Annotated in this window: 54 protein-coding genes (2 of these 54 only partly in view); 19 read left to right on the top strand and 35 right to left on the bottom strand. The window is 47.2% G+C overall.

Annotated elements, in window-relative coordinates:
* Window positions 1–111, top strand: partial view of a zinc-dependent metalloprotease gene (locus tag EML15_RS06330; protein ID WP_144274037.1) — the end only. It extends 1,308 nt beyond the left edge of the window; 111 of the gene's 1,419 nt are visible here — the last part of the coding sequence; the start codon falls outside the window, past its left edge; its stop codon occupies window positions 109–111.
* Here EML15_RS06330 and EML15_RS06325 read toward each other — a convergent pair.
* The gene (locus EML15_RS06325) at window positions 108–623 is read right to left on the bottom strand and encodes a SprT-like domain-containing protein (protein ID WP_144274035.1); all 516 of its coding nucleotides are present in this window, start codon (window positions 621–623) and stop codon (window positions 108–110) included. The genes EML15_RS06330 and EML15_RS06325 overlap by 4 nt on opposite strands.
* A 75-nt stretch (window positions 624–698) precedes the next feature.
* Here EML15_RS06325 and EML15_RS06320 point away from each other — a divergent pair, with 75 nt between their 5' ends.
* On the top strand, window positions 699–1,559 hold the full coding sequence (locus tag EML15_RS06320; RefSeq protein WP_144274033.1) for a hypothetical protein: 861 nt from the start codon (window positions 699–701) through the stop codon (window positions 1,557–1,559).
* 10 nt (window positions 1,560–1,569) lie between these two features.
* Here the strand turns inward: EML15_RS06320 and EML15_RS06315 are convergent, their stop codons facing one another.
* From EML15_RS06315 to EML15_RS06285, 7 genes are all read right to left on the bottom strand, one after another.
* The gene (locus EML15_RS06315) at window positions 1,570–3,645 is read right to left on the bottom strand and encodes an ATP-dependent DNA helicase UvrD2 (protein WP_144274031.1); all 2,076 of its coding nucleotides are present in this window, start codon (window positions 3,643–3,645) and stop codon (window positions 1,570–1,572) included.
* Between the two features lie 34 nt (window positions 3,646–3,679).
* Entirely contained in the window at window positions 3,680–4,747 is a 1,068-nt protein-coding gene (locus tag EML15_RS06310) for a potassium channel family protein (RefSeq protein ID WP_144274029.1), read from the bottom strand.
* Complete coding sequence (locus EML15_RS06305) at window positions 4,740–8,126, bottom strand: ATP-dependent DNA helicase (protein WP_144274027.1); 3,387 nt, start codon at window positions 8,124–8,126, stop codon at window positions 4,740–4,742. The genes EML15_RS06310 and EML15_RS06305 overlap by 8 nt, the downstream gene beginning before the upstream one ends.
* Window positions 8,123–11,350: an ATP-dependent DNA helicase gene (locus tag EML15_RS06300; protein ID WP_144274025.1), complete on the bottom strand. Its 3,228-nt coding sequence runs from the start codon at window positions 11,348–11,350 to the stop codon at window positions 8,123–8,125. The genes EML15_RS06305 and EML15_RS06300 overlap by 4 nt, the downstream gene beginning before the upstream one ends.
* 3 nt (window positions 11,351–11,353) lie before the next feature.
* Window positions 11,354–12,193: a TIGR02569 family protein gene (locus tag EML15_RS06295; protein ID WP_144274023.1), complete on the bottom strand. Its 840-nt coding sequence runs from the start codon at window positions 12,191–12,193 to the stop codon at window positions 11,354–11,356.
* Window positions 12,194–12,275: 82 nt separating this feature from the next.
* Window positions 12,276–13,178, bottom strand: a complete 903-nt coding sequence (locus EML15_RS06290; protein ID WP_144274021.1) for a DUF3152 domain-containing protein — start codon at window positions 13,176–13,178, stop codon at window positions 12,276–12,278.
* A gap of 4 nt (window positions 13,179–13,182) precedes the next feature.
* Entirely contained in the window at window positions 13,183–13,422 is a 240-nt protein-coding gene (locus EML15_RS06285) for a DUF3107 domain-containing protein (RefSeq protein ID WP_144274020.1), read from the bottom strand.
* 185 nt (window positions 13,423–13,607) lie between these two features.
* Between EML15_RS06285 and EML15_RS06280 the strand changes: the two genes are divergently transcribed.
* Window positions 13,608–14,918: a hypothetical protein gene (locus tag EML15_RS06280; RefSeq protein WP_144274018.1), complete on the top strand. Its 1,311-nt coding sequence runs from the start codon at window positions 13,608–13,610 to the stop codon at window positions 14,916–14,918.
* A gap of 51 nt (window positions 14,919–14,969) precedes the next feature.
* Complete coding sequence (locus EML15_RS06275; protein ID WP_246858143.1) at window positions 14,970–16,145, top strand: amidohydrolase family protein; 1,176 nt, start codon at window positions 14,970–14,972, stop codon at window positions 16,143–16,145.
* 58 nt (window positions 16,146–16,203) lie between these two features.
* Here EML15_RS06275 and EML15_RS06270 read toward each other — a convergent pair whose 3' ends face one another.
* Window positions 16,204–16,686, bottom strand: a complete 483-nt coding sequence (locus EML15_RS06270; RefSeq protein ID WP_144274014.1) for a hypothetical protein — start codon at window positions 16,684–16,686, stop codon at window positions 16,204–16,206.
* A gap of 717 nt (window positions 16,687–17,403) precedes the next feature.
* On the opposite strand from EML15_RS06270, the gene EML15_RS06265 reads away from it, so the two are divergent.
* The gene (locus tag EML15_RS06265; RefSeq protein WP_144274012.1) at window positions 17,404–17,667 is read left to right on the top strand and encodes a WhiB family transcriptional regulator; all 264 of its coding nucleotides are present in this window, start codon (window positions 17,404–17,406) and stop codon (window positions 17,665–17,667) included.
* 238 nt (window positions 17,668–17,905) lie between these two features.
* Here the strand turns inward: EML15_RS06265 and rsrA are convergent, their stop codons facing one another.
* Together rsrA and EML15_RS06255 are read right to left on the bottom strand one after the other, a co-directional pair.
* Window positions 17,906–18,184 carry a mycothiol system anti-sigma-R factor gene (gene rsrA, locus EML15_RS06260; protein ID WP_144274010.1) on the bottom strand — a complete coding sequence of 93 codons (279 nt, stop codon included), beginning with the start codon at window positions 18,182–18,184 and terminating at the stop codon, window positions 17,906–17,908.
* The gene (locus EML15_RS06255; protein ID WP_144274007.1) at window positions 18,181–18,855 is read right to left on the bottom strand and encodes a sigma-70 family RNA polymerase sigma factor; all 675 of its coding nucleotides are present in this window, start codon (window positions 18,853–18,855) and stop codon (window positions 18,181–18,183) included. Before EML15_RS06255 ends, rsrA begins: the two co-directional genes overlap by 4 nt.
* A gap of 120 nt (window positions 18,856–18,975) precedes the next feature.
* Between EML15_RS06255 and aroA the strand changes: the two genes are divergently transcribed.
* Window positions 18,976–20,253, top strand: coding sequence for a 3-phosphoshikimate 1-carboxyvinyltransferase (aroA, locus tag EML15_RS06250; RefSeq protein ID WP_144274004.1), 1,278 nt, complete (start codon window positions 18,976–18,978; stop codon window positions 20,251–20,253).
* Window positions 20,246–21,256 carry a ribosome small subunit-dependent GTPase A gene (gene rsgA / locus EML15_RS06245; protein WP_144274002.1) on the top strand — a complete coding sequence of 337 codons (1,011 nt, stop codon included), beginning with the start codon at window positions 20,246–20,248 and terminating at the stop codon, window positions 21,254–21,256. Before aroA ends, rsgA begins: the two co-directional genes overlap by 8 nt.
* A gap of 20 nt (window positions 21,257–21,276) precedes the next feature.
* Here rsgA and EML15_RS06240 read toward each other — a convergent pair whose 3' ends face one another.
* The 4 genes from EML15_RS06240 to EML15_RS06225 all read right to left on the bottom strand — a co-directional run bounded on the left by EML15_RS06240 (window position 21,277) and on the right by EML15_RS06225 (window position 24,787).
* Window positions 21,277–22,545, bottom strand: a complete 1,269-nt coding sequence (locus EML15_RS06240; RefSeq protein WP_144274000.1) for an acyl-CoA desaturase — start codon at window positions 22,543–22,545, stop codon at window positions 21,277–21,279.
* Window positions 22,546–22,580: 35 nt separating this feature from the next.
* Window positions 22,581–23,675 (bottom strand): iron-sulfur cluster-binding domain-containing protein, encoded by a 1,095-nt coding sequence (locus EML15_RS06235; protein WP_246858142.1) that lies wholly within the window; start codon window positions 23,673–23,675, stop codon window positions 22,581–22,583.
* A 201-nt stretch (window positions 23,676–23,876) separates the two neighbouring features.
* Window positions 23,877–24,380 (bottom strand): hypothetical protein, encoded by a 504-nt coding sequence (locus tag EML15_RS06230; protein ID WP_144273998.1) that lies wholly within the window; start codon window positions 24,378–24,380, stop codon window positions 23,877–23,879.
* Window positions 24,380–24,787 carry an HAD-IA family hydrolase gene (locus EML15_RS06225; protein WP_144273996.1) on the bottom strand — a complete coding sequence of 136 codons (408 nt, stop codon included), beginning with the start codon at window positions 24,785–24,787 and terminating at the stop codon, window positions 24,380–24,382. Before EML15_RS06225 ends, EML15_RS06230 begins: the two co-directional genes overlap by 1 nt.
* Before the next feature lie 150 nt (window positions 24,788–24,937).
* Between EML15_RS06225 and EML15_RS06220 the strand changes: the two genes are divergently transcribed.
* Window positions 24,938–25,396 (top strand): hypothetical protein, encoded by a 459-nt coding sequence (locus EML15_RS06220; protein ID WP_144273993.1) that lies wholly within the window; start codon window positions 24,938–24,940, stop codon window positions 25,394–25,396.
* 56 nt (window positions 25,397–25,452) lie between these two features.
* Here the strand turns inward: EML15_RS06220 and secA are convergent, their stop codons facing one another.
* The 9 genes from secA to EML15_RS06175 form a co-directional block, all read right to left on the bottom strand.
* The gene (gene secA, locus EML15_RS06215; RefSeq protein ID WP_144273991.1) at window positions 25,453–27,996 is read right to left on the bottom strand and encodes a preprotein translocase subunit SecA; all 2,544 of its coding nucleotides are present in this window, start codon (window positions 27,994–27,996) and stop codon (window positions 25,453–25,455) included.
* Window positions 27,997–28,196: 200 nt separating this feature from the next.
* Entirely contained in the window at window positions 28,197–28,850 is a 654-nt protein-coding gene (gene raiA, locus EML15_RS06210; RefSeq protein WP_144273989.1) for a ribosome-associated translation inhibitor RaiA, read from the bottom strand.
* A gap of 188 nt (window positions 28,851–29,038) precedes the next feature.
* The gene (locus tag EML15_RS06205) at window positions 29,039–29,686 is read right to left on the bottom strand and encodes a ComF family protein (protein WP_144273987.1); all 648 of its coding nucleotides are present in this window, start codon (window positions 29,684–29,686) and stop codon (window positions 29,039–29,041) included.
* A gap of 18 nt (window positions 29,687–29,704) precedes the next feature.
* Window positions 29,705–31,462 carry an LpqB family beta-propeller domain-containing protein gene (locus EML15_RS06200; RefSeq protein WP_144273985.1) on the bottom strand — a complete coding sequence of 586 codons (1,758 nt, stop codon included), beginning with the start codon at window positions 31,460–31,462 and terminating at the stop codon, window positions 29,705–29,707.
* On the bottom strand, window positions 31,455–33,005 hold the full coding sequence (locus EML15_RS06195; protein ID WP_185967204.1) for a HAMP domain-containing sensor histidine kinase: 1,551 nt from the start codon (window positions 33,003–33,005) through the stop codon (window positions 31,455–31,457). Before EML15_RS06195 ends, EML15_RS06200 begins: the two co-directional genes overlap by 8 nt.
* Before the next feature lie 111 nt (window positions 33,006–33,116).
* Window positions 33,117–33,794, bottom strand: a complete 678-nt coding sequence (gene mtrA / locus EML15_RS06190) for an MtrAB system response regulator MtrA (protein ID WP_144273983.1) — start codon at window positions 33,792–33,794, stop codon at window positions 33,117–33,119.
* A gap of 87 nt (window positions 33,795–33,881) precedes the next feature.
* Entirely contained in the window at window positions 33,882–34,496 is a 615-nt protein-coding gene (locus tag EML15_RS06185; RefSeq protein ID WP_144273981.1) for a dTMP kinase, read from the bottom strand.
* A gap of 20 nt (window positions 34,497–34,516) precedes the next feature.
* Window positions 34,517–35,950: an adenosylhomocysteinase gene (gene ahcY, locus EML15_RS06180; RefSeq protein WP_246858188.1), complete on the bottom strand. Its 1,434-nt coding sequence runs from the start codon at window positions 35,948–35,950 to the stop codon at window positions 34,517–34,519.
* 177 nt (window positions 35,951–36,127) lie between these two features.
* Complete coding sequence (locus EML15_RS06175; protein WP_144273977.1) at window positions 36,128–36,481, bottom strand: DUF4259 domain-containing protein; 354 nt, start codon at window positions 36,479–36,481, stop codon at window positions 36,128–36,130.
* A 276-nt stretch (window positions 36,482–36,757) separates the two neighbouring features.
* On the opposite strand from EML15_RS06175, the gene EML15_RS06170 reads away from it, so the two are divergent.
* The gene (locus EML15_RS06170; RefSeq protein ID WP_144273976.1) at window positions 36,758–37,687 is read left to right on the top strand and encodes a hypothetical protein; all 930 of its coding nucleotides are present in this window, start codon (window positions 36,758–36,760) and stop codon (window positions 37,685–37,687) included.
* Between the two features lie 27 nt (window positions 37,688–37,714).
* On the opposite strand, the gene manA is transcribed toward EML15_RS06170, so the two are convergent.
* From manA to EML15_RS06155, 3 genes are all read right to left on the bottom strand, one after another.
* The gene (manA, locus tag EML15_RS06165) at window positions 37,715–38,896 is read right to left on the bottom strand and encodes a mannose-6-phosphate isomerase, class I (RefSeq protein WP_144273975.1); all 1,182 of its coding nucleotides are present in this window, start codon (window positions 38,894–38,896) and stop codon (window positions 37,715–37,717) included.
* Window positions 38,897–38,906: 10 nt separating this feature from the next.
* The gene (locus EML15_RS06160; RefSeq protein WP_144273974.1) at window positions 38,907–40,292 is read right to left on the bottom strand and encodes a phosphomannomutase/phosphoglucomutase; all 1,386 of its coding nucleotides are present in this window, start codon (window positions 40,290–40,292) and stop codon (window positions 38,907–38,909) included.
* Between the two features lie 71 nt (window positions 40,293–40,363).
* Window positions 40,364–40,807 carry a DUF3499 domain-containing protein gene (locus tag EML15_RS06155; protein ID WP_185967192.1) on the bottom strand — a complete coding sequence of 148 codons (444 nt, stop codon included), beginning with the start codon at window positions 40,805–40,807 and terminating at the stop codon, window positions 40,364–40,366.
* A 101-nt stretch (window positions 40,808–40,908) separates the two neighbouring features.
* On the opposite strand from EML15_RS06155, the gene EML15_RS06150 reads away from it, so the two are divergent.
* Window positions 40,909–41,415 carry a metallopeptidase family protein gene (locus tag EML15_RS06150; RefSeq protein ID WP_144273972.1) on the top strand — a complete coding sequence of 169 codons (507 nt, stop codon included), beginning with the start codon at window positions 40,909–40,911 and terminating at the stop codon, window positions 41,413–41,415.
* Window positions 41,416–41,428: 13 nt separating this feature from the next.
* Here the strand turns inward: EML15_RS06150 and EML15_RS06145 are convergent, their stop codons facing one another.
* The 3 genes from EML15_RS06145 to EML15_RS06135 form a co-directional block, all read right to left on the bottom strand.
* Window positions 41,429–41,728, bottom strand: coding sequence for a WhiB family transcriptional regulator (locus EML15_RS06145; RefSeq protein WP_168195021.1), 300 nt, complete (start codon window positions 41,726–41,728; stop codon window positions 41,429–41,431).
* 429 nt (window positions 41,729–42,157) lie between these two features.
* The gene (locus tag EML15_RS06140; protein ID WP_144273971.1) at window positions 42,158–43,246 is read right to left on the bottom strand and encodes an NDP-sugar synthase; all 1,089 of its coding nucleotides are present in this window, start codon (window positions 43,244–43,246) and stop codon (window positions 42,158–42,160) included.
* Window positions 43,247–43,324: 78 nt separating this feature from the next.
* Window positions 43,325–44,215 carry a glycosyltransferase family 2 protein gene (locus EML15_RS06135; RefSeq protein ID WP_144273970.1) on the bottom strand — a complete coding sequence of 297 codons (891 nt, stop codon included), beginning with the start codon at window positions 44,213–44,215 and terminating at the stop codon, window positions 43,325–43,327.
* 253 nt (window positions 44,216–44,468) lie between these two features.
* Here EML15_RS06135 and EML15_RS06130 point away from each other — a divergent pair, with 253 nt between their 5' ends.
* The 9 genes from EML15_RS06130 to EML15_RS06090 all read left to right on the top strand — a co-directional run bounded on the left by EML15_RS06130 (window position 44,469) and on the right by EML15_RS06090 (window position 54,023).
* A complete protein-coding gene (locus tag EML15_RS06130) occupies window positions 44,469–46,037 on the top strand; it encodes an LCP family protein (RefSeq protein ID WP_144273969.1) in 1,569 nt (522 codons plus the stop codon).
* A 146-nt stretch (window positions 46,038–46,183) separates the two neighbouring features.
* Complete coding sequence (gene efeU / locus EML15_RS06125) at window positions 46,184–47,035, top strand: iron uptake transporter permease EfeU (protein WP_144273968.1); 852 nt, start codon at window positions 46,184–46,186, stop codon at window positions 47,033–47,035.
* 51 nt (window positions 47,036–47,086) lie between these two features.
* Window positions 47,087–48,292: an iron uptake system protein EfeO gene (gene efeO / locus EML15_RS06120; protein ID WP_144273967.1), complete on the top strand. Its 1,206-nt coding sequence runs from the start codon at window positions 47,087–47,089 to the stop codon at window positions 48,290–48,292.
* Window positions 48,292–49,614 carry a Dyp-type peroxidase gene (locus tag EML15_RS06115; RefSeq protein ID WP_144274178.1) on the top strand — a complete coding sequence of 441 codons (1,323 nt, stop codon included), beginning with the start codon at window positions 48,292–48,294 and terminating at the stop codon, window positions 49,612–49,614. Before efeO ends, EML15_RS06115 begins: the two co-directional genes overlap by 1 nt.
* A 56-nt stretch (window positions 49,615–49,670) precedes the next feature.
* Entirely contained in the window at window positions 49,671–50,330 is a 660-nt protein-coding gene (locus EML15_RS06110) for a TIGR03089 family protein (RefSeq protein WP_144273966.1), read from the top strand.
* A gap of 123 nt (window positions 50,331–50,453) precedes the next feature.
* On the top strand, window positions 50,454–51,710 hold the full coding sequence (locus tag EML15_RS06105) for an ABC transporter substrate-binding protein (RefSeq protein ID WP_144273965.1): 1,257 nt from the start codon (window positions 50,454–50,456) through the stop codon (window positions 51,708–51,710).
* A 243-nt stretch (window positions 51,711–51,953) separates the two neighbouring features.
* A complete protein-coding gene (locus tag EML15_RS06100) occupies window positions 51,954–52,946 on the top strand; it encodes a sugar ABC transporter permease (RefSeq protein WP_246858187.1) in 993 nt (330 codons plus the stop codon).
* On the top strand, window positions 52,943–53,773 hold the full coding sequence (locus tag EML15_RS06095) for a carbohydrate ABC transporter permease (RefSeq protein ID WP_144273961.1): 831 nt from the start codon (window positions 52,943–52,945) through the stop codon (window positions 53,771–53,773). Before EML15_RS06100 ends, EML15_RS06095 begins: the two co-directional genes overlap by 4 nt.
* Window positions 53,774–53,777: 4 nt before the next feature.
* Window positions 53,778–54,023: a hypothetical protein gene (locus tag EML15_RS06090; protein ID WP_246846939.1), complete on the top strand. Its 246-nt coding sequence runs from the start codon at window positions 53,778–53,780 to the stop codon at window positions 54,021–54,023.
* Here EML15_RS06090 and EML15_RS06085 read toward each other — a convergent pair whose 3' ends face one another.
* The 5 genes in view from EML15_RS06085 to EML15_RS06065 are tightly spaced (at most 48 nt apart) and all read right to left on the bottom strand, a layout consistent with a single transcriptional unit that may run on beyond the window.
* Window positions 54,024–54,566 (bottom strand): YdcF family protein, encoded by a 543-nt coding sequence (locus tag EML15_RS06085; RefSeq protein ID WP_144273959.1) that lies wholly within the window; start codon window positions 54,564–54,566, stop codon window positions 54,024–54,026. It lies immediately after the preceding gene.
* A 48-nt stretch (window positions 54,567–54,614) separates the two neighbouring features.
* Window positions 54,615–55,124: a 5-(carboxyamino)imidazole ribonucleotide mutase gene (gene purE, locus EML15_RS06080; RefSeq protein ID WP_144273957.1), complete on the bottom strand. Its 510-nt coding sequence runs from the start codon at window positions 55,122–55,124 to the stop codon at window positions 54,615–54,617.
* A gap of 35 nt (window positions 55,125–55,159) precedes the next feature.
* Window positions 55,160–56,401: a 5-(carboxyamino)imidazole ribonucleotide synthase gene (locus EML15_RS06075; RefSeq protein ID WP_255455990.1), complete on the bottom strand. Its 1,242-nt coding sequence runs from the start codon at window positions 56,399–56,401 to the stop codon at window positions 55,160–55,162.
* Window positions 56,402–56,417: 16 nt separating this feature from the next.
* On the bottom strand, window positions 56,418–56,885 hold the full coding sequence (locus EML15_RS06070) for a hypothetical protein (protein WP_144273953.1): 468 nt from the start codon (window positions 56,883–56,885) through the stop codon (window positions 56,418–56,420).
* A gap of 22 nt (window positions 56,886–56,907) precedes the next feature.
* A protein-coding gene (locus EML15_RS06065; RefSeq protein ID WP_246858140.1) for a biotin--[acetyl-CoA-carboxylase] ligase crosses the window boundary here: on the bottom strand, window positions 56,908–57,671 show its 3' portion. The gene runs 133 nt beyond the window's last position; 764 of the gene's 897 nt are visible here — the last part of the coding sequence; its start codon lies beyond the right edge, outside the window; it ends in the stop codon at window positions 56,908–56,910.

Below are 57,671 nucleotides of genomic sequence, written 5' to 3'. Positions count from 1 at the left end.
CGCCAAACAGAAGACGCAGAAGATTCTTCCGACGATAGCGATAGTGATAACGGTAGCGTCGAAGGTTCAGACGAAGGTCCAGATGAGGATCCAGAGGCGAAATCGAATTAGCCTCCAAAGCGGCTATAGGCTTCTAAAAAGCCTTTAGCTCGCTCGGCTTTGGGTGCCCTATCTGCCCAAAGCCAAAACTCAGCAGTGTGTCCACCAGGAACAAAAGTATGCACAAGTTCATGGATAATCACAGCGTCGAGCACATAGTCTGGTACCTCAGCTAGTCGATGGCTAATGCGAATCTCACTGAGTGCATTGTGTTTCACCGTCGTACTGCCCCAGCGTTGATGTTGATTGCTTACCCAGGTAATCGTCGAAAAGCTCGCCCTGTTCTCAAGATAGCGAGCATTGAGTGTGTGCGCACGCGCACACAACTGATCATTATCCAAGGTATCCTTGTGTAACTTTGCGCGTAATTTTCGCACAATTGCGGCAACTTCCTTATCACGCTGAGCAGCAGAAAGATGTGCAGGGACACGCACTTGGATTCTCCCATCAACGACCTTCGCAGAAATGCTACGAACACGCCTGGTGGAAGCAATAATTTCGACATCTGAGTATTTGTCTGGCATAGTTTTCATAATTGTATAAGACAACAGGGGGACGGGGAACTTATGCATAACATATGCATTTCCGATACATCGCATATGATCAAACTCAGCCCACACGCTCGAGTATTTTTACGCCCTGGCGGCGCAATCCAATTTGGTATGAATGCGTATCATGCTGGCATTATTCAATGCGAACCACAGATTATTAGCGCAGTATTGGCAGCTTTTTTAGAATTACGTGCCCCCACGATAACGCAACAATTCATAACCCGCCTTGTTCAAGCAGGACTCGGCGAACTTGCCGCACGTACTATGGTAGAAGAGCTCATAGCACACGGCATCATTTGGCACCACCAGCCCACAACAGTCGCTCTCATCGGCAACTCACGTAGTGCGGCTATTGTGCACGAAGTCTTAAACGAATCAGATATTGCAGCTCGCGTGCCAATGCGCAATGAATCTCCACGCTTATTCATTCAACGACTCGAGGCACATATCCCGATTATCGTCGTCGGGCAGCAACCAATGGGGGCACTTACTCAGGCATTAGCTCGTCGACGTAGCGTCATTCCTGCCCGCATAATTGATACACATTGTGTTATCGGACCAGTCAAATTATCTGGTTCTGGTCCTTGTCTACATTGCATAGAGCTCTATTGCATTGACGCTGATCCACATTGGACAGCTCTGCTAGAACAATGCAGCCCCAGCCAACGCTACGCACCAGCTTATGAACACCTCTTAGCAGCTAAACTCACCGGCTTGCTCACAGCTACCTTTCATGGTGCAACTCACAATGCAAGGATGAGTCCAACGATCACGGCACCTGTCTTATCTGCGGGCACTGTCATCAGTTTTGACCTCTACACAGCGAATATGCACCACGAGCAACGCCACTCGCATCCACTATGCGTGTACTGCTATGAACAGCGCCAACACACACCAACCACACGCTAGCGCCACACACCTACAACTTTTTAAGCAATGCTAAAAGTTCGGAACCATAATGCTCAAGTTTCACTGCACCGATACCTGATATAGACAGCAATTCATACTCTGTCCTCGGATTCTCAAGCGCCAGTGACCATAAAGTAGCATCGGAAAAAACCATATAAGCAGGAACATTCTGGCTTTGCGCTTGGCGGGTACGCCAGAGCGCCAATTGCTCAAAACGCTCATGTACCTGGGCTGGCATATCTTGCATACACGCGCTACAGCGCCTCAAGGTTTTCTCTTGAGCAGTTGTCACACTCACGCCGCACACACGGCAATGCACACCACGTCTCTTCGCACCACTCGGTTGTGGATTGAACCCATACTCACCATGAGCCAAAAATCGGCTACAGTGACGACTCGCTCGCCCACCAGCGTGGCGCGCCTTGGCATAGGAACAATAAAGATACTTCTGCGCACGAGTAATTCCTACATAAAGCAACCGACGCTCTTCTTCAATAGCCTCCCCTCCCACGGTGATTGCATGAGTCATTGGCAGCAGTCCATCACTTAACCCAATGAGGAAAACCGCCTCCCATTCCAAACCTTTGGCGGTATGTAGCGTGGCGAGGCTGACCCCACTAGGAGCTGGATTGTGTTGCCGCTGGTGTCTGTTATGTAGCTCGGTAAGTAATTGCGCCAACCCCATGTGTGGCTGCTGCTGCACAATGTCGACGATTATATCCATCAAAGAACGCAAGGTTTGCCACCGTGCTCTCGCGTGCTGCCCCTGGGGTTCTTGAGCCACCAACCCCACTGGCGCAAGGGCATTGCGCACCAAATCTACTAGAGCTACATCAGAATCGAGTTGCGCTTTTTCCTGTTCCAGGCGCATATTTATCCGGATGAGTTGGCTTATTGCCTGCTTAATTTCCGGACGTTGGAAAAACTCATCATCATTGTGGACATAATAGCTAATCTGTGCCTCGGCGAGTGCTTGCTCCAACACCGCAGTTTGTGAGTTCGTCCGAAATAGAATTGCAATCTGTCCAGCCGTTACCCCTTGAGCAATGAGATCTTTTATCTTCTGAGCTACAGCTTGTGCCTCCGCATAGTCATCAGCGTAACGGGAAAACGCTGGGTGTGGACCTGTAGGCTGCATACCTTGTAGCGTGAGTGTATGAGCAGCAAGTGTCCCCTTAGCCTGGCTAATGACATGATTGGCAAGTCCAATTATTTCTGGTGTGGAACGGTAATCGCGCTGCAATTTGATAGTGACAGCGTGCGGATATTTTTTAGAAAACTCCTGCAAATACCGCACTGTTGCCCCACCAAAAGAATAGATGGTTTGGCTTGGATCCCCCACCACGGTTAGGTCGTCTCGCCCACCTAACCATGCCTCTAATAATCGCTGTTGCAGCGGAGTAACATCCTGGTACTCATCGACAACAAAAGTGCGGTATTGCTCACGAATCTGCTCAGCAATAGCAGGTTGATTTTCTATTGCCCCTGCGATGTGGAGCAAAATGTCATTGTAGTCAAAAAGAAGATGCTCACCTGCATCTTTGAGCCTCTCGTATTCGGCATAAACAGCAGCGACTTTTTCCACTGATTCATTCAGCGTTCTGTCATTATGCTGGTGCACATACGACGCATATCCATTAGGTGATAATAGATTAGCTTTTGCCCAATCTATCTCGGTTTTGATGTCTTTGATGTTTTCTTTCCCACTGGAAACACCAATCCGTTGCGCTGCTTGAGCAACCAGCGCATAGGTTTTATCCACTTGTTGCCATTGCAATGAGCCACCAATCTGCGGCCAAAAATGGCTGAGTTGCTTATGCGCTGCAGAATGAAAAGTTCTGGTTTGTACTCCGCTAATACCCATGTTGGTCAGGCGCTGGCGCATTTCACCCGCAGCACGTTTGGTAAAAGATACGGCTAACACACGCTGTGGGCTTACTAATCCTTGCTCAATTAAATGAGCAATACGATAGGTGATAGTCCGAGTTTTTCCAGTACCTGCACCCGCCAAAATAGCAACAGGTCCTCGCGGAGCCAGTGCTGCTTGCTTTTGGTCGGCGTCGAGAAGGCTTAAATCTATACTCATCTATTAGCTACAGCCTCTATTGCGGTATGGATTATCAATCTTGATCAGCGAAAACGCGCCGCACGTAGAGGAGACGGTCGCCTGGTTCCACTGTTTCAGCTTCAGGAGAATCAATGCGGTATAGCTCACCGGAACGCACCACTCCTAGCACAATATCGGCGAGGTGACGAGGGTTTGCACCTACTTCGTCCTCTGCGATAAGGCGTTCAGCAACAGAAAAACCTTCGTCTGGCGACAGCAAATCTTCCATCATTTCCACCACAGATGGCGTTACTGTAGCAAGACCAAGCATTCGACCTGCGGTTTCCGAAGAAATGACTACTGAATCAGCACCAGATTGTTCAAGAAGCCTTTGGTTTTCTGACTCTCGCACACTAGCCACAATCCACGCCGATGGCGCTAATTCACGCACACTCAAGGTAACAAGCACTGCAGTATCATCAAGATTTGGTGCCACTACCACTGCTTTCGCCTTCGGCACACCGGCTAGTTTTAGGACATCCGATTTCGTTGCGGAACCAGCGACGGTCACCAAGCCCTCACTGTTTGCAAGGTCAAGCGCCTCTTTGTCTGTATCAACAACAACAATGTCTTTCGGTAGGACTCCGTCGGCAAGCAAGGCAACCACTGCGGATCGCCCCTTAGTCCCATATCCAATAACAACCGTATGGTTGCGCATTCTTCTCCTCCAACGCTGGATCTGCCACATTCTTCGTGACTCTTCAGTCAGCACTGACAATGTCGTACCGACCAACAAAATAAGGAACATTACTCGCAAAGGAGCAATAATAATAATGTTGAGCAATCGCGCTTGCTGAGTCACAGGGGTTATATCACCATAACCAGTGGTAGAAAGTGACACGGTCGAATAATACAGAGCATCAATGAACGTCAACGACTCTGAATATCCACCTTTGTCGGTATAGACCAAAAGCGCTACTGCAACAAGAAGGATAAGAGCATAAGCAATACGCTGCGCAATGAGCCGCACCGGAGAAACCACATATGGCTTAGGCAAACCCACTGTATGTAACTGCGCATATTCAGCAATCCCAGAGCTATGTTCTTTCCGACGGCGCGCCAGAGAACGAGAATTACTCATGCTCGTTGCTACCTCCACTTTCTATCAACAACAGTTGCTCTAGTTCCTGCTGTGTTGGTAAATCTTTCGGTGCGACTAACACATCATGGGCAACATAGTAAAACGCTGCAGACACAGAATCGACTGGTATGTCATGTAGTCGCGATAATGCCAAACGATACACCGCTAATTGTATCTTTGCCGACTCCATTTCTTTTTTCCCAGGAATATGCCCAGTTTTCCAGTCAATAATCTGCCATGTGCCATCAGGTTGGGTGAATACTGCATCCATCCTGCCACGCACCACCACTCGTCCAATGGCGATCTCAAATGGATACTCCACATAAGTTGGCGTGCGCTGTGCCCAATCGCTAGCTAAGAAAGCAGCTTTAAGTTGATCAAGTTGTTCTGTAGAAACCTGTTCTTCATCTGCTACAAGCTCATTTTCATCTAACAGAGCTTGGACACCAACACGTTTTTCCAACCAACTGTGGAAAGACTCACCAAGCCGCGAACTGCTCTGTGGTTTATAAGGCACCGGACGACGTTGACGGCGAGCAAAATACTCAGGATTGCTGCTTAAACTCACCAAATCTGTAGCAGTCAATTCTTGAGATAACTCAATATCTACATATGCTTGCTGTGCCAATCGATGTTCTTCAATCAAAGCAGCAACTTCTTTTTCCCACGTGCCATAAATCTCTCGATCCTGACTTAACTCAGGTAGTTGCTGTTGCGCCTGGCGCACCAATTGTGCACCACTAAGTAATGCTGCTTTGTGCGAGTGCTCTAATTGCTGCGGAAATGCCCCCTCTACCACTGCTGAGGCAGGTGGTTTGGCACATAGAGGTTGATCAGATTCTGCTGATATGTCTACCTCTAGGTTTTGCCCATACCACTGGGTTACATAATCCGGATAGTGCGCAGCAAGAGAGCTAAAAAGCTCATAAGGTTCACGGTCACCAGAGACAATAGCTTCATTTTCTGCCGATGCAGTAATGAGTAGTCGTCGTTCGCTACGCGTGAGTGCCACATAGAAAAGCCGCGTGGCTTCGTCTTTAGTAGCAATAATGTATTCATTCTTATGGTGTTTTAAGGCTTCTTCGAGATCTTTGCGATTTTCCACCTCAACTAAATCAAGCACTGGAACTCCAGGCTCAACTGCGTCATCAGGATCACCTTTGACACCACAAGGCACATACTCCACCTTGCTCAACCAAGTACTTGTATTAGTGACATATGCTTTTTGATCAACCCCTGGGACAATGACAAAATCCCACTCTAGGCCTTTAGCTTTGTGAATCGTGAGAATCTGCACTCGTTGAGTATTAACGCGTACTTGCCCTTGGGATAAACCTCGCTCCCACTTTTCACTATCGCGCAAATAATCTAAGAAGGCGCCAAGCGTTGCACCAGGTATTTTGGCATAATCGGCTACGACTTTGGCAAATTGATCCAAATGCACTGTGCCTACTGCCCCCGCAGCATGAGGATCCTGACGACTGAGCACTTCAGTACGAATCCCCATTACCCGTTCAATATCGTTGAATAGATCAGACAAACTCTGATGCAAACTATGAGTACGCAAGGCACGTAGCTCACCAGAAAGTCGATAAAGACGTTGATAGCCTTGAGCAGAATACTGCTCAGGCTCGCCCAAATCTGCCAGCGCATCTGCCAACCCAACGGAAAAATCAGGATCAGATTCATATAGCTCTGCGATGATATCTTTTAGTTTTTCCTCAGGTGTCTTTGATTGCTCCTCAGGTTGGGTTTGCCCCTCATGGCGAACACGACCAGCTAATGTTGCAGCACGCTGAGCAAGAGCTCCAAGATCATTAAGACCCAATTGAATCCGTGGCCCGAGCAAAATGCGCAATGCGGCATGAGAATCCTGAGGCCGAATCAGCATTGTTGCCACTGCAATAAGATCTGCCACCTCTGGTATATGAATTAACCCACTGGTATCAGCTATTTCATAAGGAATACCACGCTCAGCTAAGGCCTGGGCAAAGGGTGCTGCCTGAGCGTTTTTGCGCAAGAGAATCGCCGCACGAAAATCTTTCGCGGCGCCATCAGATTGGATATGACTACGCTCATATGCTTGGGCGAGTTCATCCACAATAAAATCACATTCCTGCTGCCCTGTTGCGAAAAAACCAAATTGGATCATGCCGTCTTGAGCACCAGGACCTGGCTGCAAAGGCGAGACAGGACGTTTATCTGCACCATTTTTTTCTAAGACACTAGCGGCAACATCATTGGCAAGTGCTAATACTTGCTCTGGGTTTCTGAAACTTGTCGTTAGTTCTTTGCGCTCTACTGGAACGCTTATTTCGCCCTGCTCATCTCGAATAGCATAATCCGCAATAAAGTGCTCGAGATTAGCAGCAGTTGCACCACGCCACCCATAGATGGACTGCATGGGATCACCCACTGCAGTAACTGCACTATGGGCAAATAAACTACGCAAAAGCACCCGCTGAGCATAGCTGGTATCTTGATACTCATCGAGCATAACTACTGGATAGCGCTGGGATAACAATGCGCCCACGCTGGGATCTTGCCGTGCCAACCGTGCAGCTTGGGCAGTTTGCTCGCCAAAAGTCTTGAGTCGATCTTCCCGCAATTGCTGCTTAAATAGCCGTACAAGATCGACATATTCCAAACGATTTAGTTGGAGATCACGTATTTTTTGCAGAGTTTGATTGAACGTAGATTTCTGACGTGGCCCTGGAGGCAGTTCGTCGAAAAGCTTGTCAAATGCATCAGTTTCTTCAGCTAATTCTTTCTCGTCAATGAGATGATTATCTAACTCAGCAATGAGTTTTAATAGTGTTCCCGCTACGGTAGCAGTGCTGTGGCTCGTACTCAACGTGCCGCGATACTCAGTGACAAAAGTATGCGCACGTTGATATAGTTCAGTCTCACCAATCAAACGTGCCCCTGGTTCCGCCGGCAACAGTAACCCAAACTCCCCCATAACCTTCCCGACAAACGCATCATAGGTAGAGCTCACAGGCGCAATGGTTTCGAGAGTTTTTTCCAACTCTCCGGTGGGATCTAGATCTTTAATAATCGGGGCACCAACAAGTTGCTCTAAACGCTGACGAATCCTAGCACTGAGTCCTTGTGCTGCTTTCCGGGTAAAAGTTAAGCCTAAAACCTGATCTGGGCATATAAAACCATTAGCCACTAACCACACAACCCGAGCCGCCATTGTTTCGGTTTTACCCGCACCTGCACCCGCGACGACCAGCATAGAATGAAGCGGGGCAGCAATAACTGCTGCTTGTTGTTCTGTAGGGGGAAATTTTTGCCCGAGCGCAACCGAAAGTTCCTGCGGAGAAATTTTTATCTCACTGGTGGCGTTTTTATTAGCTTTATTCGCAAAACTCATGATAACACCGTCTTTCCTTCAGGTTGCACTGGGCATATGCTCTTGTAATCGCACAGATCGCATTGCTTATTCTTCCGCGCGATAATAGTGGGACCACGTAATTCCTGAGCCACATGAATAAGCTCTGCTGCCAACTCATCAAGAGTTTCTCTAGTACGACGCGTCTGAGAACGTACCGTAACGCCTTTGGAGGTGGTAGCAGGATACACCAACATTGCCTCATCAACGTCTATTCCTACACGTGCTGTGTCGTTGGCATCGTCGCTGTTGTTACCGGTACCTCGCATAGGAATACTGCGAATATGGATTTCACCGTCTTGTTCTTCCAACTGCGAACGGCTTAACATCAACTGATAGGTCAGCAATTGCTTATTGTCCTCGGCGTCTTTGACACTGATGGCAGTTTTACTCGTTTTAATATCGACGATACATACCCCATCTTCGGTCTTATCGAGTCGGTCAATCCTGCCGCGCAACCGCAAAGAATCAGAAATACGCACATCAGCGCTCACTTCCACCCCTAGCAGTTCAGTCTTTCCGGTTCTTCCCGCCAACCAGCTACGTAACTTAGCCAGTATATTTTCCCATTCTTCTATGGCGGTATCTTTACGCCACGATGGCAGTTCCGCCAAATCCACAAATGCTTCGTTGACCAGTGCTCGCGCTTTTTCCTCGGACATACCATTCGTGATTGCTTCGGCATAAGCATGAGCTAGAGTACCTTTGTGCATAGCAAAAGCATTGCTTGCATCAGCGGAAAGTTTCTTATTATCTAGGCTGACACGCAATGGACACTCCATTGCTTTTTCCACAGCCGACGGAGATAAACTGCGTACTGTTATTGGTTCTGACTCACTAGGTTCCTGTATTCCCCACCAAGAATCAGGATCTGCCCCTGGCACCCCTGCCTCAGCTAGTTTTGCAAGCTGACGTGCTGCTTGTTCTCGCAATTGCGGTGGGTTCTCCTCATCACTTACTGCCCTACGCAACTCACTGACCAGTGAGCTGAGCGAAAAGAATCGAAAATAATTAGTGGATTCAGTGGATTTAGTAGTACGCGACGCATCCGACGTGCCACTGTCAGCCCCCGCGTGTTGCTCACCTGTGGTAGTAGCTGCTTTATCATGGCTGTCATAGTATTCTGCCCCAGGTATGTCATAAATAAATCGTGATGGTTCTAAGGGAATATCCCCTTCTGGATCATCCACCGCACTGATTTGCACTAATGTCGTTGCACGACTGATTGCTAACTCGAATAACCGCTTTTCTTCTGCAACACGTGCACTAATTTGTGATACTGGCGTACCAGGTTCAATACCTGAGTCAAGGTAATCAATAAGTTCTTCCTGACCAAAAAGTGAACCCGTGATTGCCATATCCGGCCACGTATTCTCTTGTACCCCTGCAATAAAAACAATGTCCCATTCTTGTGCACCCACGCTATGAGCTGTCAAGATCTGCACAGCATCAGGTCTAAGTACCCGACGATCACGCACTCCTGTAGGTAATTCCTGCTCGTCGATATGCACAAGGAAAGAATGGATGCTTGCTCCTGGACGACGACGTACCCAGTCGCTCGCTGCGTCGAAAAGCGCCATTACTGCATCTAAATCACGATCTGCCTGTGCACCTGCAGTACCACCACGTAAACTTACTGCCAGTAAATGCTCTGCTAAGCCAGATGTCGACCACACAGCCCACAATGCTTCTTCGATATTGGCTTCGCTACGATAAGCCTGTGCAGCAGCAATAAAAACTTTGCTGATACGGTCAAGAATGTCTAACTCACGCTGTGTCAGCACACTGTGCGCTTGCTCATATAGCTCAGCTTTCTCATTCTGGTGTTCTGGCTGTGCACTAATTATTATCTGGAGCACTTCGATTGCCCGACGCGTTCCACCTCGACGTATCTCTAATAACCGCAATCCACGTAAAAGACGCCGCATTGTTGCTGGGTCGGCACCGCCTAGTGGCCCTAGGGCAAGGTCTTCTAGTTCACGAGCACTAAGTGGCTGAGACAAGGAACGTAGAATACGCAAAAGCGCAGCAACAATAGGTTGTTCAGCAAGGATAATATCGCCTGGATCAGTATGTACCGGCACTCCTGCTGCCAACAGCGTACGACGTGCTGCATCGACCATTGTGGATGAACGCACAATAAGTGCCATGTCGCGCCACCGCACTGCTTCTAACAAGTGTTTCCTGCGAAAAGTATCAGCAGCTAATTCCCACTGCTTATTCTCAGAATCAAGAATATGTACTTCTTTATTTGGCTGACGATAGCTATCCGACAGATACAGCTCATGATCTACAGGGTAGTGTTCTAAAAATTGCGTATGCGCACCACGGAAGTGGAAAATACTGTGCTGAGGATTTCCGGCAATAATACCAAAATCTGCATAGTGCAGAAGCCGATCAATCAAGCGGGCAGCCTGTGGATCTAAGTTTTGCGCATCATCCACAATAACTGTCCTAAAACCATAATCGGTAGCCGAGTATGCTAATGCTGCACTAATGAGCTCAGAAGCACTCAAGGAACGGTTACCCCCCAATTCCATAGTCTGCTCGTACTCGCGCATGAATGCTCCAGCACTGGTCCACATTGGACGGTGAAAGCGCGCCCCCAGTTCTTCTAAATCCTCCGGCCCTACCCCACGTTCTGCTGAGCGCAAGAGAAAATCACGAAGCTGCCGGGCAAAGCCAAGCATTCCCACGGCTTCTCGCATTTGTTCTGGCCATCCAGGCGCCCCAGCAGCCGCATGACCAGCCAATAGCTCACGCATAACTGCGTCCTGCTGCGCACCAGGGATCAGCCTTAATTCTTCTTGAGTATGTTCTGCCATATTTATTCTCAACATGGCAAAAGCAAGCGAGTGTACTGAGCGAACAATTGTATTAGTGCTCGCGAATTGACTATCGGATAATCGCTGTGCCAGTCCCCGCCTCAGTGAAGCAACAGCTGCCTGAGTAGTACCGATCACAATAATACTGGCGGGATCATATCCTTGCTCAATACGCTTTGCGACGGTATCAAGGATCAGGCTACTCACACCACTACCTGCACTACCTTGTAAGCGCCAAATCCCCTTATGCTCACGATATAAATCATTATCCCACGTACGTGCGACATTCTGCCGCTCAGGAGCGTGAAGGCGAATACGCGGAATAGGACTGCGCTGCCCTAGAAAAATAGAGTCATGAGTTGTATCTGTCTTATCAGTCATAGCTTATAGTTTGGCAGATAGCCGCGAGATAAGCGCACTAGTCACCCATTTTAGGTTTTCCCCTGCTTTTTGTTTAGCTTCCGGATGATAGGCATGCAAACAAATTCGATACGTTAGTGCCCTTAACAAAAGCTGATCACGATGTGCGATATGCGCAAAGCGATCAATAATTTTCTCATCAGTTGCCCCGATAAGCAGTGCATCAATAATAGCTAAAGCCGCACTATATCCATAAGGACGCGCTACTCCTACAAGTTCCGTCAGCACAGGAGCTTGGCTACCAGCGTAGATGGTTGTCGCCATCATATCGGCGTGATTTACCTGGCGAGGGGCGTCGATAAGCGAGAAGTAGGGTGCTAATTGTGTCACAAGCTCTGCGGCAAGGCGTTGCGTAGGAATCTCCTGGTCAAAGGTTAATGTATGTGCTGGGTTAGGGAGCCAGGCATGAACGTCGGCAAGAGCAAAAATATCTGTAGGATCAGGCTCATGGAAGAAGTCTGGAATATCCAATTGCCCCAACATAGTATCTAGGCGCAGTGCCGCAGCAACTGTTTCATCAACTCGTGGTTCTATTTTGCCCTCGACGAAGGTATTAGCGCACCAACCAGCACTAATAAATCTTCCATCTGTAGCACGCACTGGGCGCACGATACGTAGACCATGAACATTGAGCTTCTCTCTTATCCGCGCTGACCAAGCACTATGATCATGCCGAGTAACAGCAGAGAGCACAAGATCATCAACGCGCCAACCATAGCCCCATGCAACATCGAGTATGTGTGCTGATGCATGAGAAGCATGAAAAGCATCACGAACATGATCTGGTAGGTTCTGATGATCCATGATTGCTACTATCCTCTCAATCCTGCACTGTAGCTGTGTACTCTCTGTATGCTGTGCTTAGCAGCTATGGTTTGGCTATGATTCAACCACGTGGATAAGGCCATGCGTTCGGCGCACATACTGCGTTGTCATTTGCATACGCCTCATTAGGTTCTATTCTAAACAGTTCTGAGTTAGATAAGCTCAATGTCTGTTGCATCATTATCGGCGCTAATTCACCATTGCGCGCACAGGGTTGATGTTGAGAGAAACCAATGCCGTGCCCAACCTCATGGTTAATCAAGTATTGGCGATATGCCCCTAGGTCACCGTTAAAAGTTGCTGCACCTCGAACCCAACGAGATTCATTGATGACCACGCGATTGCCTTCAGAATAAAAGCAGCTTGTTTCCATAGCAATGTCATCGCCACATAATTTGTGAGTGGTACCAAGTGAAGTGAGTTGAATACGCAAATCAGCTCGCTCAGGGTCGTTAATATGCTCAAACTTATATTGAGAATCTGCAGTCCAACCTTTGGGATTAGCAAGAGTGGCATCAACCATGGCAGCAAATCCATCATCACCACCATAAGCAGCAGAATCTATGCCATTTTCAATCTCTACAACATAGGTAAAGGTTTTTTCTCGCCCCTGCCCAACCGCTGCTCCTGCGACACCAACGGTGCGATATGACTCATCACCTTTTTCTGTATAAGAACCGCCTAAAGGTAACTGTGCCGCGTCATTGGCCAACTTACGCGCACTAGCTGGATTCGGACCGGGAATAGCAGACTTTTTATCGGTATTGCTTACGCTTTTCTCCGCTTCTGATACCGTCGCGACCGTTGATGCCACAGGTTGTGTGCGCTTTTCGATTAAAGCAGGACTGATGAGAACGTCGTAAAGCACCCAAATACTAATCACAATCAGCACTGGTATTGCATAAGCACGCCAACCATAATTGCGTGCAAAGCGTACGAGAAATCCCTCATCAGTGTGTGCCATGAACTTATGCTCCTGCGAACCCAACGGTTCGGGTTTGATTACTACCTAATTCAACATACGCAATCTGTGCAGTACGCACGAGATAACGATTGCCACGCTCATCGACGAGATCTAACACCCCTGGTCCTTGGGCGTTTTCTGCAGTAAAAGCAGCACTCACCTGTGCAGCTAGCTCCTCTTGCGTATTAGTTGAACTAATTACCAATTCACGTGGTGATTGCGTTAAACCAATTTTAATATCCATGTAGAACTCATATCCTTTCAGGTTGTTGATTTTTCTTCGTTCTTCCCAGTTCTTCTCAGTTCATAAACAAGAGGTTCTTGAGTTAAACATATGTCCTCCTATCATAGCTCGAAAACGAGAGATGAATCTTATACCTAATGTGATGTACTTTTGCGTCTTTGCTTTTTCTCATTAACAATGGTTTTATGACGCAAGCACCTGAGCAGATTCAGACTCAAAAATCAGATAGAGACAATACAGACGTAAATACAGCTACGTCTCTAGCGGTCACACCTGGTTTTAGTAAAAAGAATTGGATTATTTGTGGCGTCATCAGCTTTGTGAGCATTGCTGCGCTTATATGTGCATGGCTCAGCGCTCCCATTCGACAAGCACATCTTACGGTGCTCTCGCATTATGAAGAATCTGCTACTGCACCGACTATCCCTACGAGCTTTTCAGGAGACAGAGGTTCTTTTCCCGCTGACTCTTTTAACCACAAACCTATTGTCACCAATGGACTTGTTATTTCAGCACACAATACTGGTTCTCATTCAGTAGTCAGTGCAATCAACCCAGAAAATAATAAACAGGTCTGGAGCTATGAACGTGACGCAGCCTTGTGTGCGCTGAGCACGTTGGATGAAAAAGTTGTTCTGGTCTTTGCTACTGGTGTCGGATGCGGTGATGTCGTAGGTATTGATGCCACAACTGGCGATTATGCAGGTACGCGCAGTGCTATTGCCAGCGAACATAGTGCGCTATTGCGGTCTAATTCCTATGTTGGAGTCGTAAGCTCCACGCGATTAGAGCTATGGCGACCTAGTGATTTTGTTCGGACAGTCGAATACGGAAAAATCCCTGCGAAACAAGAACCTAATCAACAGCCACATGAAAATTGTACAATCGCCTCCGCGCTTACCCGCACAGAACTGTTGGCGAGCGTAGACATATGTGATGGTCAAGCGTGGTTACGTTTTCAGAAAACTACACCTGAGGATTCTCGAGAACCAAAAATAGAGCATGAAGTAAAACTAGATAATCCTCAGGCACAGCTTGTATCCATTGGACAGGAAGGAGCTGCAGTATATGTTCCTGGTCCTCAACCAAGCATCATAAGCTACCAAAAAGATGGTCAAGTCACTGCCAGAACAAAAATCTCCACGCCACCAGAACTTGTTGTTGATCCTGATAGTCATGTGTTTAATCCCAAAACCGCTGATTTACCTCATCACATGAGCTGGTTCGACGGTCATTCCCTCTATCTTTTTGACCCTAGCACGCAAAAACTGCTGCATATTTTCAGCAATGTTATTGGCACTGGTGTTGCAGTAGAGGGTTCTTTACTACTACCTATTCGCAGCGGTATTGCGGTCGCTAATCCTGATACTTATGCAATCGAAAGAATTATTCCTGTCGATCGTGGTACTTATGGTGGGGATGTTTCTCTTGCTCTTGCTGGCGAGTATGTCGTCGAAAAGCGCGGAGATACAGTTGCAATTCTTCAGGCGCAATAATGCGCAATCATACATAATGATGCACAACAAAGGCACAATAAGAGGTTGATGATGACTGATTCACATATGATTAGCGGATACTTATATTCTGGCTACTCTGACTGCTCTGATGAAAAAATGCAGGCACATACCATACGTATTGAATCAGGACAGATCATTGATATTAGCGAGTATGAACCAGAAAATGAGCAACAAGCCGCATCGTTACCCCTGCTAGTACCAGGTTTCATTGATGTGCATAATCATGGTGGGTTTCATGGTTCTTTTCCCAATGGGAACTATGAGGATTGCAAACGTGCAGCTCGCTTTCATCGCAGTCATGGTACGACAACATTGCTCGCCAGTTTGGTTTCTGCATCAGAGCAACAACTATATGCTCAAACGCGCATTCTTGCCCGTCTTGCGCAAGAAGGAGAAATCTACGGCATCCACATGGAAGGGCCTTTTATTTGTGCGCATAAGTGCGGCGCTCAAGATCCACACCACATTATTCCAGGCAATCCTGAAATTTTAGAAAAGGTTATCAATAATGCGCAGGGCTTTTTGCGCTCCATTACTTTCGCCCCAGAGACTGATCATATTGATGAACTGCTTGACCTGTGCGCCAAGCATAATGTCATTGCTAGTCTTGGGCATACAGATGCTGATTATCACAGCACCCTGGCAGTGATTGATAAGGCTCGGCAATTGGGTGTCACAGTCAGTGCGACGCATCTGTTTAATGCTATGCCCCCTATTCATCATCGCACCCCTGGTGCAACGGTAGCACTGCTTAATGCTGCTCAAGAAAATAAGGTGTTCTGTGAGTTAGTAGCTGATGGAGTTCATCTTCATGATGCTGTGGTGGATATGAGTTATCCGCATAACGCCATTGCGGTCACTGATGCGATGGAAGCTGCCGGAATGCCTGACGGTCACTATCAGCTTGGTTCTTTATCAGTTGTAGTGGAGCAAGGCGGCGCATTTTTAGCTGATGCCTATGCCCAGGGCACGCACACTATTGCTGGTGGGACGTCAACACTTGCTCAGCAATTTGCACGCTTTGCTTCCAGGCATGGTATAGCTGATGCGGTTCGTTTTACGTCGACGCGCGCAGCCCAATTATTGGGATTACCTGATCGTAGCAGGTTGGAGCCAGGGGCACGAGCAGATATTGTGGCGCTCAATAAGGATCACACTGTGCGAGCTACTTTTGCGCACGGCGAAAAGCTCCTACCACTTACTTAACGCTTACTTAAAGGCAAGGTACCTCTGCTCCTGCTTTCCCGTCTCATCACTTGCTCTTTCATTGTGCGCTACGAGTAGTGTGCGCTAACCATTGCAAGGTTGGCGCACTAAATAACAAAGCGAGCGCTATGAGGGCAGATAAAGCAGTAATGATCCCAGCGATAATTTGCCCACCGGTGCACATATAGTAGCTGATGGGTAGTAAGAGCAATTCAAGCATAAGCACTGGTCCACGCCCCCATCGTTTCCCTTTAATCATCATGGCTGCAGCGATTATCACCACACCAAATACAATGATAAAAAATAGTGCGGTGCCATAACCTACTCCGGTATGCGTGAGGTCGTTAGCTTTAGTCTCATAGACAAGTGACTCGTCATGAAGTCCAGATATTTCTCGAATAATTAAAAACGCTGCAAAGGCGATCCCTAGCATTGATTGTGCAATGGCAATAACCCCTGCTTTTTTCAGTGTTTGTGGGGGTGCGAGCTGTGTTGTCTTATTGTGTTCTAAGTGCTCTTGTGTTCCTGGGTGCGACGACATGACCATTCCTATTTATTTTTATTGATAACAATAGAACTTTATTCTAGCGCCTATAGCGCTTTCTGTTTTCGACAAACTTCCACACATACTAATACCAACACAAGCGCAATCCGATCTTCTTTCATATTGTGTTTACTTTTTCGTCACCCTCTCCCTTTTCTTATCTCTTGCCTCATTGTGCACCTACGACGCCCATCAGATTCTTTTTTCCTGTGATTTTTTTGAGTTTTTTGCCTAAGTTTTTCGCCATAGTTCACAAACCACAGTGCCCCATTTTGCGCATTGGTAATTTGACGTAATAACGCAAGGGTGTTCTCGAAGATATTAGAGAAAAGGCTGTTCAATCACCCCTATTAACCTAAAAGGTTACCCTTACCTTCAAGCGACGGCGCGTCATGGGAGCGGGAAAACTATCAAAACATGACATAAATATGTGAGTTTAATCACTTTTACCCAGATAAACCTAGCGAAGTTGCCAAAGTCGTGACATTATTTCATAAGCACTTCCTGAAGTGATCATAAGAGATCAGCTTCAGCATTTTGCACAGTTGCAAAGTAAACAGTACGTAAACACATGAACCACACGTTCATGCACTACGAGCTGATTCCATAACGCAGCTTCTGGGCATATAACACCCTTATTTCCCACTAAGCTCTGCACAACTGTGTCCCAATGACAAAGCAACAACCCCACAACTATCTTTAAGGAGTTTTTTCATGGACTGGCGTCACCAAGCAGTATGTCGAGACGAAGATCCCGAGCTATTCTTCCCTGTCGGTAATTCAGGACCAGCTCTTGCCCAAATTGCCTCTGCAAAGGTTGTCTGCAACCGCTGCCCTGTTACTTCTCAGTGCCTCGCATGGGCACTAGAAACCGGACAAGATGCTGGCGTATGGGGCGGCATGAGCGAAGATGAGCGTCGTGCACTCAAACGACGCAAGAACCGTGGTCGTGGACGCGCCCGCAGCATTGTTTCCTAAAAGACCAACCCAAAACAGCAGTGCACAGCCTTAATTTCAGTTCGTGCACTGCAAACAGCTAAAGTGTATAGCTGTTATTATCCCAATGAGTGAGGAGTATCTTCATGAGCCAGCGTGGTCGTAAGCGCAAGGATCGTCGTAAGAAAAAAGCTAACCACGGCAAGCGTCCTAACGCATAAGTAAGAGAGTGCGATCTTCTTAACAAAGATACGCACTCTTTATTTTTATCTTCAGGCCTTTACTCGATAACCTCTGTCCTAAGGGACACAGTGCTAATCGATACACTTATTCGTTCTTTTAAGCTCTCTGGTGCTGGCTGGCAACAACATTTCTTAAGAAGTTGCCGCAAATCTACTTCTGCCGCTATTTGTTGAGCACACTCAGGACATTGCGCCACATGAGCTTCCAAGCGCTGACACTCAGCAGGGGTAAGCTCACGGTCAAGTAACGCATACATCCCCACATGAACCTCTGAGCAACTACATTCAGATGAACGAGAAGAACTGTCATGACTCATTGCGTGCTCACTTTCTGTTTCTCACTATCCGCCTTGTGCGTCTCTTTCGTCTCTTGAGCATTTTTCGTGCCAGTCACACCAATGCCATATTCACGCGCCACATCTTTCAACGCACCACGCAACTGTTTTCTTCCCCGATGCAGACGACTCATGACAGTCCCTAAAGGAATATCCATAATCTCAGCGATTTCTTTATAGGGCAGTCCTTCAGCATCAGCATAATAAACGACCATGCGATAATCGTCGGAAAGCTCATTCATTGCTTGCACAATATGCTGATTAGGGATATTTTTTAACGCTGCTACCTCAGCAGACTCCAAACCAGTAGCCGTATGCGAGGAGGATTCAAGTAGCTGATAATCGGTGATGTCATCGGCCGATGATTGTTGTGGTTGCCGCTGCTTTTTCCGATAACTATTGATATAAGCATTGGTCATAATGCGATACAACCACGCCTTAAGATTACTCCCTGGGGTAAAGGAAGAAAATGCACTAAAGGCCTTCATATAGGTTTCTTGAACCAAATCCTCTGCATCTGCGGGATTGCGCGTCATACGCAATGCGCCACCATAGAGCTGATCCAAAAGCGGCAGTGCCTCTTGCTTGAATCGCTGTTCTAACTCCGAACCAGACGCAGGTGTTTTATGCTTTTTCTCAGATCGCTCAGCCAAGATGTATCGTCACCCTCCTTAGGCTCGTGTTCAATCCTAGCTTCTTCTTGCTAGACTACACAGTTGCTCTTGTGCCTGCCCCATTCACATGATCGCATTAAGACTCTATAGTAGATAACTATGTCTAGCCCCACCCCTACCCCATTATGGCAAGCTCCACATTGCACACAGGCTTTCGACGCCACGCTCAGCATTCCTGGCTCAAAGTCAATGACTAATCGTGCTTTCATCCTGTCTGCTCTTGCCGATCAGCCTTCAACTATCCGCGGTGCACTACGTTCGCGTGATACTGATTTAATGGCACAGGCACTCCGTAGCCTTGGTGCTGAAATAAGCACAGATGATACTGGCACTTTCCATATCACACCTGCGCCTTTTCATAGTGCACACATTGACTGTGGGCTTGCTGGTACTGTCATGCGTTTTGTGCCACCTGTGGCTGCTTTTGCCCAGGGTGAAGTGGTATTCGATGGCGATGAGCAAGCACGTTCTCGCCCAATGACTCAAATTCTGCATGGTCTGACACAAGCTGGAGTAACAGTATCTGGCGATCGCTTGCCGTTTAGTATTCACGGTACCGGCTGTGCACCAGGCGGCACAGTAGAAATTGATGCTTCGCATTCATCACAATTCGTATCGGGACTTTTGCTTTCTGGAGCACGCTTTGAGCAAGGTCTAAGCATCAAACACATTGGGAATACTTTGCCGAGTATGCCTCATATTGACATGAGCATTGCAATGCTCGAACAAGCAGGAGTACACGTTGACCACAGTGTAGAAAACCAATGGCACGTTTCCCCTGGCACTATTGCTGGCAGAGAATGGGTGATCGAACCTGATTTATCCAATGCCACGCCTTTTCTTGCCGCGGCAGCTATCAGCCAATCCCGTGTTCGCATTAGGCAGTGGCCAACGCATACCACCCAAGCTGGCGATCGTATTCGCCCAATCCTCGACACTATGGGAGCTAAAATAACCCTGCATAATGGCACCTTAACAGTAGAAGGCACAGGCTCTTTGCGCGGTATTGATCTTGATATGTCCGATATCGGTGAACTTACCCCTACCGTCGCAGCATTGGCAGTTTTTGCTGATTCCCCTACTACGCTGCGTGGCATTGCTCATCTGCGAGGTCACGAAACAGATCGCTTGGCTGCGCTATGCACCGAAATCAATAAGATCGGTGGTGTGTGCACTGAGCTTGACGACGGACTCTATATTGAACCTACGCATAATTATCATGGAGCACAGTGGCATTCTTATGCAGATCATCGCATGGCAACTGCTGGCGCCATCATTGGTCTAGGGGTACCAAATATGACTGTGGAAGATATTGAGACTACTGCCAAAACCTTGCCCGATTTTGCCGCTATGTGGGAGCAGATGATGCATGGCTAAAAAAATCACTCATCGCAGCCGTGGTGCATGGGATGAATCAGACGTGAAAATTCGTCCTGGAAAACGCTCTAAACCACGCACCAAAACACGTCCTCAGCATGATGACGCTGAATTTGGCATGGTCATTTCTAAAGATCGCGGTAGGTGGGGCGTAGTTCTCGACACCGGCACTACCGTTACTTGTATGCGCGCCAGAGAACTTGGTCGCAGTCCCGTTGAAGTTGGCGACCGGGTAGGCGTCGTCGGCGATACTTCAGGTAGGCAAGGCAGCTTGGCAAGAATCGTAAAAATAGCTGAGCGATCTTCCGTTCTGCGACGCACCGCTGATGATAACGATCCCTATGAACGCATAGTCGTCGGCAATGCCGAAAACCTCCTCATCGTCTGTGCAGTCGCTGATCCTCCACCACGAGCAGGTTTTGTCGAGCGAGCACTCATTGCTGCCTTTGTCGGCAATCTCAAGCCTATTATTTGTCTGACGAAATCCGATCTTGCTGATCCACAAGAATTTGCTGCTGAGTTTGCCGCTCTCGACGTTCCGGTCATAGTCTGCGGCATCGATGACCCATTAGAACCGATCAATGACATTGTGAATAATTCCTTGACAGCACTAATCGGACACTCCGGTGTAGGCAAATCCACACTTGTCAATAGATTAGTTCCTGGAGCCGGACGACAAACCGGAGAAGTATCCGGTGTAGGAAAAGGACGGCATACATCCACCCAAGCTGTTGCATTAGCACTACCACACGGTGGGTGGATCATCGATACGCCTGGTATCCGTTCCTTCGGACTAGCACACGTTGATGCAGATACCGTTGTCAATGTGTTCGAGGATCTAGCTTCCTCAGTAGAGGATTGTCCACGTGGTTGCACACACATGGGAGCACCTGCGGATCCGGAATGCAAGCTAGATGATTTTCCCCATGACTCCCCCACTGGTCGTCGAGTGCAAGCCGTACGCAAATTACTCACTACATTGCGCAATAACGTGGACTGGTAGCTACAGGGTCATGCACGAGGTCATGCACGGCGAAAATAATTACGCGCCACATCCGTTATCCGTGGTCGTAACTTCTTTAAGAGTGTGAGTCCAGTACGCAACCCGGCACGCTGATTATCTTTAACCCCAACCCATAATTGTTCCTCCACATCTGGGTTATGCGTAAACGCTCGGTTAGAACGCACTTCTGGGGCATTGTCTGGATCAGCGAGTAAATACTTATTCGGCAATGTGAGTTTGAGCAGTGTCTTTTGCACCTTCAATAACTGCACCGGGAATGAGTCGATATTGTAGGGCAAATCATATTCTGCACACAGCTGTTGTACTTTTTTCGCCACATCAGCAAGACGATTTGATGGCATATCAGGAAATAGATGATGCTCGATTTGGTAATTCAAGTTACCGGATAAAATCGTGAGCACTTTTCCGCCACGAAAGTTTGCCGAGCCCAGCATTTGGCGCAAATACCACTGATTATGATCTTCGTCCTTGAACTGCTCCTTGGTAAAGGTTTCTACCTCATCCGGAAAATGTCCACAAAAAATAACCGCATATGCCCACAGTGAACGCAAGATATTAGCGCTGACGTGAGCGCCAAGCGTATGGCGGAAATTTTTTCCGGACAATAACGGATAAAGAACATAATCACGCACACTTTGTCGTCCGGCTTTGCGCGTGGTCTCCCAAAATTTTTCCCGAGTTTGTGCCCATGTGGCACGGCCGCTAAAAAACTTACCCAGTTCTACGTCATAGTATCCTACTGCCCACTCAAAAAGAGTAGCGAGCACTGTGTTGACAAGAGGCTGGAAGGCATGGAGCGTAGTCCATTTTTTATCGCGAGTAACACGCAAAATACCATATCCTACATCGTGATCCATGCCTAAGACATTGGTATAAGTATGGTGCACATAATTATGCGAATGCATCCACTGTGAGGATGGGCATACGATATCCCACTCCCATGTCGTCGAGTGCACTTCTGGATCATTCATCCAATCCCATTGACCATGCAAAACATTGTGCCCAATTTCTAAGTTCTCTAGCACCTTTGCAGTAGTAAGTAAGGCAGTACCAGTCCACCAACACTTTTTATTGCCAGAGAAAATCAATACTGCTCGGCCAGCGAGATCGAGAACTCGCTGAGTGCGAATGAGTCGATAAATATAACGCGCATCTTTTGTGCCTAAATCATTTTCTACCTCAGCTTTAATGCGATCTAGGCGCGCACCAATTTCTGCTATATCGTCGTCGCTTAGATGAGAATAAGCCTTGATATTATCAATTGCCATTAAAAAGTCCTTATCGATCAGAGTGATTATTTTTCTTAGACGTCAATAGTGACATCACCAGCAGCGACACAAACACACGTACGTATCTGTGTCCCAGCTTCATGGGTATGACCAGTATGCACATTAAATACGTGCCCTTTGCGCAATGGCCGCACGCAGGTATGGCACAGTCCCATACGACAACCAAAGGGCATATTTATCCCAGCTTGTTCGCCTGCTTCAAGAATCGTTGTGGCTCCATCGGTAGTGATAGCGCCACGATGTCCAAAAGTCACCACGCCGCCCTGCGCGTCGGAGCGTCGATCAAGCGTAAAATGCTCTGTTTTTAGGCATAAAGATTCTTGCTTAGCCCACTGTTCTAAATCTCTGAGCATATGCGCCGGACCACAAGCATAGATAGTTCTGTGCGCAATATCTGGAATAAGAGTGCCATAATCTTGAGCGTGAAGACGTGGTTTTTCTTGCGTGTAATGGAATATGGCGTGCACACTAGGATAGGTGTCAGCTAATTCCTGGATTTGTGTAGCAAAGAGTGCCTCATGGCTATTTTTTGCCGAGTACACAATCACGACATCACAGTGGGCATAATCACCTCGACGAGCAAGGGTACGCAACATAGAAATAATGGGGGTAATGCCTGTACCTGCTGCGATAAAAGCCATTTTCGGAGCTGGTGGCTGGCTTAACTGAAAATCACCAGCGGGTGCCAGAAGCCGAATAATGGTTCCCGGCTGGGTCTTACCCACTAAATGCTGAGAAAGCTGGCCTTTTTCTACTGCGCGAACCGTGATGTATAACAGGACACTCTTATCTTCTTCCTCAGATAAGACCGGAGCATTAGTGAGTGAGTAACTTCGCCACACAAATCGACCATTGATAGCAACGCCAACGCCAATATATTGCCCTGCATAGAAAGTGGTAGGTACTGCCCAACCGGGCTGAATCGCAATATGCACCACATCTGATGCATTCTTATCGTGTTCGATAGATATTATGCGTCCACGCAATTGCCGGGTGGACCACAAGGGATTAGCCAATACTGAATAATCATCAGGCAACAATGGCGTAGTCAGCCTGGTGAGCACACCACGTATTTTCCCTAAGGCATCTTTGGGCATTGTGATCCCCATTTCTTGGTGAGTACATCAACAACGCCTCATATTACGCTTTAGTAAGTTACTTGTCTATAAGTTACGCTAAAGTAGGTAATTTTCCTAAGAACACACTGCAAAAGCACAGCACCACTGCACCCAGAAAAAATAAAAACTCCTAGCCACAAAGAGCTAGGAGAAAATAGAAACTACCGAGATACCAGGTAACACACAGTAGTGCTACAACAACTCTACTAAGGCAGATAATTCGCTAGGGTCATACCAAGCCAAAAAATTATCCAATGCGTCGCCCACTACCAGCATGGCATCTTCATCACCAAGATCTGCCTCATCAATAACAGCAATCGCTTTGGCTACTGCTTCCTCACTTGATTCCACATCAATATGTATCGCAGCAACATCCGATACAGCTATCTGCGCTGGCTCAATCTTAAGCACTGCCTCGTCGAGATTAGGCACAAAACTTACACGCCCATCATCAATATCGACACTTACCACAACACGCCGATGCGGGAAGAAGTCATCACCAATCGCCAATAGTCGCAAAGATGCACGAGAGGCTTCGTCGAAAGCATACTCTGCGATTTCTTCTTCAGTGCCAGACTCAAAAAAATCAGTTAACGCTGGCGTTACCGCAAAACCATAGCCAGAGCGAGCATGAATCACTCCCGTTTGCGACAACTCACGAAGCATGGAAAAAGTAGCTGGAAGATAAACCCGCACTAAAACTCCTTGTCAATACCAAACAAGCCAGTAATCTCTACCACTGCACGATCGAATTGCTGATAATACACACCAACTAATCCTGCTTCTACCGCACCACGAACATTAAGGATGGAATCATCAACCATGACACAATCACGCATAGGCAACTCAAGGGCATCAGCAGCTGCCTGGAATGCCTCTTTCTCTGGTTTCTCCACCCCAATATCCCCACTGAGCACTACAGCATCGACAAGTCCCTGCGTCTGCAAAACACGAATATGATCAGCGTTGACCCCTGGATCATTAGAAAGCACAGCCAAGGCAACACCATTAGCTCGAGCAGCCTCTAAAAGATGGCGCCACCGACGCTGATCCTCATCACTGCCATCTAACACACCTACGTAATCAACAATCAAGCCACGCATGTCTTGGCTGCACCTCACCTTTTCTCAAAATCTGTTTTGGCGGCATTCATTTTTCCATAGACCGCCACACAATTGCTATACAAATGCTCTATATTTATTATTTATTGTAGCGTCACTTGCCTTGAGATTCTTTCCTCAAGGATGTTTTCTATGCTTTGTGCATCTTCTCGTCACGAAAAACAACTCGTTCCGATGCCAGGAACAAGATTTTTACTGAAACTAGAACAAACCACTAGACTGCCGGAACACACAACCACTACGGGTATAGCAACAATACATAAGCACCTTACTGCACAACGCAAACAAGAAATCTATGCCCTCACTCACACAAGTCTTGCCGCAGCTTTTGGCCTCAGACCAGCACATAGTCTAAGCACCAAGCGTTTTAGCCCCGCCATTAGACGCTTATCCACCACACCTGGCCCGAACAAGATACTAACACCTGGACCAATCGGGATCGTCTCTATTCGCTTTCGCGAAATATCACCCGACACTTTTCAAGCCTACGGAACGGTTATACATATAAAGAGCCAGAAGGCCTACGCCTATCTGGCTCTGATAAAAGATGCGCTATTTGGACTCCAAGTCCAACAATTAGATATTCTCTAACGCCATCACGACGCTACTCATCTAATTTTATGCCCACTAAGCCTCAAGCCTCAGTCTCAAGCCTCAGCTGATACTGGGGCAGGTTGCTCAGCAAATTGCTTCCGCAACAAGAAAAGCTGACGCACAGTTTCTTCTTTAATGCTATCTTTCATCGCATTAAACATATCGCCACCCTCTTTTTGGTATTCCACCAATGGGTCACGCTGTGCCATAGCACGCAAACCAATGCCCTCTTTAAGATAGTCCATCTCATACAGGTGCTCTCGCCACTTCTGGTCAATAACTGGCAGAATCATCAAACGCTCCAGCTCGCGCATACGATTATCGCCGCCAATGGCATTGACCTGCGCTTCCATTGCATCATATTGCTCGTGTGCATCTTTAAGGATCGCTTCACGCAATTGCTCTGCGCTAAGCTCACCAGCACTGCCATATTCGGTACCGTCGATAAGCTCTTGTGCGCTTACTGTTGGACCATAAAGCGCCTCAAGGGCGTGCCAGAGGGAAGTCATATCCCAATCCTCGGCATAGCCGGTAGCAGTCTCAGCATCAATATAAGCATTGATGGTGTCGTCAATCATATGCTGAATGTTGCTAGCAATATCAGCTGATTCTAGAATGGCACGACGCTCCCGATAAATAACTTTGCGCTGCTCATTCATAACCTCATCATATTTGAGCACATTCTTACGAGCCTCAAAGTTTTGGTTTTCTACCTGAGCCTGAACATTCTTGATCGTCGTAGTAACCAGCTTTGCCTCAATAGGCACATTATCTGGGACATTCAAGCGGTTCATCATGCTTTCCATGGAACCACCAAAACGCAACATGAGTGGATCGCGCATCGATAAGTAGAAACGCGTTACCCCAGGGTCACCTTGCCTACCAGAACGACCACGCAACTGATTATCAATACGACGGGATTCATGACGCTCCGTACCAAGAACATAGAGTCCGCCTGCTTCGCGTACTTCTTCAGCAGCTTGAGCACCCTTGGCAGTAACCTTAGCGACTTCCTCGCTCCATGCTTCTTGGTATTCTTCAGGAGTATTGACCGGATCCAAACCACGCTCACGCAAGTTAAGATCAGCAATGGTTTCTGGGTTACCACCAAGTACAATATCGGTACCACGACCAGCCATATTAGTAGCTACAGTAACAGCACCTGGCAAACCAGCCTTCGCAATGATCTGCGCCTCTTGCTCGTGATATTTTGCATTAAGCACATTGTGCGCAATACCACGACGCTTAAGCAGCTTAGAAAGATACTCAGAACGCTCTACCGACGTAGTACCAACAAGCACTGGCTGTCCTTTGGCCGAACGCTCTGCAATATCATCAACAACCGCAGCAAACTTCGCTTCCTGAGTCTTATAGACCAAGTCGGTAAGATCCTCACGCTGCGACGGCTTATGCGTTGGAATTGGCAACACATTGAGTTTGTAAATCTGGTGCAGCTCCGCAGCCTCGGTTTCTGCAGTACCCGTCATACCAGCGAGTTTGTCATAAAGACGGAAGTAATTTTGCAGGGTGATCGTCGCCAGTGTTTGGTTCTCATTCTTGATCTCTACACCTTCTTTTGCCTCAATGGCCTGGTGCATACCTTCGTTATAGCGACGACCTTCTAGAACACGACCGTTGAACTCGTCAATAATGAGAACCTCGCCACCGCGCACCAAATAGTCTTTATCTCGGGCGAAAAGCTCTTTAGCTTTAATCGCATTATTAAGATAGCTAACCAATTGCGAATGCTCTGGTGAATAAAGGTTATCAATACCAAGCTGATCTTCTACAAAAGCAACGCCCTCTTCTTTAATGCCTACGGTACGTTTGCGGGTATCAACATCATAATGGGTATTTTGCTTCATCTGAGGCACAATCTGAGCAAAAACTGAGTACCACTGTGATGAGCTATCAGATGGCCCAGAAATGATCAACGGTGTACGCGCCTCATCAATAAGAATGGAGTCAACCTCGTCGACAATAGCGTAATTATGTCCGCGCTGCACCATATCATCGAGACTGCGCACCATGTTGTCGCGCAAATAATCGAATCCAAACTCATTATTGGTGCCATACGTAATATCCGCTTTATATGCTTCTCGACGCAACTGCGGATCTGATATTTCAGATAAGATGACACCCACTTCTAGCCCAAGGAATCGGTGCACACGCCCCATCCATTCAGCATCACGCTTAGCAAGGTAGTCATTAACCGTAACAACGTGCACGCCTTTACCAGCCAACGCATTAACATAAGCAGGCAATACACAGGTCAAAGTTTTACCCTCACCAGTGCGCATCTCAGCTACATCACCGAAATGCAAGGCAGCACCACCCATAATCTGAACATGGTAGTGCTTTTGTTCTAACACACGCCAGGATGCTTCACGTGCAACAGCAAAGGCTTCGAGCATGATGTCGTCGACAGTTTCACCGTCCTCGATGCGCTTACGAAACTCTTGAGTTTTTGCTTTAAGCTCCTCATCACTAAGCTCAGCATAATCCGACTCAAGCGCAATGACATCATCGGCAATTTTCTTCAGCCGCTTAATTGCACGCCCCTCACCCATACGGAGCATCTTGCTAAGTCCAAACACGTAGGCTATTCCTTCGTAAAATCAATTGTATTTATTGACAGTAATGTTGTTATCGTCGCTATTGTACGCCTCAAAGCGACAATAGGTGAATATCAAGCAATATCAGCTTATATCGTATATCGCCCAAGCTATAGACAAAATATACCTCAGCTAGGCAATAAAATCTGCGCTAGCTGAGGATATTCCGAGATATATCAGCCCTATTCGCTTAAGGTAATCAAACCATAGTCATACGCATGACGACGATAAACCACAGATGGGCGACCATTTTCCTCATTAACAAATAAATAGAAATCGTGCCCCACAAGTTCCATCTCACTCAAAGCATCATCGACGCTCATCGGGGTAGCAGAGTGCTCTTTTCTACGGACAATCTGCCCAGGAATAATATCTTCGACTTTATCGGCATAAGGATCAACATCATATTGACCTTGCTGCTGTGCTTGCTGCGCCTCATGCACTAAATCAGCAGCAATCTCTCCTGTGCTCTTTGGGGCACGATGGCCAGAAAGAGAAATCGAACGACGAGCCTTTACCTTACGCAAAGAGCGCTCCATACGAGAAAGTGCCGTTTCTAAAGCTGCATAGAAGCTATCCTCTTTAGCCTCAGAACGAGCAACATGACCTTTTCCAGTGGCAGTAATTTGGATGCGATCACTTTCATCAGCACGCCGTGGATTTGGTTCATGTTGTAATTCCACGTGGAAGAATGTCAGCGTTGAATCCAAACGTGCAATTTTGGCAAGTTTAGCGTGCACACGCTCAGCAAAATGCTCTGGAACTTCCACATTGCGTCCAGTGATAGTAACTTTAACTTCTGGACTCAGTGACTCATGATGAGCAGGTGTAACCATGACTGTACCTTCCTCTTAGAGCACCATCACGCAGACAAGAAACATCAAACTGCCTCATTATTCACATGATGGCTAAATGGAATTAACCTGTACTTCTACCCTACTCCCCTTTGAGACAATAAGCATGAACTTTTCGCGATACCTATGCCTATTTGCCTTTTTGCCTATTTGCCTATTGCGCACAAGAATCAAGCATGTGCCCACGCCAAACCACCACGAATTTTCACTCCCATAGCACTAAGTACCGCCGTCGAAGCAGCTAAGGTTGCCCCTGTGGTGAGGATGTCGTCGATAAGCAAAACACTAAAACCACTCAACCCACCAGCAGTATGCAAGCGTACTGCTGCAGGAGTCGGCACTACAGCACCGATCATATTTGTATGACGCTGCCGCATACTTAACCCCACTGAATCGCGCACCCCTGCTCTATGTTCAATAAGCTTGGCGACTGGAAAAGGAGTACGCTGACATACCCGAGTAACAGGATCACCACCACGTTTTAATGCAGAACGACGACTCGTCGGCGCAGGCACAAGCACAATATCCTCCTCTACCTCACCCTGCGCAATGAGATAAGACACTGCACTAGCAAGCATGGCACCAAGGGGCGCAATCATATCTCGCCGGTTTCGTTCTTTAGTGGCGATAATAATTTTCCTACGCGCCCCACCATAGGCGCCCAAAGACCATAGTGGTATATGCGAATAGATTTTTGCGCTTATCCGCTGTGGCGGTTGTCGCAAATGTATTGCACAATGCGCACATAAGCGATAACCAGCAGCACCACAGCCTGCACAATTACATGGAAAAAGTAATTCCCGAAAAGCCCCCTGCATAACCGCTTATGATAGCAGTTAATAACGTGGCACAATCACTTTTCCTTGGGTGCCTTCTAAGCCTTGTACTTCACGCCAAAAAGGCGAATCCGAGTTATTAAGCTCTAGTGCAGTTCGCGCATCAGAGGCATATACTGTTGCACCTGTAGAAGCCAGTGAAGACACCGGAGCAATGATATTGCTCGTCGATAGCCATTGCGTGATAGAACCATCACCTGCTACATGCTGTACTGGCGCTTGGGAATCAGCAGTGCCTACCAATAAACTGCCATCTGGCTCCCATTCCACGCTTACTGCACGAGTATCTTTGCCAAGATATTCATAAACATTGGTCAGTTTTCGCTCACCAGCATTAGGACGCGACACTGTTGCCACATACACTGCCCCGTCAATGATAAATGCCGCTCGTACTCCTGAATAAGAAAGACGAAGCGAAGTAATAAGATGATCCCCCGCATTGGGCACATCACTGGTATCAACTTCAGTCTGCGCTATCTCACCAGTATCAGCTGAACGAGAAATACGTGCCACCGTCGTACCATCTATGACAGTCCACAAACTATTGGCACCATACTCAAAGCTAGGGCGCGTAAGGCTACGCGCATGGAGCAATTCAATGGCTTCACCGTTGAGCGTCGAAAGCATAAGTTGAGAGGCTTTCGACGCCCCGGCTCCACTAGCAGTTACTGCAACAACCAGGTTTTTTTCAGTGGCAATATCCGCACTTTCGATATTTTCCATATAACCAAATTGACCAGGGACAGGATCTAAACGCCCTTGATAAATGCGAGTAAGCCGCCCTCTGCTCAACGCATATACTGTCCCCACTGACCTACGAGATGCCTGAGGGTTATACTCTGGATAATCCTCTACAGTAAGCTCCACTGCTGTTGAGTTTGGTGCCGTCACCTGAGTACCGTCGAAAGATAAATGATACGGACCAGGGACACTGGCTGCAGCGAGAGTCCATACAATTTGTGCGGCAAGCCGTCGCTGTGCATCTTTACGTAACGAGGACACACCAGTAAAGGCATAGGCGCCGTCTTTTACTCCGGCAAAATAAGCACTATTGGGAACCTCATTGAGTACCCCAGGAGCAAGAGTATCTGAAGCCCCATCCAAAAGTAGAGACAGCAAATTCATGTCGATAGCGGCATTAGTGTTATATATCCACCGCTTATCGGCAACTAACACTGAACCACTGGGGTCAAAGAAATACAGATCATGCTGAGCATATCTATTACGTAGTTCAGAACGCTCTACCACAATACGAGTAGGTAAAGAATTTATCCTCCACTGCCCATTTTCTTTTTTCAGTTCAACAACATCACTATATTTTTCATCACGAGGAACAAAACCCCCACCAGGGCCTAGGGTTCCCACAATCGTTCCTTGAACCTGATACGCAAGATAATCCTTTGACCCAGCGTTAGCGGCATCCCGACCAGGATTATTACTAGCTAGATTAACGTCTAGCCGATCCACAACATACACCGTGGCACTGGGTTGCCATCGTGAAGCATTGTCCTCAGTTAAAAAGGCACGAGCACTTTGATATTGCTGCGTGGGTTGCGCATTGGCGACAAAAAAATCTCGCACCAAAAGATCTGGCTCACGGTCTTGTATCGGGGTTTCAACTTTATCTTGTGCAGAATCAGAAAAATCCCTTAACACCTGTGGCTCAGTATTCGACGGCAAAGCAGTACATGCGCTGCATAATAACACGCTAGCTGACACTACACAGGAAAAAATCCGTTTTACTTCATGTCTATTCATCTGCTGCAACCTCTAACTGCTCTGGTTCTAGCGAACGTGGAACCGCTAATTCTAGTGGGCTCTGTTCATAACTAGCGTGTGGGGTGATGGGCAACGTAAGTCGGAACATAGTCCCCACGCCTTGTTCACCAATCGCTTCAAGCGCACCACCATGCAAAGCAGCATCTTCTCTAGAGATTGCAAGCCCCAATCCAGTACCGCCTGAATGACGTACTCGCGACGGATCTGCCCGCCAGAAACGGTTAAAGACCAGATCTTCTTGCCCAGGCTTTAATCCCACCCCATGATCGACTACGCCAACGGCAATAGCCTGCTCATTACGAGCAACATACACATCAACTGGGTTCCCTTCAGAATGATCAATTGCGTTGGCCAATAAGTTACGGATAATACGCTCAATGCGTCGAGGATCCCCTGTTACAGATGTAGCCATCTGCGTGTGTGCACTGCCTAAGTCGTGTTCTTGGTCTTGTTCTTGGCTAGCCAGGACATCATCGTTGGCATACATATGAAAGCGCACAGGTACATCAAGTTTCTCTGCTAAATGCTGTGTTTGCTGCCATGCGGACGCAACACAAGAGCGAATATCCAAAGCACTCTCTGACAAATCCGCCACACCAGCGTCGTGACGCGAAATCTCAAGCAGATCTTCAAGGAGAACCTCAAAACGACCCAATTCAGTCTGCATCAACACTGCAGCACGCTGCACGCTCTCAGGTAAGTCATCAGTTTGCGACTCAATAAGATCCGCAGCCATGCGTACCGTGGTCAATGGGGTACGTAATTCATGCGACACATCAGAGGTAAATTGCCGCTGCAAATTGCCGTATTCCTCCAATTGTTTTATTTTTTTCGACAATGACTCAGCCATTGAATTGAAGCTAACTGCCAGGGTAGCCATCTCATCTTCGCCATCGACAATCATGCGCTCTCGCAGATGCCCTGACGCAAAGCGCTCCGCAATCAAGGCTGCAGAACGAACTGGCACAATAACTTGCTGAATTAGCAGCCACACAATGCCCACAAGCAGCACGACGATTACTACTCCAGCCGCAGAAAACAGACCACGCAATAGGGCAATTGTTGACTCTTCGCTGGCCATAGAAATAACCAGATACACCTGCAGATCAGGAATATCTGTTTTTGTGGGAGAACCAATGATCAGCGCTTTATAGGTACTGGAATCTTGACGATCAATCGTGGCAAATTGATAAGAAATCTGATTTTTTTGCACAAAACTACGAAGTCGCTCTGGGATGCGATACCCTTCGGGAGAAGCCGTTATAGATCCATCAGGATTATTGACCACAATAACTGGTTCATAGGTAGTTTGCGCATAAAACCCATTAGTATCTTGATTTGTTAAAGCTGCACGGGCAGCATTGAGCCGAGTTTGCAATGATGTAGAAGCACTGGTGGCATTAATTTGCTCTTCCACCGCCACACGAGCACGATCAATTTCCGAATTGGCAACATCAAGTTTGGCATTGAGCAAGTTTTGTGTCACGAGGTTGACGAGCACAAATACCAAAATGATCATCATGATCGCGGAAATAGAAAGGATAGATCCTAACACCCGCGTCTGGATGGAAGTACGCCATTGAGTCAGAAACCGATGCGTCTGGTTTCTTAGCCATTCTACTAAAATTGCTGCCTACTCCTGCACAGTCTTATACCCGACACCACGAACGGTGAGCACAATCTCTGGGTTTTCCGGATCCTTCTCAATTTTAGAACGCAAGCGCTGGATATGAACATTGATCAGTCGGGTATCAGAAGAATTGTGGTAACCCCATACCTTCTTGAGCAGCTCCTCACGAGAAAGCACTTGCCCTGGTTTTGAGGCAAGCTCAACTAAAAGATCAAACTCCAACGGAGTGAGTTTTACCTCTTCACCAGCACACGTAACCACATGGCCAGGAACATCAATAAGCAAATTACCAATCTCAATGGTATCCGCTTCAATGTCATCACTACGACGCAACCGTGCTCGAATACGAGCGACAAGTTCTTTAGGCTTAAACGGCTTGTTGATGTAATCATCAGCACCTGATTCCAAACCAAGAACCACATCAACGGTATCTGTTTTCGCAGTAAGCATCACAATCGGAACTGCTGATTCACGACGAATAATGCGGCAAATATCAATACCGTTCATCCCCGGTAGCATCAGATCAAGCAAAATAAGATCTGGGTTTTCCCGCCTAAAAGCAGCTACTGCTTCTGCACCATCGGTTACAGCCACTGCCTCAAACCCTTCGGTGTTGAGCACAATAGTCAGCATCTCAGAGATAGCTGGATCATCATCGACGACGAGAATTTTCAGCGCCATATTAAAAGAAATATCCTTCCCACAGCTCATACGCATTGCTATGAGCACTTCTTGCTAGATTGACCAACGGTGCTTTCAGCCCAAATCTCACGCAAGCCTTTGGCGCACCGATTTAATCATGTCTTCCACATTATAATCTGGTTCGGCAATCAGCCACTGGGATTGCCACTGCTTCTGTGCAAGTTGTCCATATATCAATGCCGTATTGTTTTGCAAGGAATTATCGGACTCATAAAGATCTCGCTGACGCGTCGCATCGTTTTTTTCTCGCATCTGAGCACGCTGTTGTGCAAGCTCAGGAGGGGTGTTAAGCAAAATCTGAAGATCTGGACGCGCTAAACCAAACTGCTCAAACTCTAAGTGAGCCACCCACTCTATTGCATTTTCATCAGCTAAACGTGCAGCAGTATATGCAGCATTTGACGCTACATAACGATCGAGTAACAAAATTGATTCGCTGCCTACAAAGGCATCAATATCCGCTTTCGCCTCCCGACGATCTAGAGCGAAGAGTGTCGCCATTGCATAAGCAGAATCACTCATATCACCCATATTCCCATACAACGCTTGCCGGGCTAATTGCGCGTGAATGGACTGATCATAACGAGGAAAACTCATAACGTGCGCAGAAAAATCCTGCACTAATGCACTTACCAGTGTATTTTTTCCTGCACCATCGATGCCTTCAATTGCGATGATCATAAATGCTTATACCCCAAAAATTAGTAGCGATAGTGCTCAGGCTTATATGGACCAGCAACGTCCACTCCAATATATTCTGCTTGCGCTTGGCTGAGCTGGGTGAGAGTACCACCTAGTGCTTCTACGTGGATGCGGGCGACTTTTTCATCAAGAATTTTTGGCAGACGATAAACATCGTTAGTATAACGACCATCGTTATTGAATAGCTCAATCTGCGCAATAGTCTGATCCGCAAAAGAGTTAGACATAACAAAACTTGGATGCCCCGTAGCATTACCAAGGTTGAGCAAGCGTCCTTCAGAGAGCACAACAATTGATTTTCCATTAGGCAATTGGAACTCATCAACCTGCGATTTAATAGTCACCCGCTTAACATCGTCGCGATGAAGCAACGACGCCATATCAATCTCATTATCAAAATGCCCTATGTTCCCCACCACTGCATGATCTTTCATAGCAAGCATATGATCAAAAGAAATAATATCGCGATTACCCGTAGCAGTAATGACAATATCCGCATCTGATATTGCCTGCTCAACAGTAACGACGGCATAGCCATCCATAAGTGCCTGGAGCGCATTGATAGGATCTACTTCCGTAACCTTAACCCGAGCGCCTTGGCCTGCCATTGCTTCCGCGCATCCCTTACCTACATCGCCATAACCACAGATAAGAACATTTTTTCCGCCCATGAGCATATCGGTTGCCCTGTTAATGCCGTCGATAAGCGAATGCCTCGTGCCATATTTGTTGTCAAACTTTGACTTGGTTACCGCATCATTGACATTCATGGCTGGGAATGGCAATTCTCCCCGCTGCGCAAAATGATAGAGACGATGTACTCCTGTGGTGGTTTCTTCCGTTACCCCTTTAATGGCAGCGACAATCTTGTCCCATTTGCCATTCTCTTGTTCTAGGGTAGTGGCAAGCATTGTCAAAAATGCTTGATATTCGTCGGAGTCATCTGGCTGAATGGCAGGAACAGCACCAGCACGCTCATATTCACGACCACGAATAACAGCCATAGTGGCGTCACCGCCGTCGTCAAGAATCATGTTGGGTAGTTCATCTTTCCAGCTAAAAATCTGGTTAATGCACCACCAATACTCCGCTAGAGTTTCCCCTTTCCACGCAAAAACTGGCACACCTTGTGGATTCTCCGGGGTGCCATTTCCCACAACCACTGCTGCCGCTGCTTCATCTTGAGTGGAAAAGATGTTACACGATGCCCACCGTACCTGTGCCCCCAATGCCACAAGAGTTTCGATCAGTACCGCAGTCTGCACAGTCATATGGATAGAACCGGCAATGCGAGCCCCTTTAAGAGGTTGTTGTTCGCGGTATTCCTCACGCAATTGCATCAATCCTGGCATCTCGTATTCCGCCAAACGGATTTGATGGCGACCCGCTTCAGCAAGGTGAAGATCAGCAACTTTATAATCTTGTGAGGTCAGCACAGATTGGGATTGGGACATATTCTCTCTACTCTCCTTACATGACGCAGCTATACTCATTTTGCATCATATTCTTTCGTCTTTATCGTTAAGCTCCACTCTACAAGGCAATGACCCTACGGAGTTATTTGGGTGATTCGAGATGACCCACAAGGCTCAGGGTTTCAGACTCAAGACTCAAGAAAGGGCTTCAATATAGCTTTCTAAGTCATCGTCTGTTTCCACAGTTTCTAATACCGCGGCCGCAGATTCACGTAACTGTTCATCTCCTGCACCAATGAGATCACGAATAAACGGATACATCGCAATAATCTCACCAGAAGAATAAGGAGCCCCTGCCCAAATTGCGGCAATGGTCGCTGCCGCTTGCCCATTGAGCTGTTCTTCCTCGGTACGAGCAACGTCATTACGTACTAGCATGACTGCATCAAAGATAGCCTCGACGACATTTTCCTCATCGAGATCATTCAACTCTTCAAGAAAATCAATGTTGACTTCTTCGTTGAAAATGTTTCTTTCCCATGCACTCATTATTGTGTCCTATCTTTCCCGGTGCTTATAAGACTTAAAGATTGAGTTTTTGATAAACAGTGCACACTTGAGTGTCACCCTCCTAATTGTAACCAATTTGTAATAGTTTTATGATGTATGAAGTAGCTCAATGTAGCGATATGTTTGGCAAGCACCAGCAGTTTTGCACATATCTTGCCCGCATAACACTTTCGATATAGTTTTATATAAGAAAATAAGAAGTGTAGATATCTAGCTAGTCTAGATAGTTCAGAAACACAGAGAGGTATAGCAGAAGTGGTTGAGGCCAAAAATAACTCAGCGCGACGCTTTTTGGTCTTTATTGTTACAGGCTGCGTCATAGCCTTAGTCATTGGCTTTTTTGCATGGCGTCTTAGTCTGCAATCAACAACTACTACCGAAGCACACGCAGGTCCGCAGGCCAATGCCACTACAAGCCCTACCCGCATTACTCAAGAAGCAAACATCGTCTCGCGCAGTACACAAAGCACTCGAGTGAGCACCAGTTCCGCCCAATCGTCGAGTAGCCTTGTTGCAAAAACTACTGAACCTACCAGAAAAAAGGCTTATCGACGCTCACCTGAGCAAAAAAATACTTCACCTACAGGCTTTGTGGGCAATGAAGAAAATGAGCAGGATAAACTCGAATCAGACGCATCTATTGACGATCAACAAGTTGAAGATCGCGATACCGATAGCGTTTACTCAGAAGATGAGGAACGCATAAAGCGCCCTATCACTAGCATTGAGCAACGTTATCCGCAAACAACTGATCAGCTCTTATCTGACTTACAGAAGTTGTTACCACATACACCAGCACTGCCTGCCCCAGGCAAGGAAACAGGTGAAGTGATTGAATCACTTGTGAACAAGTTACCGACTATCCAAGAAGCACCGTTACTTCCACCTGAGGCATATCAGAAGACCTACCAGCCTCAAACCCCTACCCCAGATCTCGATACTCCGGACAGCACTGACGCAATCGAGATCCCAACAGCTCTTGAGCCTATTAGTAGTATCACCACCGAGGAACCTTCCCAGGAACCAGAGTCAGAGGCAGAGGCTGACCTCATATCCAAACCAGATGAAGAGGAACTGGATCTCATTGCTCCTCTTGCTACCGAAAGCGTCAATCAAAATACTGCTAAAGTAACCGAGGCTGACTCAGTAACTCCGACTGCCCAAGCAATAGCAGATCGACAATAACCACCCGCACTAGCTTGTTATATGCTGCTATGACACCTTAACCGTGGCAAGGTAGACATGACCATTGCCGCTAATGTGCACTTCCTCATGCGCATCTATCCACACAGCGCCAGTAGCTGAAAGAGTTTTCGTTTCTTGTGCATTACGCACAGTTACTTCTCCGCGAGTACACAATGCAATGCATGCACTGTCATAAACAATGTCCTCCGAAGATTGCTGTGAATCTAGCACCAAGCAACGCAACGCAAACTCATCAATGGGAACGCGATAGTGCCCATGCTCACATGGCACTCGTGGATCATCAAGAGAATCAAAACGTAATACTTTGATCAGCTCTGCAATATCAATATGCTTTGGCGTTAAGCCACCGCGTAATACATTATCTGAATTCGCCATGATCTCTACGCCAAGCCCACTCACATAAGCATGGAGATTACCTGCATCGAGATAAAGCGCTTCACCAGGTTCTAGAACAATGTAATTCAGCAATAATGCGCTCAATACGCCAATATCACCAGGATAACGCTCATTGAGATTTATTACATTAGTTAGGCAGTCTTTTATCCATACTGGTGCTGCCATATCAAGTGCTTTTTTTGCGGCTAAGATAACTGCGTCGATAAGCTCATGCCGCGCTTTGATTGGAATAGTGATCCATGTAGTAAATAATGCGCGTAAATTACTCTCGTCTGAACCAGCGTCGTCAAGCACGCTGCAATAACGCGCTAGCTGATCGCAACCGAGCGTGTTAAAAAGTTCAAGGGTGCGTGCAAGCGGTCGAAAACCAGCCATTGCATGAAACTGAGTCAGCGCCACAATGAGTTCCGGTTTATGATTATCATCTTTGTAGTTTCGATTATGCGCGCTAAGTGCAATATCTTGCTCATTTTCCTTAGCAAAGCCCTCTTCGGCTTGTTGTTTCGATGGATGTGCTTGCAAGGATAACGGGGCATCAGCAGCAAGAATTTTCAGCAAAAATGGAAGAGTATTGCGGTACTTGGCACATACTTGTTCGCCCAACACTGTTGGATCCTGCTCAATGTAGTGCAAGAGAGTATCACCATTTTCCACCAAACTTGGCGCCCCAGGATGCGCACCAAACCATAGCTCTGCTTCTGGACGTGCACTTGCCTCTTCCCCTTTTAATTGGGCGATGAGGGTTCGTGAACCCCAGGAATAATGTTGCACACTTGGACTCAGCAATTGCATAACAAATCCTTTAGTTGCTTTCTTGGCGAATAATGCCGAGGATCTCCTGCACGAGCTCATCGACCTCACCCGGAGTAGGAGCTTCTACATTTAACCTTAATAATGGCTCGGTATTGGATGCGCGCACGTTAAACCATGCTGGGCTGTCTTTGAGAGTCACTGTAATGCCATCGAGCTCATCGACGCTTGCGCTACGCTGAGCAAAAGCCTCTAGCACTGCTTGAGTACGCTGCTGCTGTTGCGCAACAGAATCAAGACGAGAGTTGATCTCCCCAGAAGCTGCGTAGCGATTATATTGAGCCATCATCTCCGAGAGTGGCAGTTGCTGCCCTCCCAAAGCAGCAAGAACGTGCATAGCTGCAAGGATTCCCGAATCTGCATTAAAGAAATCAGTGAAATAGTAGTGTGCAGAATGTTCACCACCAAAAACAGCACCAGTACGCGCCATTTCGGCCTTGATGAAAGAATGCCCTACTCTGGTTCGCACAGCTTGTCCACCATGCTCCTGAATTACCTCTGGTACAGCGCGTGAGGTAATGAGATTATGGATGATTGTTGCCCCTGGATACTGCGTCAAATAGCGCTCGGCAACAATGGCGCAAATAGCTGAGGGACTTACTGGCTGGCCTTTCTCATCAACGACAAAACAACGGTCTGCATCACCGTCGAAAGCTAAACCAATATCTGCCCCAACTTTTTGGGTGAATTCCTGCAAATCAACCAGATTCTTTGGATCAAGCGGATTTGCCTCATGATTAGGGAAAGTCCCATCAAGCTCAAAATATAGTGGCTCTACTTCAATGGGCAGTCCAGCAAATACCTCTGGTACAGTGTGACCAGCCATACCATTGGCAGCATCAACAGCTACTTTGAGCGGGCGAATTGCGCTCAAATCAACAAGCTCGCGCAAAAATGCGCCATAATCATGGAGCGAATCTTTTTCTTCTATAACACCAGTTGCTCCCGAATACTCTGGAATACCCTCGACAAGCATGGTGATAATATCACCCAATCCGGTTTCTTGCCCTACTGGTTTTGCCCCCGCACGGCACAATTTGATGCCATTATATTGAGCAGGATTATGCGATGCGGTGAACATGGCACCAGGACAATCCTGCACGCCGGACACATAATACAACTGATCAGTTGATGTTAGCCCTAGATAGAGCACATCAAGCCCCTGAGAATTAACTCCTTTAGCAAAAACCTGAGATAATGGCGCAGATGACGGACGCATATCATGCCCGACTGCAATTTTTTTCACGCCTTCTTGCCTCATTAAGTAGCCAAAAGCAGCGCCTACTTCTTCAATAAAGTCAGAGTCAATATCCTCATCGACGATACCGCGAATGTCATAGGCTTTAATAACTTTGCTAACTGCTTCGAGTGAACGCATAGCGGTGCTGCACCTTTCAGATGTTATGGTTTTTCCTGGGGTTTTTCTTCTCTACTATCTTAATACGATAATTAGTCATGCCGAGATGAGCTGGAATCAGACCGCTGCGCAACATCTGATTGCGATGAAATAACACGCAGATGAGCACGACGTTTCTGATGTTCCTGCGCCCTATGCACTGGGTGTTGTGCACTCGGTTGAGCATTATCCTTATCATCGTTATGATCCGACTCAACCGGATCAACCAGACCCGAGGTCGTCTGCCCAGCTTCTCGCACTGCTTGTGCTAATGCGGTTAGATCTTCGTCATCGTCGATATCGTCCACCCGCACGAGTTCCCAGCCCATTGGGGCGGTAATACGCGATGCGTGGTATTCGCACAAATCCCAACTATGCGGATCACTCGTGTGCATAAGTGGTCCAACGACTGCTGTTGATTGCGCATAGGCATAGGTAAGTGTAGCCACGGCAGGCTTACCACATCCAGGACGAGAGCAACGACGAAATTGATTCACAAACACAAAGTCTAGACTCTAAGTAGAGGTTCAGACAACGATAGTCCTTTTCGGCGCGTCCCCACCAGCATCACAGACCAGCACAATACTGTGGAATCATCATGTATCCTCACAATCCACACTCTCCACGCGACCGACATGGTCGAGGTATCCGCAGTATGCTGTTACCACCTGATGTGCCACGTCATCGTACTCGTCGACAGCTATTCGACGCTGCTGTTGTAGAGGCTTACTCCCCTATCGAAAAAAAATATGCTCAGCAATTAAGCAATGTGGATGTTGTGGTTGATACTGTGCCGCATATTTTTATCAGCAACCAACCACGCTCCCTGGAAACAAACGAACCAATTTTTAGTACCTCAGATGGAACCATTCCAGTAGGAATTGTGCGTGATGGCTCTGTACCACTCGGTTGTGTTATTAGTGCAGGCAGCGATCGACGGAGGAATCCTACCAAAGATTGCATTGTGATTTTCCGTATGCCGATTGAGCAGCGTAGCCAAAATAAAAAGGAGCAATATGAATTGCTCCAAAAAACTCTTATCGCGCTGGTAGCCGATTATCTTGAAATCGCACCAGAGGATATTGATCCATATCTATACCACTAATGCCGAAGTATTATTAACCAATATCTCGCTTCAGACGACGACGCTCACGCTCAGATAATCCACCCCAGATACCAAAACGCTCATCATGCGCTAAGGCATATTCCAAACACTCATCACGAACAGAGCATGCCTGGCAAATACGCTTTGCTTCCCTGGTGGAACCACCTTTTTCCGGAAAGAAAGCCTCTGGGTCAGTTTGAGCACATAGTGCTTGCTCCTGCCACTCTCGCTCAACCGCACCGAATATGTCATCTAGAGATTGATCTAGTAGCGACTGAGTACGAGGCGCGGCGTTGCTCGCCATATCTTTCACGCCACACTCCTCTCCTCATAGTTGTTATCTAAAAACCGTTCAGATAACAGTTCCGGAACATAATTACCCGCTGGCAACTAAATCAGCTGCACCATTCGCGTGGTAACTAAGAATTACATATATGCAATTCAACACGCGAACACTAGATACAGTCAAACCCTCAGAAAAAAATTCTGACAAATATACACATTATCCCTGTTTGTTTGCATCAATAGTCACACGAGTTATCAGGAAATAATGAGCGGGGGAGGTTGTCGGGGGTGCTATATATTGTGCCCACACGAAAGAAAACAACCATAAAGGACTTTTTCCTACCATAAGAATGGTCAAAAACCATGAGGACACAACAAAAAAAGAAAGGGCTGTGGAAAATTATTTTTCCAACAAGCCCCAACAGACCCAGTAGTTACACTGCTACACGCAGTATCGCTAAGCATCAGAACTAAAACGCACCCCATTATCTGGGATCTCAACACCAGGCCACACTCTCACACCGTCGAGAAGCTCACAACGAGCACCAATGATAGCCCCCTCACCAATAATGCAACCACGCAACCTCGCATTAGCACCAATACGAGCCCCCGACGCAATAATAGAATCTTCAATAACTGCACCAGGCTCAATGGTGACACCATCAAACACCACAGTGTCATCCAAACGACACCCGGCACCAACCTCTGTCCCCCGACCAATAACAGTGCCTCCCAACAACAAAGCACCATCACGTACGCCAGCACTTTCATCCACCAGCGACTCACCAACACGTCCAGCCAACAAAGGCGAAGGTGCAATACCACGCACTAAATCAGAAGAACCACGAACAAAATCACTTGGTGTACCCATGTCCCGCCAATAAGAAGTATCGACAAACCCATAGACCTTGAATCCATCTTCAAGCAGTTTAGGGAAAGTATCTCGCTCCACAGATATCACGCGATCAGCAGGTATCTGTTCAATCAACTCACGCTTAAAGACATAACATCCAGCATTAATTTGGTCAGTCGGAGGATCTTCTGTTTTCTCCAAAAAGGCCTCTACCCGCCCCTGAGCATCGGTCGGCACACAACCAAAAGCTCGCGGATCAGGAACACGAACAAGGTGCATAGTAAGGTCGGCATTCTTGTCATAATGCTCCTGCAAAATGCCACCTAGATCCGTACCCCCCAAAACATCCCCATTGAACACCATGACAGTATCAGCACGTAATTTGTCATACACATTGCGAATACCACCACCAGTACCCAGCGGACGCTCCTCCACCACATACTCAATTTCAAGCCCAAACTCTTCGCCACAACCAAAGTATTCCTCGAATACTTCCGCCTTAAATGACGTACCCAAAACCACATGAGTAATACCAGCAGCTTTAATACGTGCCAATAAGTGAGACAAGAATGGCACTCCTGCCGTCGGCAGCATAGGCTTTGGTGTAGACACAGTTAATGGACGCAAGCGCGTACCTTTTCCACCAACAAGAATTACTGCATCAACATCTTGTTTCATCTTATCTTCAGCCATTGAGTTCCATTTCTGTATGATTTTCTTCGCTTGCTAGGCTAACCCATCGACTCTTATAGCAAGCGAGTGACGCACCGATTAACGCCGTTTCTTCGACCACACCACTATCTGTGCGCGTGCTTTTAACCCACACCACAAGGCCACACGAATTGGCAACTGCCACCAATGATGCAATCGATCTGCCTGAAAACGATATGCAGAATCATGATGAGCAGGCAACATCTTCTCCGGCAATTTCCCTGCAGCATGCCCTACTGCATGAGTGATCTGCGCCTGCGGACAGAACACATTGACATAACCAGCCTTACCAAAGCGATCACCCAAATCAACGTCTTCCATATACATGAAATACCGTTCATCAAAACCACCAATCGCTAAAAACGCATCCCACCGCACAAGTAAACAAGAACCAGATAACCATCCAGCACAGCGTTCGACGTCCATCTCTGCATTGGCATGATACGCAGCAGACCAAGGATTGTTTTTCCACACAGCACCAAAAAGTGCATGACCAATACCATTCTTAAGAGTGGGAACTGCACGCGCCGAAGGATAAGCCGACCCATCATCTTGACGAATATATGGTCCTACTGCAGCAACCTCATAACCATCAGCTGCCCAACGATGCGCACAATCAATCAGGGCATCTACCGCTTGCGGGTCAAAAACCACATCAGGATTAGCGATAACAAAAAATTCATCATTGATATCGCCCACAGCACGCATTTTCTCCAGATGCTTCGTCGCAAAGTTAATGGCGCTACCATAGCCAACATTGCCGCCCGTGGGGAGAAAAGTAACCCACTCATTATCCTGTGCTGCTTGTTGTGGCACACCATCAACAGACCCATTATCCGCCAAAATAACTTTCACTGGAGCAGCATGAGCTGCAGGAATCGACTGCAGAAAATCAGTCAAGTATTTCCCGGGAGAATAGGTAACGGCAATGACGGCTAAGGGCTTATTCATTCCTCGAATTTTAGTCGGAGCATAACTTTTTCGTGGGAACGACCACTGATTATGTGTAACTATTTACGTAAGTTTGTCGTTTATACCAGTGGTCTTCTTTCATCGGGAAAGTAACTACTGTATTTTTGCGTAGTCATACGTGCGTGTGACTGGCTCTGAAAAAACGAAATAACATAGAATTACTAATTATTTTTAAGTAACTATTTTATTAAAACCAATTACGCACTGTCGTGCCATACATGGGAGCAGGTAGATGAACAATAGGATCCGCCACACGCGTGATATTCAAGCACCACCTACCCGCGGTCCTATTCTTAGCCAAGCTGGTTCCCGGACTCTCAAAACCGTATTAGCAATTTTGGCAACTATTGTACTGCTCACCTCTGCGCTGGGATATTTTACCGTTGGCCGTATCGGAAAAACTGTCGCTTCAGGCAACCTATCCCTAGGTAATAATGGCATGAAAGGAAAAGCAACTGATGGCGCTACCGACATCCTCTTAGTTGGTTCCGATTCCCGCACAGACGCACAAGGCAATCCTCTCACCCCACAGGAAATAGAAGTATTACACGCCGGCGATGAAGAAGCTGATAATACTGATACCATCATGGTTATTCGTGTGCCTGATGATGGTTCCTCTGCAACCGCAATTTCCATCCCCCGCGACACCTATATTCATGATAAAAAGATGGGGAATCTGAAAATCAATGGCGTTTATTCCGCATACAAGGCTCAAGAAAAACAAGACCTCATCACCGATGGTCTGAGCGATGAACAAAAATTAGAAGAAAAATCTAAAGATGCAGGCAGAAAAGGGCTTATCAATGCCATTAGCGACTTAACTGGCATCACCGTCGACCACTATGCCGAAATTGGCTTATTGGGTTTTGTGTTGCTTACCGATGCCGTCGGTGGCGTAGATGTATGCCTCAATGACGCTGTCTATGATGAATACTCTGGTGCAGATTTCCAAGCTGGTCCGCAAACCCTCAATGGCGCGCAAGGGCTTGCTTTTGTGCGCCAACGACACGGACTCCCACGTGGAGATCTTGACCGTATCGTACGCCAACAAGCATATATGGCCTCTCTTGTTTCTAAAGTGCTCTCTTCGGGAACTCTCGCTAACCCTGGTCGTCTCTCTAGCCTCAGTAATGCAGTAAGCCGCTCAGTTCTCATTGATGAAGACTGGGATGTGATGAGTTTTGCTACCCAACTCCAAAACTTAGCTGGAGGCAATGTCTCCTTCAATACCATTCCAGTCACATCCATTGATGGCACTGGCGATCATGGCGAATCTGTAGTCACCATTGATAAAACTGCGGTACGCGATTTCTTCAAGAGCCTGCTCAATGATTCCCCCGAATCTGACGATGCCAAAAACAATCCAGCACCGGCAGAAAATGACAATGCCAATGACGATCAAGCTGCACCAAGCAATGAGATTCATGTGCTCAATGCCAGTGAAGATGAGTCTTTAGCACCCACCGTTGCCCAGCATTTGCGCAACCAAAACTGGAAAGTCTATGCAGTTTCCACAGCAGAGGCCGGAATATACTCAGAATCACAAGTCATTGCCACAAGTCAAGATGATCAAACAGCTCAAGATATTGCCAAAGAACTAAGTCTACCTGTCACTGTTAATGCCTCCCTCGAGGCAGGTACTGTTATCGTTGTCACTGCCGACGATTATGCAGGACCTACAGCTGAGCTAAAAGAAGATGATCCTAATGAACAGGTTGGACAACCAGGTAACGCTCTAGGTGAAGAAAGCGCATCGCCAAAAATTGATGCGGATAATACCGGCCCACGCTGTGTCAACTAATAGTGTAACCGCGCCATCATTATTTCAGTCACATTAAACGATTCCTCACAAAAGATAGCCAAGGGTAGCCTTATAATAATTTTGTGAAGATTTTTTCCATCAGTTCCTTAAGGGACATAATCTGGCAAGAGCATAGAGGCTAACCCATGTTCATTGCTAACTTTCTCATTGCACTACGTGAAGGTGTCGAAGCCGCACTGATCATCGGTATCATGGTCGCCCTGATCAATAAAATGAATAGGCGCGATATCCTACCAAAAATGTGGCTAGGCATCGCTCTGGCTGTGATCATTCCTGCAGCTGCGGGTGCATTTATGACATGGGGTCCTTATACTCTCTCCTTCCAAGCCCAAGAAATCCTCGGCGGTTCTTTATCATTGCTCGCTGTAGGTATGGTCACATGGATGATCTTTTGGATGGGGAAACATTCACGAAACCTCAGTGCCGACATCACCGAAAAAACCAATCGCATCCTTAGCACAGGAACTGATTGGCGTATTGTCTGGCTCAGCGCACTCAGCGTTGGACGCGAAGGACTAGAAACTGCTGTATTCACATGGGCAACTGTTAGAGGAACACTCAATGATGGTTTCCTTGCTCCCAGTTTGGGTGTGCTCTGTGGTTTATTGTGTGCGATTGCAATCGGCTGGCTTATTTATCGCAGTACGACGCATATCAATCTCAAAAAATTCTTTAATACCACCGCATTCTTATTGATTTTTGTTGCTGCAGGCATTGTCTCTTATGGTATCGGCGACTTCCAGGAAGCAAACATTCTTCCTGGTTGGGGACATACTGTCTATGATGTGACCGGATTGTTCGATGGACATATCCCAGGGCTTAGCACTACGTCGTGGTGGTTTGTCCTTCTAGAAGCAATGTTCCAGCTCAATCTCTCGCCTACTTACCTGCAATTTTTTGGCTGGTTCGGATACTTGCTTGTCGTCTGCACACTATTTATTATGCGTACCCGCCCCCATAGGCATGAGCAAAAATAACGCTGTACTTGTTCGTACTTGTTCACTATGACTCGAAAGGTAAATATCATAATGAAAAAACATCTCATTCATACCGCATTACCCTTGGTTGTTTCACTCAGCGCAGCCAGTGCGCTGAGTGCGTGCGTTGCTAATAACCCGGAGAATACCGAATCTTCGGCTAAGAGTGGCACAAGCACTATCGACGTGAAAATTAGCGATGATACCTGTGATGTAGCAGCAGATTCTGCTAGTTCAGGACGAGTGAGTTTCTCGCTCAGCAACACTGGTACAGTGCGCAATGAGTTCGAGATTCTTGCTGAAGACCAACTACGCATCGTCGGGGAGCGAGAAAATCTTGGACCGGGCACAAAAACTGATTACACGCTGGTATTAGAACCAGGTACGTACTACACGGCGTGTAAGAAAAATATGGTGGGCAAGCTAGTTGATGTACGCCCATTCACCGTGAATGATTCTGGGGAAAAAGTAGCAGTCTCTGCTGACGAACAGGAACTCATTACTAACGCCGTTACCAATTACACCGCATATGTGCGTGATCAAACTGGGCAGCTCCTTGAAGAAACCAAAGCCTTTGCTGCGTTCTACAAGGCAGGTGACGTCGAAAAAGCCAGAATGGCTTATGCCCCAACTCGTGCTTTCTATGAGCGCATAGAACCTACTGCTGAAGCATTCGGCGATATTGATCCTGCGCTTGATGAACGTGAAACAGATCATCAGGAATCCGATGATGCGGTGGCACGTAGCTGGACTGGTTGGCATGTCATTGAAAAAGATTTATGGCGCCCAGAAGGATATGCTGGGTTATCAGTCGAGGAAGCAACCCATATTGCTGATCAATTAGTTGCTGATACTCAAAAACTCTATGACCTGGTTTATTCTGATCAGTTCACTGTAAATATCGATGATATTTCCAATGGCGCTATTGGACTGCTAGAAGAAGTTGCCACCACGAAGATCACTGGGGAAGAAGAGATTTTCTCACATACTGATCTCTATGATTTCTTTGCCAATGTAGAAGGGGCAAAAGTTGCTTTTGGCAATGTCGAGGCTTTGGCTAAGCAAAAAGACGCACAATTGGCTGATACAATTTCTGCGCGTTTCGACGAGATCGAAAAGGCATTGGATAAGTATCGCACTGGTGATGGTTTTGCCTCATATACTGATCTCGACGACAAACAACGTCGTGAGCTCTCTGACAAAGTAGATGCACTGCGAGTGCCATTAGCAAAGCTCACTGAGGCGATTATCTCGTGATGCCACAGCATGATTCCAATAATTCTCATTCCGGTGGGTTTTCCCTCTCTCGTCGGCAACTCCTAGCTGGTTTGGGTGGAGCAGGCGTCGGTGCGCTTGGTACAGGTGCACTTGAATTAGGACATATCCGCAAAGAGCACTCTCCTACTGGCACAATTGTTCCTTTTCGCGGCGCACATCAATCAGGCATTATCACTCCTGCGCAACAGCAAATGCTCATGGTGGCATTTGATATGACGGTCAGCAGAAAACAAGATCTGATTTCTTTGCTCACGCAGTGGACAACTGCCACGGAAAGAATGATGAATGGCGAGGAAATTAATACTCCCAAGGTACGTGATGATGTTCCACCCGATGACACTGGTGAAACAATGGGACAACCCCCTGCCTCGCTCAGCGTTACCTTTGGTTTTGGTGCCAGTTTATTTGAGCACCCCCAAGACGGTGATCGTTTTGGGATTGCGCATAAAATTCCAGCAGCCTTGCGCGCTGGTATTCCTCGAATGGCAGCGGAAAAAATAGATCCGGATCGTTCTGATGGAGATATTGTTATCCAAATTTGCGCAGAAGACCCAATGGTTGTACTCCATGCTGCACATCAATATAAGCGCATTGCTTTTGGACTTGCCTCCGTTAAGTGGATGCAGCTGGGATATGGCAGAACCTCCTCCACTTCTCAGCAACAGCATACCCCGCGTAATCTCTTTGGATTTAAGGACGGTACGGCAAATATCAAGGCTGAAGAGGATCCAGCACAACTCAATGAGCATTTATGGATTCAACCTGGCGACGATCAGCACGCCTCATGGGCTGCGGGAGGCACATATCTGTGCATCCGCAAAATTGCCATGATGATGGAGGTATGGGATGAGTTGTCACTGCGTGAGCAGGAAAGGATTATCGGTAGAGATAAACTTGAGGGCGCACCGTTATCAGGGAAAAAAGAGCATGATAAACCAGATTTTCATGCTTTAGCTACCGAAGATATGGCCCCTGGAACTGGTGGTGCACAGCTTAATGAGCCGTTGATCAATGTTAATTCCCATGTCGCAACCGTCCACCCTGAGAATAATGGTGGACATAGGATGCTGCGTCGTGGCTATAACTACACTGAGGGAATCAATGAGCTAGGGCGTTTTAATGCTGGTTTATTCTTCATTGCTTTTGTACGAGATCCACGCACAAAGTTCATTCCCATTTTAGAAAATATGGCAACGGATTTATTGACTGAGTATGTGCAGCATATCGCCACCGGGCTCTATGTGGTTCCACCGGGGATTGCCGATGGTGATGATTACATTGGTCAATCGCTTTTTGACTAAGTTCTCTGCTCATTGTCGTCGGCAGAGAATGAACAGCTTTGACTAGCATAGAGACTATGAAGTTGTTATCAGAATTGCTTGCCGACGACCCAGCCACACCACGGCTGAGTGTTTATGACGAAACCATCGGCACGAGGCTAGATTTCTCAGCTACTACTCTTGATAACTGGGCTGCAAAAGTAGCAAATATGTTGCTCGATGAGCTAGATCTCGAACCTGGGGCAAAAATTGCAGTTGCACTACCACCTGGTTGGCAAAGCACTGTTATTGTGCTTGGTGCGCTTGCTGCCAATATAGATTATTCTTTTGACCCCGCACACGCTGCCGTGCTTTTCACCGATATCTCCCGAATAGCTGCCGGAGAGTTTTCCGACTTCGAGGGCGATATTTGTGCATTGAGCGATGATCCACTTGGGCGCGGTGTGGAGGAATTGGGCTTAGAGCTACCGACGGGGATTATTGATTTTGCCCCTACAGTGCGATTCTATGGTGATGCTTTCACCACAGATGAACGACTATTGCGTGAATGCGTAGCGACGACTTTCCAACCAAAAAGCAGAGTACTGGGTACTGGTTGGACAAGTATGAGCGATTTTGAGCACCAAGTATTGCAGCCGCTTGCTGTTGGTGGTTCAAGTGTTATCGTCCGTGGCCTCGCAGATACGCAGCGATTAGCAGAAATTGCCACAGTAGAAAAAGTAACAGAGTTGGTTTAATCGAGTGATTTACCCCCGTGGGTGTAATGAGCTGTGCTATTTTCTTTATTAAATAGTAGCTAGATCACTACATTAGGTGTAAAAGAATCCTCATCACGAAAATACAGAAAGGGTTTTCTTTTCATGTCGTTTCCAACTCGTACTATAGCCGCGCTAGCTATTGGCTTGAGCACCACTCTGGTCTTGAGTTCTTGTAGCAAAGATTCAGATTCTGCTGCTACCGGAGCTGCTAATGGTCGCGGTCCAATTACCTTTGCTATGGGTAAAAATGACACCGATAAACTCGTTCCCGTTATCGAAAAATGGAACGACGCACACCCTGATGAAAAGGTAACGCTCAAGGAACTTTCTGGTGATGCTCCTGAACAACGCGACACCCTAGTTCAGTCGCTACAATCTGGTAGCACTGATTATGATGTCATGGCGCTCGACGTTATCTGGACAGCAGATTTTGCAGCGAACCAATGGATTGCCCCACTCACAGGTGAACTTGCAGTAGATACTTCCAAACTACTGAAATCAACTGTCGAGTCCGCAACCTACAATGGAACGCTCTACGCATTGCCGCAAAACACTAATGGGCAACTGCTCTATCGCAACACTGAGCTTGTACCTCAAGCCCCAGGAACCTGGGCACAATTGGCACAAAGCTGTGAATCTGTCAAAGCACAGTCCAAGGATTGCTTGATCTTACAGGCAAAACAAAGTGAAGGCCTTACCGTTAATACTGCTGATTTCATTGAAGGTTGGGGTGGCCATGTCATTGATGACTCTGGTGCGCCAGTGGTGGATTCACCAGAGGCAAAAGCAGGTATCCAGGCACTCGTCGATGGTTATAAAGATGGGGTTATCTCCAAGTCCTCTCTTTCTGCTACTGAAGAAGAAACCAATTTGGCATTCGTCGCAGGTGAAACTGCATATGCGGTGAATTGGCCATATATGTACACCAATGCCCAAGCACAGAACTCACAGGTAGCTGGAAAATTTGAGGTTCAGCCGCTAGTCGCCAAAGATGGCACTGGCGTATCGACATTGGGCGGTTATAACAACGGAATCAACATCAATTCCACAAAGAAAGCAACTGCTCTTGACTTCATGAAGTTCATCGTAGAAGAAGAAAACCAGGCATGGTTTGCCGATAATTCTTTCCCACCTGTCCTTGCTTCTATCTATGACGATGAAACATTGGTGGAAAAATACCCATATTTGCCAGCGCTAAAGACCTCTTTAGAAAGTGCAAAACCACGTCCAGTCAGCCCATATTACCCTGCTATTTCTAAAGCAATCCAGGATAATACCTACGCAGCGCTTACTCATGGCAAGAGCGTGGACGAAGCAACAAAAGATATGAAGTCTGCTATTGAAAATGCAGCAAAATAATCTGAGAGTTTACTAATACGCCATGCACATAGAACCTGCCTCCACAGCAGGTTCTATTGTTGGTTATGAGAACAATTCAGCAAGGATACATTCCCAAAGACGTACCCGCCATCACTCCTCATCACATTTCACACAGAATTAGAACATTAAAACTAAGGACTGCTCATCGTGTCGCTATCGACTCCACTTACAAAGAAGCAGAGCTTAGCGCAACCCAAGAAAACCAATGCACGTGCTTTTGCACTGATTGCCCCTACCTTGGTAGTGCTCGCCATTGTTATTGGTTATCCTATTGTGCGCGCTATCTATCTGTCTTTCCAATCCGATAAGCACTTGGATCCAACTACTGGTCTTTTCGTCGAAGGCGGTTTTGCTGGCTTTGACCATTATCTTTATTGGTTGAACCAGCGCTGCATGAGCCCTTCTGGCACAGTATCAGCCTGTCCTCCTGGGGTTATTGCTACCGACTTTTGGGCGTCGGTAGGCAATACCGTTTTCTTCACGATTGTTACGGTGAGCTTAGAGATAGTCGTCGGAATGGCTATGGCGCTGGTAATGAATCGGCAATTTCGCGGCCGAGCAATAGTGCGCGCAGCAGTGTTGATCCCCTGGGCAATCCCAACAGCAGTGACAGCTAAACTCTGGCAGTTCATTTTTGCCGACCGAGGAATTATTAACTCCCTATTGGGTACTCCTATTCATTGGACCACTGATCCGTGGGCAGCGCGCTTTGCTGTGGTTATTGCTGATGTGTGGAAAACTGCCCCTTTTATGGCTTTGCTCATTCTTGCTGGTCTGCAGATGATTCCCAAAGAAGTCTATGAGGCAGCACGCATGGATGGGGCAAATACCTGGCAGCAATTCTGGCGCATTACCTTGCCCTTGGTCAAACCTGCACTAATGGTTGCTATTTTATTCCGCACTCTCGACGCACTGAGAATGTATGATCTGCCAGTTATTTTGATTAGTGCTTCTGCAAACTCCCCTACCGCTACCGTTTCACAACTGGTTGTTGAAGATATGCGCAGCAATAATTTTAATTCTGCCTCTGCACTCTCAACGCTGATTTTCCTGATGATCTTTACTGTCGCACTGATTATGATTCGTTTCTTAGGTGCGGATGTTTCGGGCACTGCCGAAAAACGTGCAGCTAAAAAAGCAGCACGACGCGCTGCTCGGGCACAAGCAAAACAACAAGACAGCGCAATAACCGTGGCAAAGGAGACAGCACAATGAGAAAAGCCAAAGCGCTCATCAGCAATTATTGTGGTGTTGTTCTCATTCTGATCTGGGGACTTGCACCTTTCTATTGGATGGTTATTACCGCACTGCGTGACAAAGCCTATACCTTTGACACCACGCCCTTTCCGACTCATGTCACACTTGATAATTTCCGTGAAGCACTATCCACCGAAGGTGGCAATGATTTCCTAGGTGCTATTGGCAACTCACTCATTATCGGGTTATGCACCACATTCATTGCAGTTGCAGTAGGTGTGTTTACTTCCTATGCATTAGCTCGATTAGAGTTCCCTGGTAAAGGCTTTGTCACCGGCATTATTCTTGCTGCCTCCATGTTCCCAGGAATTGCACTGGTTACGCCTCTTTTTCAGCTCTTCGGTGAATTGGAATGGTTCGGCACCTACCGTGCCATGATCATTCCGAACATCTCCTTTGCCTTACCACTGACCATCTACACACTTACTTCTTTCTTCCGCCAATTACCGTGGGAGTTAGAGGAAGCAGCACGCGTCGACGGTGCCACAAACGGACAGGCTTTTCGACTCGTACTATTACCGCTTGCCGCCCCAGCACTCTTTACGACCGCAATTTTGGCTTTTATTACTACATGGAATGAGTTTATGCTGGCGAGACAGCTCTCGAGCGAAGCAACGGAACCAGTTACTGTAGCAATTGCTCGTTTTAGCGGACCATCTTCCTATGAGTTTCCCTACGCATCGATTATGGCTGCCGGTGCACTCGTGACTATCCCACTGATCATCATGGTATTGGTGTTCCAGCGCAGAATCGTATCGGGTCTTACTGCCGGCGGTGTTAAATAACATCATGCCGCATTCTCCCATGTATTCTCCTGGTGAACCCTCTAGGGAAAAATCAGAAAACCGCACCCGGAAAAAGTTACAGCGCGAAGCTATCTTAGGGTTCTTTTTTGGTTTCACGCTCCTAGCTTTTATCCAGGCAATAATAAATTTCTTGCGACCTAATCCAGCTGTTTTCCCGGCAGTATTATTGTTGATTTTCATCCTCATTGATCTGGGATTATGGCGCTGGTATAGCGCGGATGACGCATAATCAGGGTCGGGATGAATGCGCGCGTAATCGTCGCCAAGCTATTCGAGCATAAGAATGAATCAAGGCGGTACTTTCGCGAATCACCAACCAGGTGCGGTGGCGTCGTGGAGTGGGCGCGCCAAAAACCACGATATTCATTCCAAGGTGCCACGCCCACGCTCGAGTACGCCACTTGTGAAACCCACTGGTGACAACACAAAAATCACTATTGCCGCTATCTCTAAGAAGTGCCGCTGCATTCTCTAGATTCTCATTGGTAGAGGTCGCTTCATGCTCTTCTATAATGCGTTCCGACGCAATCCCACGCATACGCAGCCAATGAGCCATCACAGCGGCTTCTCCTTTGCCAGAAACGACGATCAATCTATCATTATCGTGGCTAAGCTCATAGGCTTTTTCTAGGCGCGATTCTAACACCGAACCGGGGATAAAAGGATACTCACTCTCATCTGTTCGAGGATGATACTGGGTATAATACTGCCCAGGGTTAGGAAAACAACGTGATCCAAGAACAACCAATGGCAATGGAGGTATAGGAGTCATAGGCGTAGCACCCACGAGTGCAATGTTAATCTCATTGTCTTGTTGTTTTTATTGTCCTAGTAGGCGCTGTCTGAGTTTCTCGTCTTTTTCTTCTACTTCAGTGCGCATATTTTCTTGGTAGTCAACCATCTTCTCTATTAATTCTGGTTGATGTGCACCTAAAATGCGCACTGCTAATAGTCCCGCATTCTTAGCGCCACCAATCGATACTGTTGCTACTGGCACACCACCTGGCATTTGCACAATGGATAGGAGTGAATCCATGCCGTCTAGTTCTTTGAGGGCACGCGGTATTCCGATCACTGGCAACGGTGTTGCAGCAGCAACCATGCCTGGTAGATGTGCTGCGCCACCTGCACACGCAATGATGACTTTGAGTCCTCGAGTGTGCGCTTGTTTGGCATAGGCCAACATTTTCTCAGGGGTGCGATGTGCAGAAACTACTCCCACCTCAAAAGCGACACCAAATTGAGCCAAGATATGCGCAGCTGGCTCCACCGTGGGCCAATCGGAATCTGATCCCATAATCAAACCGACGAGAGGTGTTTTCTCACTCATTGTTCACCGTCACTTTCTGTATATATTTTTAGTTTTTATGCTTGGTTGTTCTCGGGTTCATTCCACACGCCATGTACCATAAAATATGCAGCTGCAAGCGCTTGTTGTCGAGTTTGTTCTACATCGGTGCCACATATATTCACATGACCAATTTTTCGTCCTGGTCGATGAGTTTTACCATAAAGATGAATTTTGGCTTGTGGATATCGTCGCCAAACTGCTTGCATACGTTCAGGAATAGATAACTCTGGTTCCGTTGCACCACCAAGGATATTGGCCATAACAGTCACTGGGGCACGAAGGTCTGTACTACCCAATGGATAATCCATAACTGCACGTAGGTGCTGCTCGAACTGACTGGTTACGCAACCATCTTGGGACCAGTGTCCAGTATTATGTGGGCGCATTGCCAATTCATTAACAAAAATTTCCGGTTGCCCCCATTGATCAGTTGTCTCAAAAAGTTCAACTGCCAGTACCCCGGTTACGCCTAACTCTTGCGCAATTCGACCGGCAAGGTCACGTGCTTGTTGTTGCAAGCTCTCAGAAAGCTGCGGTGCTGGAGCTATGGCTTGAGTGCAGATTCCATCTTCTTGCACCGACTCCACAACATCCCATGTTTTCTTTTCTCCAGAAGGAGTGCGGGCAACCATTGCAGAAAGTTCACGAGTCAGTGCTATTTTCTTCTCCGCCATAAGCGGAGTTCCTTTTTCTAATAGCTGCGCTACTAATGCTTCTAGTTCAGAACACGTTTGGGGAAACCATACTCCGTGACCATCATAGCCACCACGACGAGCTTTCAGACATACTGCACCTGATACAGCTTCCCAGAATGCTTGTGCGTCTGCCACACTTTCAATCGCAGCAAAAACTGGTACAGGAGCGCCTAGTTCACGCAATTTTTTGCGCATCACTAACTTATCTTGTGCGTTCAGTAACGCCTGGTATCCTGGCTGCACATTAGCACCCTCATCAGCCAAAATACGTAAATGCTCGCTGGGGACATGCTCATGATCGAAAGTAATAACAGCACTGTCTTTAGCCACATGGCGCAAGGTATCCACATCGGTGTAGTCACCAATTACGATATCGGAACATACCTGAGCAGCTGAAGAACTAAGCCCTCCGGCAAGCACTCTGATAGATAACCCTAATTCTATTGCCTCAGTGTGGAGCATTCTTGCTAATTGACCGTCACCGATAACGCTAACAATAGGCATCCCTGGTGCATGCGCTGCGACGCTACGTTGTTGTTCATACTGTTGCTGTTGGCTCAAAGAAGTCACTCCCCAACTATACGTGATAAAAACTACATTCTTCTTCTATCAATCGAGCTATTTTTCCAGCACGCGGAACGTCGTCAAGCATAATGGGTTTGGCATACCCTTCAATGGCAATGAGTAATTTTTTCCCTTTCCCGCGCACACCAGTAATGGCATAAAGCGGAATGGACTCAGTATGGCTACCAATACCAAAATGACGGATTATGATTCGAGAATCGGTAAGTACCAAGCGATTTCGACGATTTTTTATGATGGGTACACCAAGAGACAAAAATGCGAGAAAGAACCAGATTCCGACAAAGATATTACGCATTCCCGTCTCGATAATGACATAAGGCTGTGGCTGATCCATATACCCAATGCCCATCCAGCATAGCGCTGTGAGCAGGGTCAGTCGTATTACCGGATATGCCAAACGCGACAAGGGTGCCGTGACATCAACAATAATATCCTCATCTGCTGCAACAACAAGAGCCATAGTTATTAGAATACCTAGACCACTAAGAACGTGAAGTTTCCGAAGAATCTGCAGGATCTGAACAGTAGTGCCATTGATCTTTTTGACGCAGATGAATAATATCTCCCACGCTCATCTCATGGGTCACACCAGCCTGATCTTCAATGAGTAAATGCCCTTGGTCAGTTACTGCCACGGCACGACCAAGCAATTCCTTTTCGCCAGGCAAAATAGCACGTACTTCTTGCCCAAGTGTCACGCATACCTTGCGATAATCGTCGATAAGCTCTGGCGCATTGTCTTCCCATTGCCGTATGCGCCGGTAGAAACTACGCAGCACGTGTACCGCCAATTCAGTGCGATCGCACTGTATCCCTTCCAGGTAGAGTGATGATGCGTGTGCTACTGGTAGCTCATCTTCTCGCAGATCGACGTTGAGCCCAACGCCAATAACAATTGCTGGATTGTCACCAAGGTCTACGGCTTCTGCAAGAATGCCGCTGAGTTTCTTGGTGTTGCACACAAGATCATTGGGCCATTTCAATCCAATGCCTTCATGTGATTCAAGTACGTCCACTAATGCTAGGCCAGCTGCTAGCGATAGTGTGCCAAGGCGGTTTAAGGCGCTCTGGGGTGGTCTGATGAGTACGGAAAAGGCGAGCAAAGCTGATGGTGGCGCTTGGAATTTCCGCCCCATGCGCCCGCGTCCTGCCTGTTGATGTTCGGTGATATGCACGCTCCACGCTGGTGCCCCTGCACGGGCTGCGGCTACAAGATCAGTGTTCGTGGAGCCAGTGCTGTCACTGT

The sequence above is a fragment of the Corynebacterium sp. sy017 genome, from assembly GCF_017918135.1.
GTDB lineage: Bacteria > Actinomycetota > Actinomycetes > Mycobacteriales > Mycobacteriaceae > Corynebacterium.
This window is presented reverse-complemented; position numbering and strand designations above follow the sequence as displayed.

What these genes read in the sequence shown, in the direction of transcription:
- rsrA (WP_144274010.1), bottom strand. Translation starts at nt 18,184, where the DNA reads ATGAGTCATGACAGTTCTTCTCGTTCATCTGAATGTAGTTGCTCAGAG.
- EML15_RS06110 (WP_144273966.1), top strand. Translation starts at nt 49,671, where the DNA reads ATGAAGTTGTTATCAGAATTGCTTGCCGACGACCCAGCCACACCACGG.
- EML15_RS06275 (WP_246858143.1), top strand. Translation starts at nt 14,970, where the DNA reads ATGACTGATTCACATATGATTAGCGGATACTTATATTCTGGCTACTCT.
- EML15_RS06135 (WP_144273970.1), bottom strand. Translation starts at nt 44,215, where the DNA reads ATGAATAAGCCCTTAGCCGTCATTGCCGTTACCTATTCTCCCGGGAAA.
- EML15_RS06285 (WP_144274020.1), bottom strand. Translation starts at nt 13,422, where the DNA reads ATGGATATTAAAATTGGTTTAACGCAATCACCACGTGAATTGGTAATT.
- EML15_RS06160 (WP_144273974.1), bottom strand. Translation starts at nt 40,292, where the DNA reads ATGCGTTCACTCGAAGCAGTTAGCAAAGTTATTAAAGCCTATGACATT.
- EML15_RS06095 (WP_144273961.1), top strand. Translation starts at nt 52,943, where the DNA reads ATGAGAAAAGCCAAAGCGCTCATCAGCAATTATTGTGGTGTTGTTCTC.
- EML15_RS06325 (WP_144274035.1), bottom strand. Translation starts at nt 623, where the DNA reads ATGCCAGACAAATACTCAGATGTCGAAATTATTGCTTCCACCAGGCGT.
- EML15_RS06130 (WP_144273969.1), top strand. Translation starts at nt 44,469, where the DNA reads ATGAACAATAGGATCCGCCACACGCGTGATATTCAAGCACCACCTACC.
- EML15_RS06310 (WP_144274029.1), bottom strand. Translation starts at nt 4,747, where the DNA reads ATGAGTAATTCTCGTTCTCTGGCGCGCCGTCGGAAAGAACATAGCTCT.
- EML15_RS06270 (WP_144274014.1), bottom strand. Translation starts at nt 16,686, where the DNA reads ATGTCGTCGCACCCAGGAACACAAGAGCACTTAGAACACAATAAGACA.
- EML15_RS06300 (WP_144274025.1), bottom strand. Translation starts at nt 11,350, where the DNA reads ATGACTGATAAGACAGATACAACTCATGACTCTATTTTTCTAGGGCAG.
- EML15_RS06205 (WP_144273987.1), bottom strand. Translation starts at nt 29,686, where the DNA reads ATGCAGGGGGCTTTTCGGGAATTACTTTTTCCATGTAATTGTGCAGGC.
- EML15_RS06070 (WP_144273953.1), bottom strand. Translation starts at nt 56,885, where the DNA reads ATGGCTCTTGTTGTTGCAGCAGATGAGGATATTATTGTTGATGTCACG.
- EML15_RS06200 (WP_144273985.1), bottom strand. Translation starts at nt 31,462, where the DNA reads ATGAATAGACATGAAGTAAAACGGATTTTTTCCTGTGTAGTGTCAGCT.
- EML15_RS06105 (WP_144273965.1), top strand. Translation starts at nt 50,454, where the DNA reads ATGTCGTTTCCAACTCGTACTATAGCCGCGCTAGCTATTGGCTTGAGC.
- EML15_RS06305 (WP_144274027.1), bottom strand. Translation starts at nt 8,126, where the DNA reads ATGAGTTTTGCGAATAAAGCTAATAAAAACGCCACCAGTGAGATAAAA.
- EML15_RS06320 (WP_144274033.1), top strand. Translation starts at nt 699, where the DNA reads ATGATCAAACTCAGCCCACACGCTCGAGTATTTTTACGCCCTGGCGGC.
- EML15_RS06265 (WP_144274012.1), top strand. Translation starts at nt 17,404, where the DNA reads ATGGACTGGCGTCACCAAGCAGTATGTCGAGACGAAGATCCCGAGCTA.
- EML15_RS06185 (WP_144273981.1), bottom strand. Translation starts at nt 34,496, where the DNA reads ATGATCATCGCAATTGAAGGCATCGATGGTGCAGGAAAAAATACACTG.
- EML15_RS06295 (WP_144274023.1), bottom strand. Translation starts at nt 12,193, where the DNA reads ATGGATCATCAGAACCTACCAGATCATGTTCGTGATGCTTTTCATGCT.
- aroA (WP_144274004.1), top strand. Translation starts at nt 18,976, where the DNA reads ATGTCTAGCCCCACCCCTACCCCATTATGGCAAGCTCCACATTGCACA.
- purE (WP_144273957.1), bottom strand. Translation starts at nt 55,124, where the DNA reads ATGAGTGAGAAAACACCTCTCGTCGGTTTGATTATGGGATCAGATTCC.
- EML15_RS06195 (WP_185967204.1), bottom strand. Translation starts at nt 33,005, where the DNA reads ATGATGATCATTTTGGTATTTGTGCTCGTCAACCTCGTGACACAAAAC.
- EML15_RS06290 (WP_144274021.1), bottom strand. Translation starts at nt 13,178, where the DNA reads ATGGCACACACTGATGAGGGATTTCTCGTACGCTTTGCACGCAATTAT.
- rsgA (WP_144274002.1), top strand. Translation starts at nt 20,246, where the DNA reads ATGGCTAAAAAAATCACTCATCGCAGCCGTGGTGCATGGGATGAATCA.
- efeU (WP_144273968.1), top strand. Translation starts at nt 46,184, where the DNA reads ATGTTCATTGCTAACTTTCTCATTGCACTACGTGAAGGTGTCGAAGCC.
- EML15_RS06225 (WP_144273996.1), bottom strand. Translation starts at nt 24,787, where the DNA reads ATGCGTGGCTTGATTGTTGATTACGTAGGTGTGTTAGATGGCAGTGAT.
- EML15_RS06280 (WP_144274018.1), top strand. Translation starts at nt 13,608, where the DNA reads ATGACGCAAGCACCTGAGCAGATTCAGACTCAAAAATCAGATAGAGAC.
- EML15_RS06085 (WP_144273959.1), bottom strand. Translation starts at nt 54,566, where the DNA reads ATGACTCCTATACCTCCATTGCCATTGGTTGTTCTTGGATCACGTTGT.
- EML15_RS06235 (WP_246858142.1), bottom strand. Translation starts at nt 23,675, where the DNA reads ATGGGGATCACAATGCCCAAAGATGCCTTAGGGAAAATACGTGGTGTG.
- EML15_RS06140 (WP_144273971.1), bottom strand. Translation starts at nt 43,246, where the DNA reads ATGGCTGAAGATAAGATGAAACAAGATGTTGATGCAGTAATTCTTGTT.
- efeO (WP_144273967.1), top strand. Translation starts at nt 47,087, where the DNA reads ATGAAAAAACATCTCATTCATACCGCATTACCCTTGGTTGTTTCACTC.
- EML15_RS06115 (WP_144274178.1), top strand. Translation starts at nt 48,292, where the DNA reads ATGCCACAGCATGATTCCAATAATTCTCATTCCGGTGGGTTTTCCCTC.
- manA (WP_144273975.1), bottom strand. Translation starts at nt 38,896, where the DNA reads ATGCAATTGCTGAGTCCAAGTGTGCAACATTATTCCTGGGGTTCACGA.
- EML15_RS06090 (WP_246846939.1), top strand. Translation starts at nt 53,778, where the DNA reads ATGCCGCATTCTCCCATGTATTCTCCTGGTGAACCCTCTAGGGAAAAA.
- EML15_RS06240 (WP_144274000.1), bottom strand. Translation starts at nt 22,545, where the DNA reads ATGGCAATTGATAATATCAAGGCTTATTCTCATCTAAGCGACGACGAT.
- EML15_RS06175 (WP_144273977.1), bottom strand. Translation starts at nt 36,481, where the DNA reads ATGAGTGCATGGGAAAGAAACATTTTCAACGAAGAAGTCAACATTGAT.
- EML15_RS06220 (WP_144273993.1), top strand. Translation starts at nt 24,938, where the DNA reads ATGCTTTGTGCATCTTCTCGTCACGAAAAACAACTCGTTCCGATGCCA.
- EML15_RS06150 (WP_144273972.1), top strand. Translation starts at nt 40,909, where the DNA reads ATGTATCCTCACAATCCACACTCTCCACGCGACCGACATGGTCGAGGT.
- raiA (WP_144273989.1), bottom strand. Translation starts at nt 28,850, where the DNA reads ATGGTTACACCTGCTCATCATGAGTCACTGAGTCCAGAAGTTAAAGTT.
- EML15_RS06315 (WP_144274031.1), bottom strand. Translation starts at nt 3,645, where the DNA reads ATGAGTATAGATTTAAGCCTTCTCGACGCCGACCAAAAGCAAGCAGCA.
- mtrA (WP_144273983.1), bottom strand. Translation starts at nt 33,794, where the DNA reads ATGGCGCTGAAAATTCTCGTCGTCGATGATGATCCAGCTATCTCTGAG.